Genomic DNA, 56,304 nt, shown 5'->3' on the forward strand with positions numbered 1-56,304 from the left:
CCAATGGCACGGCCGCGCATGGTGGAAAACTCACGAGCGGCGAGCGTATTGCCCAAGTGGGTCAACATACCCTGGCCGCATAGCCGCACTATGCCAAGGCCGACGATCCCCAGCCACCACCAGGGCGATAAGGTAAGCAGCACAACGCCGGTTAATAGCAGCGACAATATGATTGCTGCGAAACGCCGTGGGTTTATCCAATCAACAGATGGCCCAAAGCGCAGCATGCAGAATCCCGCTATCAGAGTAACCACAGCATAAGCGGTGCCAAACTGGCCGACACTAAGCCCCAGGTGGTCTGAAAGGGGGGCTTGAAAGAGGCCAATGAAATAACTCTGTCCTAGGCTTGAGCTAAACATTGCCAAAAAAGCGATACTGAGTACGCTGCGGTGATCGCGCAGCAGGGTGCGGTAGCCCATCGAATAGTCCCTTACGCGATCAAACAAATTAGTAGGGTAACGATTGTAGGCTAACTGGCGACGTAGATTAATCCCTCGCTAAGTAGGGCTACGCCGCCTCGCAGGCGTTGCATATTAGCGTCGGTTAAAGCGTTAGCTCGGCCTCTTGAGAACGCGATACCTTTGGGGTCGAATAAGCTGTGAGATTGATACCAGCAATTAATGCTTTCAGCGACGCGCTTACCGTGTCGCTGTCTTCAGCAACCGCGCAGAGCCGCTGGCCATCGATATTGAGCTGAACGAAGGCGATGGCATTTGCTTCACTGCTGGCACCCAGCGAATGCTCGCTGTAATCGATAATTCCTACACTGCTGCCTGAGTGGCGTTGCCACGCATCGGTAAACGCAGACATCGCGCCGTTGCCCTTGCCAGAAAGGCGCAGCGTTTCGTCACCCTGTTGTAGGGTGACTTCAATGCCTTCCTGCTTTCCTTTGGAGAGCCGGTAATCGATCAGCGATAAGGGCGCTTCCTGGGTGAAATTATCGAACATTACCTGGCGAATCATTTCGCTTGAAAGCTCACTGGCGCGCTTTTCGCTCTCTTGCTGCACGTAAGGCGCCAAGGCCAGCATCATCCAGCGCGGTAGATTAATGCCGTAATCGCGCTCAAGCAGGAAAGCCATGCCGCCTTTGCCAGACTGGCTATTGACGCGAATCACCGCCTGATAGTCACGCCCGATATCGTGGGGGTCAATGGGCAAATAAGCTACTTGCCACGGCTCGTCGGTCTTTTGATGCTTGAGCGATTTGCGAATTGCATCCTGGTGACTGCCTGAGAAGGCGGTGTAGACCATCTCGCCTACCCAGGGGTGGCGCGGATGCATAGCAATACCGGTGCACTCATTAACCACCTGAATAATTTCATCGGGGTTGGACAGATCAAGCTCGGGGTCGATGCCTTGGCTGTAGAGATTCATCGCCAATGTGACGATATCCATGTTGCCCGTGCGCTCGCCATTGCCCAGCAGGGTGCCTTCTACCCGCTCGGCACCGGCCAGCAGGGCGAGTTCAGCAGAAGCCACCGCACCACCACGATCGTTGTGCGTATGTACCGAGATAATCACACTGTCGCGGCGGCTGATATGCTGGCAGAAGTACTCAATCTGGTCGGCGTGATGGTGCGGCCCAGCCACTTCTACTGTGGTCGGCAGGTTGAGGATGCATCTGTTGTCCGGCGTTGGCTGCCACACATCCATCACCGCTTCACAGATCTCCAGCGAAAAATCTATCTCAGTGCTGGAAAAACTTTCCGGGGTGTACTCGAAACACCATTCGATCTCGGGGTATTGGTCGGCGTAGGTCTTGACCCAGGTCGCCCCCTGTACCGCAATATCAATAATGCCAGCACGATCCATCTCAAACACTCGCTCGCGCTGAATGGTAGAGGTGGAGTTATACAGGTGAACAATGGCGCGCTTGGCACCCACCAACGAGGCAAAGGTCTTCTCAATCAGGTGTTCACGGCACTGCACCAGTACGGCAATCGTGACGTCTTCGGGAATTTGGTCCTCTTCGATCAACCAGCGCACGAAGTCGTAGTCGGGTTGGCTGGCCGAGGGAAATCCGACCATCACTTCTTTAATGCCCACTTTTACGATCTGATGCCAGAAGCGCTGTTTTTGCTCAACGGTCATCGGCTCTAGTAACGCCTGGTTGCCGTCGCGTAGGTCTTCGCTCACCCAGATCGGGGCGCGATCAAGATCACGATCCGGCCATTGGCGATTAAAAGCGGGGACACGGGGCGCAAGGCGATATTTGCGATGATCGAAAGCAGGCATAGCGGTGTTCCTAAAGTAGAGGACTTCTTGAAAATAGGGGCTTCCAGAACATAGTGACGTTATGGATATCGGCTGCTTGTGGCGGCCGTATTGATAATTCGCTGCTTTTGGCAGTTCCACTAGTGTAAGGCGTTTGCTGCGCTAGGTTCTTGCGAAAATAGGGTTAGTGGCGCAATAATTGGCAGTTAATTTCTTTAATGGTTATTTTTTTGGCAGGAGCTGCTCGTTATGCCGGTATCACCACTGGTGCTGGACCGTTTTGATCGTCACATTTTGGATATAGTGCAGCAGGAGGGGAGGATCAGTAACCAAGAGTTGGCCGATCGAATCGGGCTTTCGCCTTCGCCCTGTTTACGCAGAGTACGTGCTTTGGAGGAGCACGGCTTAATAGTGCATTATCGCGCTGAGGTGGACGCCCGCCAACTGGGCTATCAGCTAATGGCACTGCTACATATTTCCATGGACCAACATACGCCGGAACGCTTCGATAATTTTGAGCGCCATATTCGTGAGATACCCAACGTTATCGAGTGCTTGATTATTACCGGCCAAGCGGCGGATTTTCAGCTCAAGATTTTGGTGCGCGATATGGACGACTATCAGCACCTGCTACTCCACGTGATTAACCGCATTGAAGGGGTGACGGGTGCGCACACCAGCTTTGTGCTGCGGCGGGTCTTTGAGCATCGCCCGGTGCCCACAGATCGGCTCTGATAAAGAAGCCATGGGCTGGGGTGAGCCAAGCGGTTTAGACTGACTTTTTTCAACCTGTTAGGAGTTCAGACTGTGACTATTCAGCGACACGATACAAAAGCCCGCATGAGCCGTGCGGTGATTCACCAGGGCGTTGCCTATCTGTGTGGCCAAGTGGCTGGCCCCGAGGCCCGCAATGGTGATATTACGGCCCAGACCGAAAGCATGCTGGCACGGGTAGATGCGTTGTTAACAGAGATTGGTTCAAGCCGTGAGCAATTGCTGAGCGCCACCATCTATCTTAAAGATGGCAGCGATGTTGCTGCGATGAACGAGGTGTGGGATGCCTGGGTACCGGAAGGCTATGCGCCGGCACGTACCTGTGTCTGTGCACCGATGCCCTCTGATGAGCTGAAAGTGGAGATTACCGTCACTACCGCCGTCAGCTAACGCTTCAGGCTTTACCGCTTACTTGCCGGGTTTTTCCACCGGAAAACGAGTGTCACGCAGGCTGTCTTTGATTTTCTTTAGGTGAGGGAGAAAGTCCTCACCGCGTCTCAAGGTCACGCCCGTGGCTAGCGCATCGATTAGCGTTAATTGAATCACCCGGGAGGTCATCGGCATATAGTGATCGGTGTCCTCGGGGGTGGCGACATCGAGAGTAGCGGTACATTCGTTCGCTAGGGGGGAGTTGGGTGCCGTAATGCCGAGTACCACGGCGCCTGCATCCCGTGCGAGACGGGCGATATCCACCAGCTCTCGCGTGCGACCGGTGTAGGAGATAATCACCACTACGTCCCCGGTATGGCAGGCGGCGGCCACCATGCGCTGCATTAGTACATCGATGTAGGCCATCACCGGTAGATTAAAACGGAAAAATTTATGTTGGGCATCCTGGGCTACCGCGCCGGATGCGCCCAAACCAAAAATGTGAATCTGCTTGGCCTGGGTGAGGTAGTCGACCATGCGCTCAATGGCGGCCATGTCGATTTCACGCTGAGCTTCATCAAGGGCGGCGATGGTGGCGCCAAAAATTTTGTGAGTATACTGAGTGGCGGAGTCGCCAGGCTCCACGGCGCGGGTGACGTAGGGTGTGCCGCCAGCTAAGCTCTGGGCGAGTTTGATTTTGAAATCCGGATAGCCTTTAGCACCAAAGTTACGGCAAAAACGGTTAACCGTAGGCTCACTTACGCTTGCCGCCTGAGCCAAGCTGGCAATGCTAAGGCTGGTGGCGACCGTAGGGTCTTCAAGAATTACATTGGCGACTTTACGCTCCGAGCGGTTGAGTTCTTCTAAACGTTCGCGTAAGCGGTCAAGTAAGTCATGAGCCATTAACGGCCTCCATGTGAGTAGTCGAAAGAAGCGGCTTCCATTCGGTGTGCCGTGCCACAAATGCGTCGGCAGGCAGCGGCCGCGCAGCCAATGGAGCTTAAATACGCCGCTTGGGCGGAGTTCTTGATGCCTTCTGCCACTACGTCGCAGCCCACGCTATGCGCCAGCTGAGTAATGGTATACACCAGCGAAGATTGACCCGTGTGGGGCTTGTATTTTCATTCCAAAGAAGAGAATTAATGAAATATAACATAAGGTTTGATTACCAATAGGTCATTAAATATCGGTTATTCGCCCTTAATCTTTAACCAAAACCCAGTAGTTTCATTAACCAGCGCCGGTAAGGCGGGTAAAGCACACGACTAGGTGAACGTTTAGATTGATAAAACACGCCGCGTAAATGGCTAAAACGCTCAAAGCCAGGGCGCCCATGGTAGGCACCCATGCCGCTCTCGCCGACGCCGCCGAAGGGCAGGTTCGGTACTGCGTGATGGAGAAGCGTGGCGTTAAAAACCAGCGCCCCTGAGCGAATCATTTGCAGCATCTGCTGCTGCAAGCCTTTATCGCGCGTAAAGGCATAAAGTACTAATGGGTGGGGCCGGGCATTCACATAGTTCAGTGCGGCCGGTATATCGCTAACACCGATGACTGGTAGGTAGCGACCAAAAATTTCTTCACGCATCACTTGCAAGCTCTGGTGGGGGTCGATAATCAGGGCGGGTGCGTGGGGGCCGTGATCAATGATTCTACAACCGTGGTTGCGGGCTTCCGCTAACATGCCATCTAGCCGCTGTTGGCGAGCCGCGTTAATTGCATGGGTGGCCGCGCGATCATCGGGTCGCTGACGCTGAATGGCATCGCTTAGCGCCTTGATCAAGGCGCTGATATGGCGGCTCTCTACCAGCACGTAGTCTGGAGCAATGCTGGTCTGCCCGCCGTTCATGCCTTTGCCAAAAATAATATCTGCTGCTGCTTTGCCGAAATCCGCATCGCCTGCCACGATCGCGGGCGACTTGCCGCCCAGTTCAAGTGTCGTAGGCGTCAAGTTCGCCGCAGCCGCTTGCACTACCTGGCGACCCACCTCGGTAGAGCCGGTGAACACTAAGTGATCGAACGGCAACTCGCTAAAGCGACGTGATACCTCGACATCGCCATCCACCACTTTGAATTCTTCGGGAGTGAAGTATTGCGGCACCAGCCGTTTAAGCAGGGCGCTGGTAGCTTGCGAGTGTTCGCTGGGCTTGAGCATCACTATATTACCCGCTGCAAATGCGTCGACCACTGGCATTAGCGCTAAGCTCCAGGGATAGTTCCAAGGTGACATTACGCCTACAACGCCCAGCGGTTGAGGCGCAATTCGGGCACGTGCAGGCAGTAGTCGCCACGGCATGCTGACTGCCCGAGGGCGCATCCAGCGCCATAGATGGAGTCTTGCGTGGCGAATAGCGTGCAGCACCGCACTGATTTCGGCCATACATATTTCTACGTCACTGCGCTGGCCAAAATCCGTTTGGATTGCCCGGATAATCTCAAGCCGATGATGCTTGGTCATACGCGCTAAGCGGGCTAATCGGTCACGTCGAATTGTTAGCGTCGGGTAGGGCATTTGATCGGCAGCTTGACGCTGCGCTTGGAAGTCACTCTTTAGATCGCGCTTCATGGCCTCTCCTTGTACGCCACTATCGGCGGGGTGATAAGCAGTACTGGTAAGAGCCGCAACTGCTTTTGGTTAGTGTAAAGTGGCAATGGTTATGTTTATTGCGCAAGCCCCGCAAAATTGCCTGAAGCCCACAAATTAGCCCCGCACATTCTTTTGGCCCAACATTCTCAGGAAGGTGCTATGTCGTTACACCCACTGTCGATCACTATTCTACCCACCATTGAAGCAGTAGCCGCAAGCCAGTGGGATTCGCTCGTCGATAAAGATCAGCCCTTTTTACGCCACGCTTTTTTACATGCGCTGGAGGCCAGTGGTTCCGTCAGTGTGACCACTGGTTGGGAGCCTTGTCACCTGAGTGTATGGCAGGAGGGGCAGCTAGTCGCGGCGTTGCCGATGTACCGTAAACATCACTCTTATGGTGAGTATGTGTTTGATTGGGGCTGGGCGGAAGCCTTAGAGCGGGCGGATGGTCGCTACTACCCCAAAGCGCTTAGTGCGGTGCCATTCACGCCAGTGCCCGGCGCGCGAACGCTGATCGCTGCGCAAGCGGATGCCACGGCAGTGCGTGCACTACTGGCCGATGCATGGCACGAACAGTGCGATAGCCAGGCCCTCTCAAGCTGGCATTTGTTGTTTGCCGATGAAGCGGACGTTAGCGCCTGGCAGGCCCAATGCCCCGAGCTTATCAGCCGTGAAGGGGTACAATTTCAATGGCGTGATCAAGGATTCGTTGATTTTGACGGCTTTCTGGCCAGCCTTACCTCAAAGCGGCGCAAAATGATTAAACGTGAGCGTCGCTTGGTGGCCGAGCAAGGTTTAAACGTATCTCGCCTGGAAGGCGATGCCATCACTTCTGCTGCAATGGCGCACTTTTATCGTTGTTATGCGATTACCTATCATGAGCGTGGTCGCCCACCTTATTTAAATCATGACTTCTTCGAACGCCTGCGCCAAACGATGCCGGAAGCGCTAGTGCTGGTACAAGCCTATGTTGAGGGTCGCCCGGTAGCGGCAGCGCTCTACTTTCGTGGCACTAGCACGCTATACGGGCGCTATTGGGGCAGTGAAGTCGTGGCTGATTGCCTCCACTTTGAGGCGTGTTATTACCAAGGCATTGAATACTGCCTGCAGCGTGGCTTAACGCTGTTTGATCCAGGCACCCAAGGCGAGCACAAGCTGGTACGCGGATTTGCACCTCAGCGAGTGCGCTCGCTGCACTATATTCGCCATCCCGGTCTTGCCGCTGGTGTCGCCCAGTTTTGTCATGAGGAGGGCGAGCATATTAGCGCCTACCGCGAGGCGGCCCATCAAGCGCTGCCATTTAAGCTGTCATTTAATCGGTCATTTAAATAAGGCGCGGCTCGCTGGTGTAATCCCTTAATGGCATAATGCGCGCCGATAAGTGTTCTGTATTGAATTAACTCAGCTTTCAGTACTCTGGTTTTCAGTACTCCGGTCTTCAGTAAACCAGTTTTCATTACGTCCAGCTTTTAATAATTTCAACCAAGGTTCCACAGGAGAGCAATGATGCGCAAATGGCTAGTAATGACATTGCTCGCAGTGCTAGCGCTTCTTCAATACGAGTTGTGGTTAGGCAACGGCGGTTGGAGCGATTTGCAGCGCGTAGAGCAGCGGGTCGCGGTGCAAGAGGCCGCCAATGTGCCTATGCGCGAGCGCAATGCGCGACTGGCAGCTGAGGTGACAGATTTAAAAACCGGCTTAGATGCCATTGAAGAGCGTGCCCGTAGCGATATGGGCATGGTGCGTACTGACGAACAGTTCTTCTGGGTGCCAGGCGTGGCGATTGAAAATGAGCTGATCGGCATCAACGCGGGGCTAGTCACGCCTCAGGAGCTGCCGCAGTGAGTCAAACCTGGCTAATTGTTCCTGCGGCGGGTCAAGGGCGCCGAATGGGAGCCGATAAGCCCAAGCAATATTTAACCTTGGCCGATGATCAGCCGGTGCTGGCACATACGCTGGCCCGCCTACACGGCGCCTTTCCTAGCGCCCGTTTGGTGCTCTGTTTAGATGCAGATGACCGCTGGTTTTCACCGCAGTGGGTGCCCTTTACAAATTGGCAGCGTGTGGCGGGCGGTAGCGAGCGAATGGACAGCGTATTAAATGCGCTGCATGCCATGACGGCCACAGATGACGACGTGGTCATGGTGCACGATGTAGCACGTCCCTGCATTACCGAGGGCGACCTGCTGGCGCTCTATCAGGCCGCCACGACAAATCCTGCCGGCGCGCTCCTGGCCATGCCGGTCGCTGATACCATGAAGCGCGCCGATGACCAGGGTTTGAGCATGAAAACCGAGCCCCGGGAGCATCTATGGCACGCCTTGACGCCCCAGGGGTTTCGCTATGCGTTGCTGCGCCGTGCCCTTGAAACTGCCCGCCAGCGGCAGACCGTGGTGACTGATGAGGCCTCGGCCATTGAAGCCTTGGGCGAGAGTCCACTACTAGTGAGCGGACGACGCGATAATCTGAAAATTACTCACCCGGACGACTTAGCGCTGGCAGCAGCCATTCTGGCGGCGCAAGCTGTTCATCCATCTGCCTAGGCGTAATAAGCAGATGTTGATTAAAAGAGCTAAATAAATAGGAGCTTATAATGCGTATCGGCCACGGATTTGATGTGCACCGTTTCGGCCCCGGCGATCATTTAATGATCGGTGGCATCAAGCTGCCATTTGAACACGGCTTTGTGGCCCACTCCGATGGCGATGTGCTGTTACACGCCGTTAGCGATGCATTATTGGGGGCCTGTGCACTGGGCGATATTGGCCACCATTTCCCCGATACTGACCCAGCATGGGCGGGGGCCGATAGCCGTAAGCTGTTGCGTCATGTGGTTTGCCTTGTTCAGGCACAAGGCTATAGGGTCGTTAACCTTGATGCCACATTGTTGGCGCAAGCACCTAAAATGGCGCCTCATATCGAGGCAATGCGGGCCGTCATTGCTGCTGATCTAGGCATTGCGCTAAGTCAGGTCAACGTAAAAGCCACGACCACCGAGCGGCTGGGGTTTACCGGGCGCGGTGAAGGCATTGCTGCTGAGGCAGTCGTATTGCTTGGTCGTGCAGAGGCGCTCAATGATTAATATGCCTGAGTGGCAGCGCTGTTTGGACGCTCAATTCGGTCCGCCCAAGCCGGGTCAGTACCGTGCGAAGCCGGAAGATTTTTGGGTCGATGAACAGCTTGATTTTACGCCCGAGGCGCATGGCGAGCACTTGTGGTTGCGAGTGGAAAAACGCAATCAAACTACGTTGGATGTGGTAAGAATATTAGGCTCGCTTTGTGACGTAACTCCACGTGATATTGGTTACTCGGGTATGAAAGACCGTATTGCCGTGACCCGCCAGTGGTTGAGTGTGCATTTGCCCGGTCGTGATGCGCCGTCATCGCTCGCGCATTCGCTTAACGCGCAAGGAATCGCTGTCGTTGAGCAAGCGCGCCACCCGCGTAAGCTTAAACGCGGTGTGCATCGCACTAACCGGTTTGTCTTGCGCCTTAGCGGTGAAGCCACTGAAAGCGAAGATTTTACCGGCCGCTGGGAGACACTTTGTCAGTATGGTGTGCCTAACTATTTTGGACCCCAGCGTTTTGGTCATAAAGGACATAATCTTCAGCGCGCAGAAGCGTTACTTAACCGAGGTTGGCGTAAACGTGACGACCGGCAAGGTATGATGCTCTCCACAGCACGCAGTTTTTTGTTCAATGAACTACTCAGTGCGCGCATTACGGATGGTACATGGTCGCAGCCTCTGGCGGGCGATACCTTAATGCTGGACGGCACGCAAAGCGTGTTTAGTATTGACGCCACTGATGCGACGCTCATGGCCCGCGCGGCTGCGCTGGATGTTCATCCCACCGGCGTGCTTTGGGGCGTTGGCGGCGCTGGCCAGGGTGACGCTGCTAGCTACGAAGCACAGTTATTGCAACAATATTCCGCGCTTTGTAGTGGCCTAGAACGCAGCGGGATAAAGCAAGCGCGCCGCGCACTGCGTATGCGGCTGCTCGAACCACAGCTTGCTTGGGAGGCGGGTGCCGTTAGGCTTTCGTTTGTCCTGCCGCGCGGTAGTTTTGCCACGGCCGTGCTTGGAGAGCTGCTAGTGGCGAATTGATGATGGGGAAAAGAGAATATTAAAAAAGAGAGCACTAAAAAGAGAGCGTTAAAAAAAGAGTATTGAATTGATAGTGGTGAGCTGCTTTAGCCGTCAAAACTGTTATAAGTAGTCAGAAAGGTTAGTAAAAGTGATGGATATGAGCCGCCACGTTTCGCACTTATGCTTTTGAGCTTATGAATAGGGAGCCCGCCATGCGGCGACTACTGCTTTCAAATGATGATGGGGTGCACGCGCCTGGATTGCGAGCACTGCATGATGCACTGCTGGCGCATGCCAATATTCGTGTAGTGGCCCCTGACCGAGACCGTAGCGGCGCCAGTAATTCGCTCACTTTATCACGGCCACTCTCGTTGATGCCGCTCGACAACGGTTTTTATAGTGTTGATGGCACGCCCGCTGATTGCGTTTATTTAGGTGTTAACGGCGTATGGGACGAAAAACCAGATTTAGTTATCTCCGGCATTAACCACGGCAGTAATCTGGGCGATGATGTGCTCTATTCTGGGACCGTCGCGGCGGCCATGGAAGGACGCAATCTAGGTATGACCGCCATTGCCATGTCGCTATGTGGAGAGCGCCATTTTGCTACTGCGGCAAGAGTCGCCGCCACCTTGATTGGTGCCGCGGATCAGCTTTCTTTACCGCCGCGTACGCTGCTCAATGTCAATGTACCTGATGTGCCCTGGGAGGAAATTAAAGGCGTTAAGGTTACTCGATTAGGTTATCGAGGACCGGCAGAGAAACCATTGCCGGTTCAAGATCCGCGTGGGCGTACGCGCTACTGGATTGCGCCCGTAGCAGCGAATGCTGATGATGGGGAAGATACAGATTTTGCCGCCATCGAAGCGGGGTATGTGTCGATTACCCCTCTACAAACAGACCTTACGCGCCACCCCGCGCGTAATGATGTGCAGGATTGGTTGGATGTTTTTGCCTGATATTTCCCCAGGTGAACTGCGTGGTCGCGGTATGACCTCTCAGCGCACCCGTGACCGTATGGTCGAGCGCCTCATGCAACAGGGTATTACCGATGCTCGCGTATTGGAGATTATGGCCAATGAGCCGCGTCATTTATTTGTCGATGAGGCGTTGGCGCATCGCGCTTATGAAGATACCGCCTTACCGATTGGCTTTGGCCAAACGTTATCGCAACCGTTCATTGTGGCGCGCATGACGGAGCTTGTCTTGCGCGCCGCACCGCATCGAGTATTGGAATTGGGCACGGGTTCCGGCTACCAAACATTAGTTCTGTCCCGGTTGGTCGAGCAATTGTACTCCATCGAACGCATCAGTGCGCTGCACGAGCGGGCAGCGGAGCGCTTGCGACGACTAGCGGCACCGGCCACGTTAGCGGTGGCGGACGGCGGCTATGGTTGGCCTGAAGTGGCACCGTTTGACGTGATTTTATTGACCGCCTGTGCTCAGACGCTACCCACATCGCTATTAGAACAATTGAGTCACGATGGGGTGCTGATCGCCCCGTTAGAAGAGTCTGATGGCAGCCAATGGCTTACACAAGTAAAGCGCATTGGCAGTGCCTTTGAAAAACGCCGGCTTGAGCCCGTGCGTTTTGTACCCTTACTACAAGGAGTGGTGGATTGAAGCGGCAAACCTTGGGAATATTTTTACGAGGCGCAGGGATGGGGGCTGCCGATGCGGTGCCCGGCGTGTCAGGAGGTACGATTGCGTTTATTAGCGGTATTTATGAAGAGCTGATTAACACCATTAAGCAGTTTGGCCCAAGTGCCATTAGCGCATGGCGTCAAGGAGGCTGGCGGGCCCTGAGTCACCATTTAAATCTCGCCTTTCTCGTGCCGCTGTTAGCCGGTGTGGCGGTTAGCCTGTTTAGTGTCGCGCATCTGGCGCTATGGTTAATGGCGGCGCATCCGCTACTGCTGGATGGTTTCTTTTTTGGCTTGGTTGCCGCCTCAGCGTTGGTGGTAGGGCAGGCAAGTGTCGGCTGGAAACTCTGGTATCTGTTACCGTTGCTGGCGGGCTTATTGCTGGCCCAAACGTTGCCAGGCATGATGCCGCTGGTACTGTTGCTGGGTAACGAGGCGCTAGTCGTTATGGTAGCAGGCTGCATTGCGATTAGCGCCATGCTGCTACCCGGTGTATCAGGCAGCTTTCTCTTGCTGACAATGGGGCTCTACGGCACCATTATGGGAGCGATTCGTAGTTTGGATCTGGGAATCATTGTGCTGTTTGGAATGGGCTGCGTCGTTGGCTTAGCGCTGTTTTCACGGTTGCTGTCCTGGCTATTAAGACGCCACCACACTTCCACTATGCAGCTTTTACTAGGCTTTATTGTCGGCTCGTTACCGGTGCTCTGGCCTTGGCGCGAACTATTGCGCTACCAAATGGGGCCGGAAGGACAAATGATTCCTCTGGAGCACCGTTATTTGCTACCTGCTGACTATGCCGTATTAACTGGTGATTCGGCGCAAGTGGCTGGCGTTGTCACGCTAATGGCCTTAGGTGCGCTTATTGTAGTGCTACTCAATCGGCACGCAGATCGTCGACCAACCGATACCAAGCTTGGCGCTGAAAAGGAGTAAGGGTTATATGCATAAAGGTTACAAACTTAAAATACTCATGATGTCGGTGCTGACCTTAGCCATTGCTGGCTGTGCCAGCCAACAAGGTGGAAGTCCCCAGGTGCGTGATTTAAGCCAAGCCCGCCAGGCGCTGGAAAACTCGCCCCAATACACCGTCAAAGCGGGTGATACCCTGTATGGCATTGCATGGCAGCACAATTTGGATTATCGGCAGTTGGCGGCAATCAATAACATTGATGCGCCTTACCAAATTCGGCCGGGGCAAACCATTGCCCTGCGTGAAGATGCCTCGTCAATGGCTACTGCAAGTAACCAGCAGACTGAAAGCTCCTCTGGTGGCGGTGGCGCGGTGGCAACCGGACTGAATCCGCAGGCGGCTTCCGTGGCCAGTAATGACCAGGAACTCGATTGGTTGTTGCCTGACGAATCAGCCATTCAGCGCAACCAGCGCCTGACTGCTGAACGCGACGCCGTAGATGCGGCTGAACAAGTAGCGGAATCCTCTAGCAACACGCCTGCCTCGACGCCAGAGCCTGAAGTCGTCGCGGCTGCTGATCCTGAACCTGCTCAGCAGTCAGAGCCTCAGCCAACATCCGAACCAGAGCCGTCACAAGAACCCGAACCCGAAACCGAAACACAACCCGAAGCGGCTCCGGCCACACAAAGTGCCAGTGCAGAACGCTCGTCGCGTACCTATACGCCCGCCGAAACGATTGATTGGCAGTGGCCAGCCGATGGTAGCGTAGTTGGAGAATTTGGAGAGGGCGATAGTATCACTGCCGGGATTGATATCGCTGGTCAAAAGGGGCAACCTGTTAAAGCGGCTGGCCCTGGTATCGTGGTATATGCGGGCAGTGGCGTAAGGGGCTACGGCAACCTTATTCTCCTCAAGCACAACGACCAATTCCTGAGTGCGTATGCACATAATGATAGTTTGCGGGTCAGTGAAAATGACGTGGTAGAGACGGGTGAAGTCATTGCCACGATGGGTGATAGTGATGCGGAGAACGTGAGGTTGCACTTTGAGGTTCGTCGTGATGGGCAACCTCAAGATCCCATGGATTTTCTGCCTTCCCGCTAGTGCACTCACCGATAGAGTGAGAAAACAGCGTTTAACTTGGAAGTTGCCCGAATCGCTGAATTCGAGCGTCATATAACAATTGTCACATAACAATATGGTGTGCGCCCTTGAGCGCCCATCTTTGACTTTCTAAATGGCGGATAGGCGACAAACGAGGGGTAAAGCCATGAGTATGTTGGAGAAAGATCTACAGGAGGTAGACCTGGATGCTGCCGAGGAAGCGCTTGAAGATACCGATGCCGAGATTACGGTAGAAGAAGATGCTTTTGAGAAAGCGCTAGGGCGTGAGGATCGTCAATCGGCCCAAAGCTTGGACGCAACGCAAATCTACCTCAACGAAATCGGTTTTTCACCGCTGTTAACACCTGAAGAGGAAGTCTATTACGGTCGCTTAGCACGAAAGGGGGACCCTTTAGGTCGTTCACGGATGATCGAATCCAACTTGCGGCTGGTGGTTAAAATTGCCCGCCGCTACCTTAACCGCGGTTTAACGCTGCTGGATTTGATCGAAGAGGGCAATTTGGGTTTGATCCGCGCGGTGGAGAAGTTTGACCCCGAGCGGGGCTTTCGTTTTTCGACTTATGCCACTTGGTGGATTCGACAGACCATTGAACGTGCGTTGATGAATCAAACGCGAACCATTCGTTTGCCGATTCACGTGGTCAAAGAACTCAATATTTATCTGCGCGCGGCACGTGAATTAACGCAGAAATTTGACCATGAAGCGACTGCCGAAGAGATCGCCGATCATCTGGATAAGCCGGTCGAGGTCGTTAAAAAGATGCTCGGCCTTAATGAGCGTGTGTCGTCGGTCGACTATCCGATGGGAGGTGAAAGCGATAAACCGCTGATTGACACGTTGGCCGATGACGAAGTACAGGGCCCAGAAGCCTGCTTAGTGGATGGCGATGTTAAAGAGCACGTTGATCTTTGGCTGGATGAGTTGAGCGAAAAGCAGCGTGAAGTCGTAGTGCGCCGCTTTGGGTTGCGTGGTCATGAGTCGGCGACCCTTGAAGAAGTGGGCGCTGAAATCGGCCTGACCCGTGAGCGAGTGCGCCAGATCCAAGTGGAAGCCCTCAAAAAACTGCGCCGCTCGTTAGAAAAACAGGGCCTTTCCCTGGAAGCTCTGTTTGAAACGTAGGCGACGTTTGTTAGGAAGCTAAACGAACGATAGAAAGCGTCACCCCTTGAAGCCGGGCGAGTGCCATTGAGCGCTTACTCGGCTTTTTATTGTTGCACTTTTTATTGCTAAGTTTTTTATGCTGAAACAGGTAAGTGAGAGAGCATATGCGCCCCCTTGTGGCTGATATTGATCTGGACGCGCTGCGCCATAATTATCAATTGGCGTGCCGCTGCGCGCCAAAAAGCCGCTCAGTGGCCGTTATCAAAGCCGATGCTTACGGTCATGGTGCGCTAGCGTGCGCTCAAGCGCTTGAGCGCGATGCCCCGGCGTTTGCCGTCGCTTGTATCGAAGAGGCGATCACCCTACGCCAGGGAGGAATCACCACCCCCATCGTATTGCTAGAAGGTATTTTTAGCGCCGATGAGCTGGCGCTTGTGGATGCCCACGGCTTTTGGATCGCGGTACACAGTCAGTGGCAGGTGGATGTCCTTTTGGCGGCGACGCCGAGTCAGCCTATTCCAGTGTGGTTAAAAGTCGACTCAGGCATGCATCGCTTAGGCTTTGCCATCGAAGAGGCTGCTGCCATCTGGCGCAAGCTTAGCGCAGCGCCGAATGTGACGGCGCTTCACCTCATGAGCCACTTTGCCACCGCCGATTTGCAAGATAGCCGCTATTTCAACCAGCAAATGGCACGCCTTCAGGGGCTTGCCAATGAACTGGATGCGCCACTCTGTCTAGCCAATTCCCCGGCCACGCTGGCGTGGCCAGTTGCGCATGGTGACTGGAACCGGCCGGGTATAATGCTATATGGCAGCGACCCTTTGGAAGTCGCCAATGACATCACCCAGCAACTGCAGCCGGTGATGACCCTGCGCTCAGAAGTCATTGCCATGCGGGAGTTAGAAGAGGGCGAGCCCGTCGGCTACAGCGGGCGCTGGCGTGCTCCGCGGCGTTCACGTATTGCAGTTGTGGCCTGTGGCTATGGCGACGGTTATGACCGTCATGCACGCGACGGCACGCCGGTACTGGTGAACGGCCAGCGCTGCGCCATTGCCGGTAAGGTTTCTATGGATATGCTCACCGTGGATGTCACGGACGTAACCGATACCGTGATTGGCAGCGAAGTCGTGTTGTGGGGTAGAGCCAGTAACGGCGTGATACTGCCGGTGGATGAAGTGGCTCGCTACTGCGATACAATCAGCTATACACTGCTGACGGGGGTGCTGCCTCGGGCACCGCGGCGTTATCATGGGCGTTCTGCTTAACGGTTGGTGCTATGTCGAAATCACGTTACCCCCGCTCATTCGCCCACCCGCGTTACTGGCCTACCTGGTTCGGAATTGGCGCTATGTATGTCGCCGCCTGGTTGCCTTGGCGATTAAAACTGGCCATTGGTAAAGGCCTTGGGTTACTCGCTTGGCGCTTTGCCAAGCGGCGGCGGCATATTACCGACACCAACATAGCGCTGTGCTTTCCCGAAAAAAACGCCGATCAACAGCGGCAACTAGTCAAAGAGTCATTTATCGCTAATGGCATTGGTCTTGTTGAAACCGCGACGGGCTGGTGCTGCGATAGGGAAAGCCTGCGCCATCGAGTCGCTTATATCGGCGAAGAGCACATGGCCCATGCGCAAGCGCAAGGCAAAGGGGTGCTTGTGATAGGTATTCATTTCTCGACACTGGATCTAGGCGGTGCATTGCACTCACTCTTCTTTCCTGCCGATGTCGTATACCGCCCCCATAATAACCCCCTATTTGAGCGTTTTATGACGCGTGCGCGTTCACGTATTTTCGGGCAAGCGATTGATCGTCACGACTTACGCGGTGCGGTACGGCGTATTAAGGCTGGGCACACCGTATGGTATTCCCCCGACCAGGATTTTGGTCGTGATGTTAGTGTTTTTGCGCCGCTCTTTGGCCAGCAAGCAGCGACTATCCGCTTAACGGCCAAGCTTGCACGTATGACCGGCGCGCCGGTGGTGCCGATGATGTTTCATCGCAACCCCGATAACGCGACATATACAATTGAAAGCTTACCTGCTTTGGAAAATTTTCCGAGCGATGATGAGGTCGCCGACGCGACAAAGGTCAACCAGTTTATTGAACAAGCCATTCGCAAGCACCCTGAGCAGTATCTTTGGCTGCACCGACGCTTTAAAACGCGCCCCGAAGGTGATTCCGGCGTCTACTAACCAAAGGTTGGAGCATTAAAAAAAGCCAGCAGTTAGCTGGCTTTTCGGCATGCAGAGACTGCGTTTAATCCAAATTGCGGGAGTAAAAAATCTCAAGCATCTCTTTACGCAAACGGCTCTCAATGTCTCGCGCTTCTTCGAAGGTAATATCGCGCCGCGACGTGCCAAACAGATAGTTATCCAGTTCGAAATCTTTGAGCAGCATCTTGGTATGGAACATGTTTTCCTGATACACGTTGACGTCCATCATCTGATACGCATGCTTGGTATCTTCGGCAAGGTAGTCTTGAATGGAAGTAATGCCATGATCAATAAACAGTTTTTTGCCATCTACATCACGGGTAAAGCCGCGCACCCGGTAATCCATGGTGACGATATCGGAGTCAAAGCTGTGAATTAGATAGTTCAGCGCTTTTAACGGGCTGATATGACCACAGGTGGAGACATCGATATCCAGGCGGAAAGTGCTGATGCCGTTGTCGGGATGCGACTCTGGGTAGCTGTGCACCGTCACGTGGCTTTTATCCAAGTGCCCGACCACTGTTTCCGGCAGCGGGCCCGGGCCCGGTTTGATCTGCTCGGGGGCCGTGCCATCCAGCTCATGCTCGGCAATCAGAATCGTTACGCTGGCGCCATGAGGTTCGTAGTCCTGGCGGGCGATATTGAGTACATGAGCACCAATAATATTGGTAACGTCTTTAAGAATCTGCGTCAAACGCTCGGCGTTGTAGAGCTCATCGATATAGTCGATGTAAGCCGCACGCTGCTCTTCGGTTTTGGCGTAACAGATGTCGTAAATATTAAAGCTCAACGAGCTTGTCAGGTTGTTAAACCCATGGAGTCGGAGATTGTCTGTCATGTCCGAACCTCCTTATGGCAGATGAAGACACCCCGACGAGCCAGCGCCGGAACCGATAAGACGTTGTCACCATCGCTGCGGTGTAACCACCCTGCCAGGCAACCAAGCAGAGCCGTCACGGCGCAGTTGAAGGAGAAACGAGCGGGCGTATTATGCCCGTCCAGACGGCGGGTTGCATCCGACTGAACTACTTTTTTTGCCGCCACGGTTAAGTGGACGGCGAGGCGAGGCGAGGGCGCTGAGCGCTGGTCGCGCAAAAAGCGGCTCAAGCCTCCATAATCTCAAAGGAGTGCGTGATCTCTACGCCGCCATTGACGAGCATGATTGACGCACTGCAATATTTTTCAGCAGAGAGTTCCACCGCGCGTGCAACCTGCTTTTCTTTCAGTGCGCGTCCGGTTACCACGAAATGGACATGGATCTTGGTGAAGACAGCGGGCACTGCATCGGCGCGTTCGGCATCTAGCTCAGCTACACAGTCGGTGACATCGGCACGCGCTTTATCAAGAATATTTAAAATATCAAAAGCGGTGCAGCTGCCCATGCCCATCAATAGCATTTCCATGGGCCGGGGGCCCGTGTTGCGGCCTCCATGGTCGGGCGGGCCGTCGATCACAACGCTATGCCCACTGCCGGATTCCGCCACAAATTGACGGCCTTCTGTCCATTTTACCCGTGCTTTCACGCTGCTCTCCTCATCTAGGCGACGAAAGGTAAGTTGCGCAGCATAACATTTCTTGGCCTGCGCGCCTCTCTTACCCGTTGCTCTTATCCTCCTGGATCAGTTTCCATGGCGTAAGTGATTCTCCAGCTCAGCAAGCCGCTCAGGTGTTCCTACATCGACCCAGTGCCCTGGGTAATGTTCACCACTCACCTGTTGGTTCTCAATGGCGGCCCTGAGCAGTGGCGCCAGGGGAAAGGCTCCCGGTGGCTGCCCGGCGAGTAGTGCGGGGTGGATCATACTGATACCCGCGTAGGTCAAGCGCTCAGTGCTGGTTTGATTAACGCGCCCTGTCATTAACCCGAAATCCCCGTCGGGATGGTGTAGCGGGTTTTTCACCAGCACCAAGTGGGCTAAATCGTCGCCTTTTAGCGCTTGCGGGTTGGGGAGTGCTTCGCACCAGATATCGCCGTTGATAAGTAGAAACGGTTCTTTGCCCAGCAATGGCAGTGCTTGCTGAATACCACCGCCCGTTTCCAGTAGCGTAGTTTCCCGGCTCCAATGAATGTGTAACCCAAAGGCGCCGCCATCGCCGAGTGTATTGATGATCTGCTCGGCACGGTAGCTGACATTGATGACGACTTCATTAATGCCCGCCTCGCGAAGCCGTTCCAGGTGGTGCACGATGAGCGGCTTGCCCGCCGCGGGCAGCAGCGGCTTGGGGCAGTGGTCGGTGAGGGGGCGCATCCGCTTGCCAAGCCCTGCGGCTAGAATCATCGCTTTCATGACGGTATTTCCGCTAATCGCTTCATGATGGCAGGCCGTAAGATGAGTTTGATCCACTTCGCGAACTCCGCCTGTTCGGTCAGAAAGGCAAGGCTATCTTCCAAATGATCCAGAAAGTGAGGCAAGCGCTTCAAGTAGCCACTCTTTTGATCACGCAGGGTTAAACGACAGAAAATTCCCAGTACTTTCAGCGAGCGCTGGGCAGCCATGGCGTGACACTGAATCAGAAATGTTGCCAAATCCACACGACTGGGAAGGCGGCCATCGCGGCGTGCCTGCTGATAAAAGATGCCTACGAAGTCAGCAAACTGCTCATTGGTAAAACGGCAGTAGCGACCCCGCAGCAGCGAAATAACATCGTAGCTAAGCGGACCCGCCACCGCATCCTGGAAGTCGATCATAAATAGGCGCTGGTCATGTACCATCAGGTTCATGGCGTCGAAATCACGGTGCACGCTGACGACCGGCTGCGCTAACGCTTGTTGAATAAGCTGCTCGCGCGTAGCCTGCCAGCTTTCGGGTAGTGTTAACTGTAGCCAGGCGCCGAGACACCATTCCGGAAACAGGTCGAGCTCGCGACCCAACAGCGCCGAGTCATAATCGGGCAGTGATTCAGGACTTGCTCGGTTTTGCAGCTCGGCGATCAGCCTGAGAGCCTGCGTATGGTAAGCCTGCGTGGTAGCGTCATCTGTAAATACATTCTGTAGCGGTGTGTTGCCTAAATCATCCAGCAGCAGAAAGCCCTCCGCTAAGTTGGCGGCGTGGACCTTGGGAACCGGCAGACCAGCGCTGTGCCAGCGGGTGGCGATGGTTACAAAAGGCTGGGAATCCTCTTTCTCAGGAGGGGCATCCATCACCACTTGGGTGGTGCCATTGGGCAATGTTAAGCGGAAATAGCGACGAAAACTCGCATCGCCTACGGCAGATGAAAGCGTGATATCGGCCTCTGAAAGGCCATTTTGTTGGGCAGCCCACGTGGTGAGGGCGTTAATCCGATAAGAGGACATGCAAGCTCCTTGCTGGTCGGGCATCATGCGGGCTGTATAATACCGATTCTGGATGCCAAGGATAACGAACATGGGCAAGCGATTTTCACGCACGTTGCCAGTTGCGCATACGCTGATGGGCAGTTTGCTTGCTAGCGCCTCGTTTACGGCGGTGGCTCAAGGTCAAACCATGTCCGCTGAAGCGTTGGATTGGAAAGCCTGGAGTGAGGAAGAAGCGGCTAGCCAATTGTGCCGGGGGCGCTATGTCATGCCCAACTACCGCTTACCCGCGGAAGAAAACCCGGAAACACTCTCGCTTGAGGCTAGCGACGTGGATTACGCCGCCGACGGCGAGGCGCTGTTGCGCGGTGATGTTGTGCTGCGTCGCGGTAGGGAAGAAGTGGAAGCGGAGCGTGTCTTTTTACCCGCCGATCGCCAGCAGGTTAATGCTGAAGGTAATATCGCCATACGCGACGGGCGTGCGTTGGTACGCGGCGAGCAGGCGATGCTCAGGCTAAACGAAGACCGCGCGACGCTAGCTAATAGCCACTATGTGCTATACGAACAGCATTTACGTGGCCAAGCACGACAGTTAGAGCAAACCGGCGAAAATGAGTACCGGCTACAAGATGCAAGCTTCACAACCTGTGATCCGGGCGCAAACAGCTGGGAATTGGTCAGTAGCGATATCCGCTTGTATCAGACAGAAGGTTACGGTACGGCGCGCCATGCGCGTTTGCGTGTAAAAGACGTACCAGTATTTTTCTGGCCATGGTTACGTTTCCCTATTGACGACCGCCGCCACACCGGGCTGCTCTCGCCGAAGATAGGTTTTTCATCGGATGGTTTTGATTACGCTCAGCCGTTTTATTGGAATATCGCACCCAATCACGATGCTACCATCACGCCGCGTTGGATGAGCGACCACGGCTTGCTGATGAACGGTGAATACCGCTATTTACTTGAAGAAAGTTCAGGCATCGTCGAAGGCGGCTATTTAAATAGTGATAACGGTGGCTCTGGTGGCGGAGAAAATCGCTTTGAAGGAGATGACCGCTGGTACGTGGATGCCCGTCATGCAGGTCGCGTGAGCGAGCGTAGTAATTATCGTTTACGTTATGGGGCCGCCAGCGACGGGCGCTACTTTGATGACTTTGGCGGTGAGTTTGGCGATAGCGATCACGCCAGTATGGAGCGTTTGGCTCAGGTCGATTACCGCGGCCAGCGCTGGCAATTAGACGCCCGCGCCCAAGGTTTCCAGCGTTTGGAAGATCCGCTCGGCGATAGTGATAAACCCTTTTATCAATTGCCCAGTCTAAGCGCTAACGCTAATTGGCAGTTTGATAATGGGCTTTATACCCAATGGCGTTCCAACGCGACCTATTTTTGGCGCGATGTGGATGAGCGCCGCGTGCCGGAGCGTGAAGCGGCCACTGGTAGCCGGTTGCATCTCGCTCCCGTTATTGGTTGGCGCTTTGAGCGGCCTTGGGGTTACCTGGAGCCACGTACCGAACTGTGGAACACCATTTACGAATTGGATTATGGCGAGCGCGACACGGAGCGTGATGATTCGCCCAGCCGCAGTATTGCGCTTACCTCAATCGACAGCGGACTGTTTTTTGAGCGTGAGCTCGCCCTCGGCGGGCGCGAATATCATCAAACTTTAGAACCGCGGCTTAATTATGCTTATGTGCCACGCACCGATCAGAGCGATTTGCCCGACTTTGATAGCCGCGAACGCGCTTTCTCATGGGATCAGCTCTGGTCAGCTCAGCGCTTTTCTGGCACCGATCGCGTTGGCGATCTCAACCGACTCTCTTATGGCGTTCAATCGCGGCTAGTGGAAGATGCGTCCGGTCGTGACCGGCTCTCGTTCGGGGTAGGACAAAGTGTTTATTTTGATGAACGCCGTATTGATAGCGAAGGTGATGCAGATACGTTGCCGGACCGACCGGAAAATAACCCCAGCGTTAATCCTGAAAGCCGCTACCAGGCAACCCGGGATCGCTCGCCATTGGTTACCCGCCTTGACTGGCAGATCAATGATCGCTGGAGCAGTGGCTACGAATGGCTCTACGATGATCACCGTGATCGCACCGAGCACTCAAGTGTTGATGTACGTTATCGTCATCCCGAAGGGCACGTAGTGAACCTTGGCTACCGATGGGAGATCGAAGGATTCGATCCCGGCGTTTTACCGGGCGAAGATGGCTATCGCGACTATAACCGCGAAGAGTGGGATCTGTCTTTTGCCTGGAAAGCCAGTACTAACATTGATTTGATTGGCCGCTACCTGCACGATCAAACTAATGATCGCTCGCTTGAGCAACTAGCAGGCGTGCAATGGAACAACTGCTGTTATGGCCTCCAGCTCGTCTGGCGTGAATGGGTCGATGATAATGACAACGCGCGTATCGACGATGACTTTAACGATCGCGGGCTATTTTTGCGCTTCGTATTTCGTGGTTTAGGCGGCGTAGGTCAGGAGGCGGACAGCTTTTTTGAACAATCCATTCCTGGCTATCGACCGACTGCCCTGTAAATGACTTCCATAGAATGGCTAATGAAAGAGACGTTTGTTATGAAAATGAAAAAGCCCTTGCTAGGCCGAATGACTCAGCTCTCTGCTGGTAGCCTACTGGCCTTGTGTATAGGCGCTGGCCTTGCATTGGCCCCGCTTACAGTGCAGGCCCAGAACTTTCAATCCTCTCAGCGCCAAGCGCTAGACAGTGTCGTGGCCGTGGTCAATAACGGTGTCATTATGCGCAGCGAACTTAATGATCGCATGGCGCAAATTGAGCAGCAGGCGCAGTCGCAGGGCGGTAATCTTCCGCCGCGCTCGCAGCTTGAGCGTCAGGTGCTTGAGCGCATGGTGATGGAGGAAATCCAAATACAAATGGCAGAAGATGCCAGCCTGACGATTGATGACACCGAGCTGAACGGACAGGTGCGCTCTATTGCTGAATCAAATGGTATGACGCTTGATGAGTTTGCTGATGCCGTGGAAGCGGACGGCATGACACTGGCCAGTGTGCGCGAAGATGTTCGCCGAGAAATGCTGATGCGCCAGGTGCAGCAACGTCAAATCAGTAATCGTGTCTCGGTCAGTGACCGTGACGTCGAGCGCTTTTTAAACCAGCAGCAGGGACAATCTGGCGAGCAGAACTTTATTGAAGAGATGCGTGCCCGTCATGTACTGATAGCGCTAACGCCTAATCGCGATGAAAATCAGGCGCGCGCTCGGGCTGAAGAAGTACGCGAACGTTTATCTCAAGGCGCTGACTTTGCTTCGGTGGCACGCGAATATAGTGACGACAGCGGTAGCGCTCTCAACGGTGGTGAGCTGGGCTGGGTACGCCCAGGGCAAACTGTTCCTGCCTTTGAGGAGGCGATGCGTGATTTAAGCGTCAACCAAATATCTCAGCCGGTACGTTCCCAGTTCGGCTACCACGTAATCGAAGTAGAAGAACGCCGCCGTCAGAACGTTACCCAAGAGAGTCAACGGGAGCAGGTGCGCCAAGCAATCTTCCAGCGGCGTGCCAACGAAGAGCTTGAAACCTGGCAGCAAGAGATTCGCTCAAAAGCGTTTGTTGATATTCGTCTCTAATGGAAGATAGCGCCTTTCTGCCAGGCAATGCCCTGCCGGTGGTCGTGACGACTGGCGAGCCGGCGGGTATCGGCCCTGAACTGACGCTAATGTTGGCGGCCCAGGGACATCTTCCCGCAAATACGGTGGCTATTGGCGACCCTGATATGCTGCGCCAGCGCGCAGCATCGCTCGGGCTAAATGTCGCAGTGGCTGAGTGTGCTACCAGCGAGTGTCCCAGAGGGGCCAATGTACTGCCGGTTTGGCCGGTGACACTAACTGAGCCAGCTACGCCGGGCGTTCTCAATCCGGCCAACGCCGACTACGCTCTTTCCACCTTGGCACTGGCAGTCGATGCTTGCCAGCGTGGCCATGCTGCTGCCATGGTGACGGCACCGCTGCATAAAGGGGTGATTATTGAAGGCGGACATCCAGGTTTTACCGGCCATACGGAATGGTTGCGTGATGCCTGCGGTGTTGATGACGTGGTGATGATGCTGGCCACTGACGCGGCGCTGCATGCGACGTCGCCAAGCTGGCAGGGAAGTAGTGATCTTCGTGTGGCACTGGTGACCACGCATTTACCGCTGCGCAACGTTGCCGATGCCATCACCTTTGATAGGGTGACTCGGATTAGTCGCCTGCTGACAGCCGACTTGCAGCGCCAGTTTGGCATTGCCAAGCCGCGCCTTGCGGTATGCGGCCTAAACCCCCACGCCGGTGAAGATGGCCATCTTGGGCGCGAAGAGCTGGATATAATTATCCCCGCGCTTGATGCGCTGCGCGCTGAGGGAATGGATATTCTTGGCCCCTTGCCTGCCGACACGCTGTTTACCCCGCGGCACTTGGCAGGTGTCGATGCTGTACTGGCGATGTACCATGACCAGGGCTTAGCGGTGTTAAAATACGCAGGTTTTGGTCAGGCCGCTAACATTACCCTCGGCTTGCCATTGGTGCGTACTTCGGTCGATCATGGCACCGCCCTGGATCTGGCTGGTAAAGGCTTGGCCGATCCTGGCAGCTTAAAAGTCGCGATCGCGCTGGCACGCCGCTTAGCCGCGCAGCGATTGTCTGTTTCTGAGTAGCGTACGCTGCGAAATACTCTCGATTGAATCCGCACTCCAAGGAACACCGTTTGATGTCTACTGTGCCCCAACACCGCGCCCGTAAACGCTTTGGTCAGAACTTTCTACGCGACCTCGGCATTATCTCGCGGATCGTTCGCGCCGTTGGCCCGCGCTCAACGGATCGCCTGGTCGAAATCGGCCCGGGCCAGGGAGCGCTGACCGAGCCGCTGCTGGAAGCGGCGGGGCACTTGGAAGTGATCGAACTCGACCGCGACCTGATTCCTGGCCTGCGGGTGCAGTTCTTCAACTACCCCGATTTCGTGATTCATGAAGGCGACGCGCTGAAGTTCGATTTTGCTGCGCTGAAAGGCGATGGGCCTGCGCTACGCGTGGTGGGCAACCTGCCCTATAACATCTCCACACCACTGATAATTCATCTGCTGGCGGCGGGAAGTGCCATAGAAGATATGCACTTTATGCTGCAAAAAGAGGTAGTTGAACGCTTAGCTGCAGAGCCCGGCGGCACCGACTGGGGGCGCCTGTCGGTGATGGCCCAGTACTACTGCCAGGTCGAACAGCTGTTTATTGTGCCGCCGGAAGCCTTTGTGCCACGTCCCAAAGTCGACTCGGCCATCGTGCGCTTAACGCCCCATGAAACGCTGCCCCATACCGCGGAAGACCCAGCGCTACTGTTTGAGCTGGTAAAGCTCGCCTTTGGCCAGCGGCGTAAAACGCTACGCAATAACTTCAAAGGGCGGGTAAGTGCCGATACTCTGGAAGACCTGGGCATTGACCCCATTCGCCGTCCGCAAACCTTGACCGTGGCGGAGTATGTGGCCATTGCCAACCGTGTTACCGCCGACGAGCAGGCAAACGGTGAGCGGGGCAGCCAAACGTGAGTGACCTGGCGATCAAAGTAAGCGTTGTACCTGACTACCGTGCCGATGAGTCTAATGATGGAGAGTCACGCTTCGTATTTAGCTACACTGTGGCCATCCAAAATCAAAGCCCCCACAGCGTTCAGCTTATGGCACGCTACTGGAAAATTACCCAGGGAGGAGGCGAGTACCAAGAAGTGCGCGGCAAAGGCGTCGTCGGCCAGCAGCCGCTGATCGGCCCCGGCCAAAGCTTTCGCTACACCAGCCGGGCGATTCTCCAGACCCCGGTGGGAGTAATGGAAGGCGCCTATACGCTGTTAGACACCTCCACCCAGCGTGTTTTTGAGGTGGCGATTACGCCATTTAGATTGGCCGTACCGCTCCAGCTTCACTAGGCGCTCCGCGTTAGTTCAATCTCAAGATGGTCGCAAAGTCGCAGAGCCAACTGCACTAGGGTCAATGTGGGGTTGGCGTGCCCTGCGCTGGCAAAAACGCTGGAGCCTGCCACGTAAAAGTTATCCTGGGCAAACAGGCGGCAGTCGGCGTTAACGATACCTTCCTCGGCATTCAGGCTCATGCGCGTGCCGCCCATATGGTGACGCCCTGCAAGTTCGCCATCGGTGGGCAACTGCACTGGCGTATCGGCGAGCCAGGGCGCCATTTGCAGCCTGCCCACCTCGTTGTCGCGCAGGTACTCCCCCAGTAGCAGCATGCTTTCGCGAATAGTGCGGCGATCCAGCTCAGATTGCCGCCATACCAATCGGCTACGCGGTACTCCCAATTTATCCAGCTCATCGCTCAGCTCAATACGGTTGTCATAGCGTGGTTCCTGCTCCCAGGCGGCTCTTAGCACTGCGCCGTGGATGACCCGGCCTTGAGCCTGCCAGACTCGCAGTCGGCCCGCCAGCGTGGGCGCCTGATCGGCGAGCTCGTCAATCAGTTCCTGGGTGACTTCAGCGTTCATGCGGTGCAAGCGTAGCCCACAATTAAGTATTTGCCGTGTGTTGATGGCGTCAGCGGTAGGGGAGAGGAAAACATTGTACTCGTCGTCCAAACCCAGGGCGGCGGGCTCAAATAGCAGCGCCTTGCCCACCGTGGCATGGGGGTGCTCCATCCAGTAACGCCCCAGGGTGTCGGCTTGGGGGATTAGCTGGCCATTTAACTGCTGGTTGCACCACAGCAGCAGGCGCGAGTTTTCGATGCCGCCGCAGGCGAGTACAAAGTGGCGCGCCTGAACCTTGCGGTAGTCGCCCCGGTAATTTCTAAAAGTGGCGCTGGTGACTTTGCCAGCCTGGGTTTCCAGTGCCACCAAGTTGGCTGTTAGGCAGCACTCCAGAGTGGCCGAATCGTTCAGCGTAGCGGCATACTTCTCCTTCATGCGTGTGGGGTGGCCCAGCGAAAAATAGATGCGCTTAAACCCCGCCTCAGGGATTAAATAATCGGCTGGCGTAGGCTCTTGTCCTAGCATGTTAATGGCAGCACTGTAGTAAGGAGCCAGCGCATCGCGGCCTATAGGCCAGGCCGTTTCGCTGGCGGCGGCTTTGGCATTGAAGTCGTAGCGATCCAAAGGGCGACAAATGCCGCCCCAGTGGTTGGTCGACCCGCCCAAATGGCGCAGCCGAGCGCCATACAGGGGAATATAGGGGTCGCCGACGACGTCGCCTCGATAGCACTCCTGGGAGCGTTCGCTGTAGTCCGCATCGCCGCCTTCGCAGAGCAGTACCCGGTGCCCTCGCTCCGCCAGGGTGACGGCCATGGAAATGCCCGCTGCACCTGCACCGATAATGCAGATATCCACAGCGCCAGACTGTTCGCTGAGTTCTTTAAAATCAATGTACATCAGCGGTCACTAGCGTTAAGCAGCCACCCCTTCACCAGGATAGGTGGGGGAATTGGAGAAAGCCTAAGGGCGGCCGCTTGGGTCATAGGGAGTAGCGTTGTGCCGGGCAGCAGTAGCGCACCGATCCCCGCAAGGGTAGCGACCCGCAGTAACCCGCGTCGGGTAGGATTCATAGGCATGAGCGTATTGTTTTCCTTAACAGTAGTGGCGAGTTAACGACGCTTTCAAAAGAAACTTGTTTATGAAAGGTAACTTCGCTGATTGCCGTGCCTCCTGAGAATGCCAAGGCATTTTTTTATAATGATCTAGGTTCGGCTTTTTCACCAGTGTTAAACATTAAGATAAACAATGGGCGACAGGCAGAGTGTGTCTTTGAAGTGATAGTATTTAATCCACTCATCTCATTAAAAAGGCCTCGCGCATGACGACCTATGCGATCGGCGATTTACACGGCTGTCACGCAGAATTCGTAACGCTCCTTGAGCAGCTCAACTTTAACCCTACGCGGGATACGCTTTGGTTAGTGGGCGATTTAATTAATCGTGGCCCAGGCTCTTTAGCGTGCTTGAGAGAAGTGCGTGCGCTGGGTAGCGCGGCACGAAGTGTTCTGGGCAACCATGATTTCCATTTGCTGGTCGTGGCCCGTGGAGGCGGTAAGCTGAAAAAGAACGACACTTTGAACGATATACTTAGCGCCCCTGATCGCGACGCGTTGCTGGACTGGCTGCAAAGCTTGCCGCTTAGTGTTTTTGAACACAACACGCTTATGACCCACGCGGGGCTGCTTCCTCAATGGAGCACCTCCCAGGCCGAAACGCTCGGGCGGGAGGTCCAGGTGGCGCTGGCAAGTGAGACATCGGGACAGTTCTTAACCCAGCTATTTGGCAACCAGCCAGATACTTGGCGCGATGACCTGGACGGCATGGACAGGTTGCGTCTGATTGTTAATGTGTTAACGCGGATGCGTTTCATTGATTCCCAAGGTCGATTGGACTTTGCCTCGAAAGAAGGCCTTGATAGTGCCCCGGAGGGCTTTCTACCTTGGTTTCAATATCCACGCACTGATGATATTCAACTGTTGTTTGGCCACTGGGCTGCACTGGAAGGGAAAACTCCCCAGGCGCGAGTACCCGTTGAAGGGCTTGATACCGGCTGCGTTTGGGGCGGGCGTCTAACCGCGCTCAATTTGGACAGCGGAGAGCGAACCAGTGTGGCGAGCCAGCAACGGAGTAGACAGTAGTGAAAGAGACCAATTGCGATCCCCGCTTAGCGGGCTTGAAGGTGTATCGGGTGGGCGGCGCCGTGCGCGATGAGTTACTCGGCTGGCCGGTATATGACAATGACTGGGTCGTGGTGGGCGCTACGCCAGACGCCATGCGCAAGCGTGGTTTTAAGCCCGTGGGGCGCGATTTTCCGGTTTTTCTGCATCCAGAAACCGCTGAGGAGTATGCCCTGGCCCGCACCGAACGCAAGTCGGGCCACGGCTATGGCGGGTTTGAAGTGCATGCCAGCCCCGATGTCAGTCTGGAAGAGGATCTGCTGCGGCGTGATCTGACAATCAATGCCATTGCTCAGAGTACTGAGGGCGAATTAACCGATCCATTTAATGGTCAGGGCGATATTGAGCAGCGCGTACTACGGCATATTTCGTCGGCATTTAGCGAAGATCCGCTACGTGTATTGCGCACGGCGCGCTTTCTGGCTCGCTATGCGTCACTCGGTTTCACGATTGCACCAGAAACCCTAGCACTGATGCGCCAAGTGAGCCATAGCGGTGAGCTAGAACATCTGGCCGCCGAGCGTGTGTGGGTTGAAACCGAAAAGGCGCTAGGTGAGCCAAGCCCGGACGTTTATTTCATAACGCTTGAGCGCTGCGAGGCGCTATCTATTTGGTTTTTCGAGCTCGCAGGTTCAGCGCTACAAAAAGGCTTGGCGGCACTGGAGATGGTGCCTGTTAGCAGTGCCATAACGGTAGCCCATTGGCGCTATGCACAACTGGTATCGCCGCTAAGCTTTGATCAGCGAAATGCGTTAGCGGCGCGGCTAAAATTACCTAACGCAGTTGCCCAGCTTGCCCGCCATACGGCCCTCACTCATGCACTGCTTGCCAGGGAAATGGATAGCTCGAATGTGCTGCATTGGCTGGAACGCTTAGATGGCTGGCGCAAGCCTGCCCAGGTCGAGGAGCAGTTGGCATTGGTGAATGTGCTGGCGCCTGAACAGGTGGAGCGGCTTGATAATGCCTGGCAAGCTGCCCGTGCGGTTAGTCCACAGGCGCTAATAGCAGAAGGGTATCAGGGGGCCGCGCTGGGGGAGGCCTTGCGTGAGCGCCGTGGACAGGCCATGGCGACTGCGATGAACTAGCAGGTTATCGGCGTGCCGCTGTCAGGCGAGGCTGCTCGTCTGCCTGGGAGATCCAGCGACCATGCCAGCTAAAATCGACTGCCCAGAGACGCTGGCTACCTAGCTCGAAAGCTTCCCATAACGCAGCATAAGAAGCGTTGTAAAAGGGGTGGCACTCCGCAGGAAGCAGTTCCGCAAGCGGTTGCAGAACAAACGCATTAAGGGTTATTTCGCTGCGTGGTAAGACTATATCGTCAACGGTGCCGCAGAGATTGCCTACGGTTAGCAGGTCGATATCCAGAGCGCGCGGGCTGAACTTGGCGATGTCCGGTAGACGTCCATATTCTATCTCCAACTGTTTACTCCACGCCTGAAGTTCGCCCGGTGCCCAGTCGCTATAAAATGCCACTACTAGGTTATAAAAATTGCGACTGTCGGCGAAACCGACCGGCTCGCTTTCAAATACGCGGGAGATTTGCAGTGGGCCAAAGGTGTCAGCAAGCGCATCAAGGCAGCAGCGAATATGCCGGGTGGGATGAATATTGCTGCCCAAACTGACCGTGACCAAGTTCATGCGTTAGGCCCCTGCGTTGCCTCCGGTAGGGTGCCGCGGGTGATTTCCAAACCGACGCTAGCGGCATTGGGAACCGCTCCTGGCTTGCGTACCGTTAAACGCAGCCAGGTGATCGGGAACTCTGCGCGCAAGCATTCGGTAAGACGTTCGGCGAAGGTTTCCACCAGGGCAAATTGATGGGCATCGGCAAACTGCTGGATGCGCTGGCAGATGGCGGCGTAATCCAGGGTGAGGCGTAAATCATCGGTGGCTGCCGCCGAGCGTATATCGGTCGCCAGCACCAAGTCTACGCTCAGCGACTGCTGAATCGAGCGCTCCCAATCGTAGACACCAATGACGGTGTCGACAGTTAACGCTTCTATCAAAATGCGGTCCATCTACCTTTCCCCTGCTGCTACAAGCGGGCGATTGTACGTTAGGATGGGGCGAAACGACAGCGAGCCTGGCTATCAAGACGGTCTATAAAGCGAGCAGAGAGCCATGGTGTGGATAATAGTGGGTTATTTAAGCGGTAGTTGGTTGGCGGCGTTGAGTGTTTGCCGCTTATCTGGCGTGGGTGACCCTCGTCAACATGGCTCGTTTAATCCTGGATTTTCCAATGTGCTACGCCTTTATGGCCCGCGCTTAGCGGCTGTTACGCTGCTGCTAGATGCTGTAAAGGGCATGCCTGCCGTTCTGGGGGCCAAATGGATGAGCTATCCAGTCTGGCTACAGGGGCTGGTTGGGTTGGCAGTGCTGCTAGGTCACAGCTTTCCGTTGTGGCATCGCTTGCGTGGCGGCAAGGCGGTCGCCAGTGCCTTTGGGGTGTTGCTGGTATTAGTGCCTAGCGTTGCGTTGTTAAGTGCGGTCATTTGGTCGTTATTGGCATGGCGGTTGCGAATGGCGGCGATGGCATCGCTGATCAGTGCTTTGGCGGCGCCACTGCTATGCGCTTGGTTGGCGCCTGAGTATGTCATCGTCGTAGGCGGATTCAGCTTATTAGTACTGGCCCGTCATGGGCTTAATATTCGCCGGCTTAGGCGTGGGGATGAGCCCCCGATTCGAGGCTCTTAACTCGGCGGATTTATGTGAGCGCTGCTAACTATCAGCGGCAACAGGCGGTACCAATTGATCTAACGGCCAGCGGGGTGTCGCCTGCATCATGCCAGGGGCGTCCTGCTCACCTGCGGATAATCTCTGAGCGCCTACATAAGCGATCATGGCGCCATTGTCAGTACAGAATCGCCCCCGTGGATAGTAAGCTCGTGCCTGACGTTTTTCACAGGCGGCTTGTAGGCGTTCACGCAGACGGTAATTGGCACTGACACCGCCCGCAACGACTAAGCGCTTTAGGCCGGTTTGATCCAGTGCTCGACGGCACTTAATCACCAGCGTATCGACAACGGCTTCTTCAAAAGCGCGCGCAATGTCGGCACGCGCTTGGGCATCAAGTTCCCCGGCCGCTTCCAACTGGCGAATAGCCGTCATGGTGTGGGTTTTTAATCCCGAAAAACTGAAGTCGAGCCCTGGCCGGTCGGTCATAGGGCGCGGGAAGCGAAAGCGCTCGGGATCACCCTGTTCCGCTAGTTTGGCGACTTCAGGTCCTCCTGGGTAGGCAAGCCCCAGCATCTTGGCCGCTTTGTCAAAAGCCTCGCCGGCAGCATCGTCCACCGATTCACCGAGCAACTGATAGCATCCCAGTCCTTGCACTTCGACTAGCTGTGTATGGCCGCCGGACACTAGAAGCGCTACGAATGGAAACTCGGGTGGCTGCTCTTCAAGCATTGGAGCCAATAGGTGGCCTTCCATATGATGCACACCCAGCACGGGAATATTTAACGCCCGGGCCATGCCGTGGGCCGTGCTGGCACCCACCATTAAGGCGCCGACTAGGCCAGGGCCTGCGGTATAGGTAATGCCATCCAGATCGTGACGCGTTAACTTGGCATCACTGAGCACCTGTTCAATCAGCGGTAGCAGTTTGCGGGTGTGATCGCGAGAAGCGAGCTCGGGCACCACGCCGCCAAACTCGGCGTGCATGGCGATTTGGCTATACAGCGCATCAGCAAGAAGCCCTTGGCCGCCGGTTAGTGAGGTGTCATACAGCGCAACGCCCGTTTCGTCGCAGGAAGTTTCAATGCCGAGAACACGCATAAAAAAGAGACTCTTTAAAGATAGCGAGGTAAAAAGCAAGATTGCTAGTCTAACATTGTCGCAGTGGGCGAGCTTAAGGATTTGCAAAGATGGCCAACGGCGACTAGACTACTGTGCGCTGTAAAACTGGGTCGTACACCGCATTTTGAATTGAAATATTGCAGTGTACGTACTATCCGAACTCAAGACTCCTTAAGGTAGGTGAGTGCTTAATGCCTTCTGTAAAAGTACGTGATAACGAGCCGTTTGACGTCGCCCTGCGTCGCTTCAAGCGTTCTTGCGAAAAAGCCGGTGTTCTCTCTGAAGTACGCCGCCGCGAGCACTATGAGAAGCCGACTGCTGAGCGTAAACGCAAAGCGGCAGCTGCCGTAAAACGCCACGCCAAGAAAGTTCAGCGTGAGCAAAAGCGTTTCGAACGGCTCTATTGATCCGTACCCGAGGGGGCCGGAGCAGTTAGCTGGTCGTCTCAAGAGGGATGCCAAGCGGCCGCCACTAGGTGGCCGTTTGTTTTTAGGCTGTTTCTTGTTGTTTAAGGCCGTCGCTGTTTACGTCTATCGCTGTTTAAGGTGATCTGGCAATGAGTCTGATGACCCTAAACAGCACCTCAAATGTCAGCGAATGAGCGCTTTGCGCGAGGATGCTTGTAGGTCATGGCGGGTCAAATTCCACAGCGTTTTATTGATGACCTGTTAGGCCGCGTTGATGTGGTCGAAGTGGTCGGTGAGCGCGTGCAGCTTAAAAAAGCCGGCCGTAACTATTCCGGGCTATGTCCCTTTCATCAAGAGAAAACCCCGTCGTTCACCGTCAGTGCTGATAAGCAGTTTTATCATTGCTTTGGCTGCGGAGCTAATGGAAATGCACTACGCTTCTTAATGGAGTATGACAAACTTCCTTTTCCTGAAGCGGTAGAGCAGTTAGCCGGACGATTGGGAATTGAAGTGCCCCGCGAAGGTGCTGAGGACCCGCGTGCCCAGCAGCGTGAGAAAAAGCGTAAAGAGGGCGTTAACCTGCTCGAGCTTGCGGCGAGTTTTTATCGCGAGCGATTAAAAATGCAGGAGGGGCAGCCCGCCCAGCGTTATTTATCGGCTCGCGGGCTCTCAGAAGACGTTATCAAGACTTACGGTATTGGCTATGCCCCGGCAGGTTGGGAGGCTCTAAAACAGCACCTCAGCGAGCGCGGTATTGGTGAGCCGGTTCAGGTAGAATACGGCCTGCTGATTCACCGCGAAGATACCGGGCGTACCTATGATCGCTTTCGGGATCGGGTGATGTTTCCGATTCGGGATTTGCGGGGACGCACGATTGCTTTCGGCGGTCGGGTTATGGGCGATGATCAGCCCAAATACCTCAACTCGCCAGAAACGCCCGTGTTTCATAAGGGCCGTGAGCTTTATGGCTTGTATGAGGCGCGCCAAGTATCAAGCAAGCTAGAGCAGCTTGTCATGGTCGAAGGCTATATGGATGTCGTGGCACTGGCGCAATACGGTATCCATAACGCCGTTGCAACGCTGGGAACCGCCACGACGGAAGACCATTTGACTCGCCTGTTTCGGTTGGTGAGCCGTGTGGTGTTTTGTTTCGACGGTGACCGTGCGGGAAGGCAGGCGGCTAGCCGAGCGCTGGAGACAGCGTTGCCACAAATGATTGATGGCCGTGAAGCGCGCTTCTTATTCCTGCCCGAAGGTGATGACCCGGACACCCTGGTGCGACGCGAAGGTACCCAGGCGTTTCAAGATCGTGTGACTTGTGCCATGCCGTTGTCGGAGTTTTTGTTCGAACAAGCGGCCCTAGGGCGCGATTTAAATACGGTGGAAGGACGAGAACGATTTGCCAGTCAGGTGCTTGAGGCATTGAACAAAGTGCCCGAGGGCATGCTCAAATCACTACTGTTGGAGTCCTTGGCACAGCGAAGTGGGTTGGCGCAAGAGCAGTTGAAGGTGTTGCTTGAAAAGCGTGCCCAAGCGGCTCAGCGTCATGCTTTGAAGAATCTTGCGCAAGGGCAGCCCGAACAGTTAGAGGCCGATTCGACGCCATCTCCTGTGCCTGTCGCTGCTCAAACTGGGTCGACTCAGTCGTCGCGCTCACGCAGTCAAGCACTCCATCCCGTTGGGCGTATTGTGCAACTACTGCTACATGAGCCCAACTTGGTGTCCGTACTACCTGATCATTTGGACTGGCTGCCAGACGATGATGATGCGGCCCTTTGCCAAGAGTTGATTGCACTGCTTAAAGCGGGGCGCTACCGCAGCCCGCAGGTAGTACTAGCTCATTTCCAAGGCAGTCAGCAGGGGGCGGCATTGGCGTCGTTTGCCAAGCGTGAATTGTTGATTCCAAAAGCAGATCGGGAGGCCGAGCTGAACGGTTTGGTTGAGCATCTGCAGTACGTTCAACGCCAGCGCTCTCCGCAAGAGGAGTACGAGGCGTTGCTAGCGCAGGAGCGCGCTGGGCAAAAGTTGGATAAGGAGCAGCGCAAGCGCCTGGCAAGTTTGGTAATGGAGCTTGCAAAGCGCCAATAAGGCGGTGTTTAAGACGATGGGGGTTGAATTCCTAGCGTTTCAGCACCAGATATAGGGTCAGCCACCGAGCGCTGGCCTAACCGAACAACCTAACACACCTGAATGACCGCGCAAATACGTCACGCTGGAAAATTTCCTGCTATTTACGCTATACTGTTCGGCTTGTTGAGTTTAATCGATTCAGCGCTCCAGGTGTTTCATTCTTCTTCGTCGAGATAGGGTTTCTATGGCTGGAAATGCGCAGCAGCAGTCACGTCTGAAGGAGTTGATCGCTCGAGGCAAGGAACAGGGCTACCTGACCTATGCCGAGGTCAACGACCATCTACCCGAGGATATCGCCGACCCGGATCAAGTGGAAGACATCATTGGCATGATCAACGACATGGGTATTAGTGTCGCTGAAGAAGCCCCTGATGAAGACACATTGATGATGTCGGATCACTCCGCGGACGAGTCCGCTGCGGAAGAGGCCGTTGCGGCTCTCGCCGCCGTGGAAAGCGATGTAGGCCGCACCACTGACCCCGTTCGCATGTATATGCGTGAAATGGGCACGGTTGAGCTTCTGACCCGCGAAGGCGAGATTGAGATCGCCAAGCGGATTGAAGAGGGTACCCGTGAAGTGATGTCTTCTCTGGCCTATTTGCCGGGTGCCGTCGCGTCTATTCTAGACGCCTACGACGCCACTCAGGATGAAGAAGCGCCGGGACGTCTTTCGGATCTTTTCTCTGGTTTCATTGATCCCGATGAGGGGATTCCCGGTGTCGCCGAAGCAGAGGTGCCCGAGCCAGAGCCTGAAGCCGACATTGACGACGATATTGAGAGCGACGGCGACGATGAGGACGAGGATTCTACGGCTAGCGAAGGCGGCCCGGATCCCGAAGAGGCGCGTGCGCGTTTCGAGCAGATTCGCGAGCAGAACGCCTTGGTCGAAGCGGCGTTCGCCAAGCATGGTCGTGGCAGTCCCGAGTTGAAAGCCGAGCAAGCCCGCTTGGCGGTGCTTTTCTCGCCCATCAAGCTCGTACCTAAGCACTTTGAGCGCTTGGTCGGCCAGGTGCGTATTAGTGTTGAGCAAGTGCGTGCCCAAGAGAAAGCGGTCATGCAGCTTTGCGTGAAAAAAGCCAAGGTGCCACGCAAGACGTTTATCAAGTCGTTTCCTGGTAATGAGTCGAGCAAAACATGGCTGGATGAATTCCAGGCAGCGCAGAGCAAGTACGCCGATCGCCTTGAGCCGCTTCGTGCTGACATCGCTCGGGCGCAGCGCAAAATCGCCTTTGAAGAAGATATGGTGCAACTCTCGGTTGCCGATCTTAAAGAGGTGAACCGCAAGCTCTCTATTGGTGAGGCGAAAGCTCGCCGTGCCAAAAAAGAAATGGTTGAGGCCAACTTGCGCTTGGTGATCTCGATCGCCAAGAAGTACACCAACCGCGGCCTTCAGTTCTTGGATCTGATCCAAGAGGGCAATATCGGCTTGATGAAGGCGGTCGACAAGTTCGAATATCGCCGTGGCTATAAGTTTTCGACTTATGCTACTTGGTGGATTCGTCAGGCGATCACTCGCTCGATTGCCGATCAGGCACGTACCATTCGTATTCCAGTGCACATGATTGAGACCATCAACAAACTCAATCGTGTATCGCGCCAGATGTTGCAGGAAATGGGTCGTGAGCCAACGCCGGAAGAGCTCGGCGAACGCTTGGAAATGCCTGAGGATAAAGTGCGCAAGGTGCTCAAAATTGCCAAAGAGCCGATCTCCATGGAGACGCCGATTGGTGATGATGATGACTCTCACTTGGGTGATTTTATCGAAGACGGCACCATGCTGTTACCCATCGATATGGCCACCGGTGAAGGCCTGATCGAAGCAACGCGCAATGTGTTAGGTGGTTTAACCGCTCGCGAAGCCAAGGTGCTACGTATGCGTTTCGGTATTGATATGAATACCGACCACACGCTTGAAGAGGTGGGTAAACAGTTTGACGTAACCCGCGAGCGAATCCGTCAGATTGAAGCCAAAGCGCTGCGTAAGCTGCGTCACCCCAGCCGCTCCGAGCCACTGCGTTCGTTCCTTGATGAGTGATGGCTGATCGAAAGTGGTGAATAGACAGTATTGTCAGTAGCCGCCGAGACCCAAAAGCCCGCCGTTCTATGAACGGCGGGCTTTTTTTCATTCCTGTTTTATGCAGTGCGGAAGATTATAAAGTGTAATAAGTGGCGGAGCCGGGACCAACGGGCAGGCCAAATACAAACACCCAGACGAAAAACAGCAGACTCCATCCAATCAGCATAAACAGCGTATAGGGCAGCATAAGAGCAACCAAGGTGCCAATGCCCATGTTTTTTCGATAACGCGTCGCCACGGCCAGAATCAAGCCAAAGTAACTCATCATCGGGGTGATGAGGTTGGTGACCGAGTCGCCGATACGATAGGCCGCTTGAATCACTTCGGGGGCGTAGCCCATGAGCATCAACATGGGTACAAAAATCGGCGCTGTGACGGCCCACTGCGCCGAGGCGCTGCCTAGCGACAAATTGACGAACGCGCACATAATGATGAACAGGGCAAAAAGGCCGGGACCGCTTAGCCCAATCGACTCTAATAGGCTTGCCCCCGCAACGGCTGTCACCGTGCCAAAATTACTCCAGTTAAACAGCGCCACGAACTGAGCGGCGAAAAACACTAATACGATGTATAAACCAAGATTACTCATGCTCTTCGCCATGGCATCGACAACATCGCGGTCATTTTGCATGGTGCCTGCTAGGCGACCATAAACAAATCCCAATACGGTGAAAGCGACTGCCACAATAACAACGATACCGCGCAAAAATGGAGAGCCGCTAATCATGCCCGTTTCCGGGTCGCGCAGTATGCCGCTTTCGGGTACGACCATTACTGCGACGAGAGCGACTAATGCCAATGTTGCTAAGCCGGTGCCTTTTAAAGCACGTTTCTCGGTCGCAGACAGAGCTCCCATATGCTGCTGGTCAATATCGCTATCCGCATAGGCGGCATCAAATTTACCCAGCTTGGGCTCTACAATACGCTCGGTGACCAAGCCGCCAACCAAGGTGACAAAGAAGGTGCTAACAAACATAAAAAACCAGTTCGCCTCTGCACCGACACTGTAGGTTGGGTCGAGTAAGCGAGCAGCTTCCTGGGTAATCCCTGAAAGCAGCGGGTCGACGGTGCCAATGAGCAAGTTGGCGCTATAGCCACCGGAAACGCCACAGAACGCCGCCGCTAGACCTGCTAGTGGGTGTCTTCCCAAGGAGTGGAAGATCATCGCCGCCAAAGGAATAAGCACGACATAGCCTAACTCGGCCGCCATGTTGGACATAATGCCTGCAAACACTACCGCATAAGTGACGATGCGGGGTGAACGATCAAGTACCAGCGCGCGCATGCTTGCAGAAAGCAGGCCCGAATGCTCGGCAACCCCTACCCCTAGCATAGCCACTAGTACGGTGCCGAGAGGCGCGAAACTGGTAAAGTTCGTCACCATCTCGGTGATCAAGCGACGCAGTCCTTCTGCATTGAACAGCGAATTTACGGCAATCCACTCGCCTTCATTAGCAGGGCGGGGATCGGCTACGGAGACTCCCAATGCCGCGGCAACTCCACTGGCGACAACAACTAACACGCAGAGTATGGCGAACAGAGTCACCGGGTGAGGAAGTAGATTACCTAGCCACTCCACGCTATCCAAAAAACGGGTGAAAAAACCGCGTTGTAGGTTTTTTTCATTATATTTACGTTTATTCATAATATTTATATCGTCAAAAAAGAGTTTTTTAGTAAAAAATATGTCTTTGAGGTGTAATCGGCGACACTACGTTGAAGCGCAGCAGCTCGCAAATGGCTTTTTGCATAACCAGATTCAAAAAATGAAACACCACCTTGGAAAACCACAGGCGGTGTTTATCGATAGCAGCTACTCAGGTGGCCGTAAGATCAGGTCAACAAAGGTGTTAAGGGGAGGTTTGGCGGGTTAAATAGACACGCCGTGCCAGCAGCAGTAGTTCAAGAGTCGCTATCAAAATTAAGCTATAACCGAGGAGTTCAACCACTTCTTCAGCAACGCTCTTGAAAGTACCCGAGTAGTTGTCTTCAAGAATTGCTTGCCAAAATTCCTGCCGCCCGTAGAGGCGCGAGAAAATGTAGGTAGTCAGCACGCCAGCAGTAAACAAGCCAAAAGCAAAGGTGTTGCTGTAATAAGCGAACTCGTCCAGAAAGCATTGGCGATGTTTAATCACCCGAAAGAGCGTTGGGAGAATAATTAACGCAACAAGTACCTTCCAAGTGTTGTCAGCTACATAGTTATCTAAAAAATGATCCTGTTCACGGACCAGTGAGGCGGCCACAAACGCCAGCAATAGCAGGGTAATGGTGGGCCAGACCTTAAGCACTTGGCGAATGTAAATTAGCATTGCGCAGCAGGTGGCAAGTATCAGCGTCTGGGTAAATTCGGTGAAGCCCAGCTCTGAAAACCGTACCGAAGGCAGATAGAGCGCTTCCCAGTAAGCTCCTTGAGCAATCGCACCGATAAATAACACATACAGCACTGCACGCAGTAAGAGGGTTTGAAATCCTATTGACCAGGGTGGGGGAGAAAACATACCAACGTCCTTTGTAGGTAAGTACGTGCTATTCACATATGTAAACATGCATGGTTGAATGTTCATTATATCGTCACACTTATGCGTTAGCACGTCGATATTGTGGTTAATCACTCGACGTTTGGTCGTCGGCGCTGCAAAGTGTCCAATTGGCAGCCAATAACAATATTGTGAGGCTTGATGGGTATGGCTATTAGCGTTTTTGATCTTTTCCGCATCGGTATAGGCCCCTCCAGTTCCCATACAGTGGGACCGATGCGTGCGGCGCGTGATTTTGCTGTGGCGCTTGGTGATCAGGCCATCACTCGGTTGGTGGTAAGGCTACATGGCTCACTCGCTGCGACAGGCGTTGGTCATGGCACAGATCAGGCGGTAATTATGGGGTTGATGGGTGAAGCGCCCGAAAGTATCGATCCAGACACGATTGCCTTGCGGCTAAACCAACTCACTGATGGCCAGCCGTTGTTGCTGGCGAATGGCCAGCAGATTGCTTTTGATCTCTGCAGCGATGTGGAGTGGGATGAGACGAGCCTGCCATTTCATCCAAATGCCATGGTGCTGAGTGCCTATTGCAATAACGAACTGGTAGCCACCAATACGTTTTACTCCCTTGGTGGTGGTTTCTATGTCGACCAAGCGAAAGCGGATCAAGGCGAGGTGGGTGAAGACAGCACCTCATTGCGTTACCCCTTCAATACGGCTGCTGAGTTGCTCACTTTATGCCAACAGCATCAGCTACGCATCAGCCAGTTAATGCTTGAAAATGAGAAAGCCTGGCGTAGTGAAGAGGCCATTCGCGAAGAGTTGCTGACTATTTGGCACGCGATGAGCGATAGCATTGAAAATGGATTGTGTGCGACAGGTCATTTGCCCGGTGGGCTTAATGTGCGGCGACGCGCGCAATTGCTGCATCAGCAATTGCTTCACCCACCGAAAAATCAGCGCTTGATTGTGTCGAGTTTCACCGTGATGGATTGGGTCAATGTGTTCGCATTGGCTGTGAACGAAGAGAACGCCGCCGGGCGTCGCATGGTCACTGCGCCTACCAACGGTGCTGCAGGTATTGTGCCTGCCGTATTGGCGTACTATTTGAAATTTGAACCCGATACAAGTGAAGCCGATGTGGTGGATTTTTTACTAACTGCCGGGGCGGTAGGCATTTTATGTAAAAAGAACGCATCCATTTCAGGTGCTGAAGTAGGTTGTCAAGGCGAAGTGGGCTCCGCCTGCGCAATGGCTGCTGCCGGGCTTGCCGAGGTATTGGGTGGCACACCAGGGCAAGTGGAAAACGCCGCTGAGATCGGCTTGGAGCATAACCTGGGTTTGACCTGCGACCCAGTGGGTGGCCTTGTTCAGGTTCCCTGTATTGAGCGCAATGCGATTGCGTCCGTCAAAGCCATTAACGCTGCGCGTATGGCACTGCATGGCGATGGTGAGCACTTTATCTCTCTAGATAAAGTGATCCGGACCATGCGCGATACGGGCCGCGATATGCAGGATAAGTACAAAGAAACATCCAAGGGTGGGCTCGCCGTCAATGCTATCGAGTGCTAAGTCGGTGTGCTATTAGGCAGCAGGCTATCAATGTTGGTGACTAAATAGTCGACTAATTGACGGATTTTAGGTGATAAGTGGCGATGTCGCGGATAGACCGCCCAAACGGCGGTATCGTGGTGCTGAAAAGGTTCAAGCACTGCTACCAGCTCACCGCTGGCCAAGTAGGGTGTAACGTAATAATCCGGCAACTGCGCAAGCCCTAGCCCCTTACGCGCTGCGTCTAACAGTGCCGGACCGGAATTGCTGGTCCAACATCCTTCTACACGCACTTCCCGTCGTTGGCCGTTCACTTCAAATAGCCAATTAGGCCGTGAGCCAATTAGGCAGCGGTGCTGGCTAAGTTCTGACAATGTGTGTGGTCGAGGAGCTTGGCGAAAGTAACTCTGGGAACCGACGACATACTCGCGCCGATCGCATAGGCGCCGGGCGATGAGGCTTGAATCTTTTAACACCCCCATCCGGATAGCAATATCGTAGCCTTCTTCAATCAATGCCACCGGACGGTTGGTAAAGTGCATGTGAACATCCAGTTGGGGATGTAAGCACTGAAAATTATTGACCAGCGGGGCGATAAAGCGCTCGCCGAAGGTGGTGGCCGAGGTAAGTTTAAGCAGCCCATTGGGCTTGGCCTGAAGTTCGCTAAGTGCTTGCTCTGCATCGCGAAGCCCATCAAACAGATGGCGGCAGTGTTCTACGTAGGTAGCGCCTGCGTCGGTCAAGCGAATCTGGCGCGTGGTGCGGTACAATAACTGTACGCCTAATTGGTTTTCGAGCTGGCTGACCAATCGGCTGATATGTGAGGTCGATACTTTCAAGTGGCGGGCAGCGGCAGAAAACGTGCCTAAGCGAACTACCTCGATAAACGCTTCAATACGGCTCCAGTGCTGCATGCTCACTCCTCGAGGTTGATAACGATTGTTGCTCAGTGGCAATAATCTTATGAGTGTATCCCGCCTTATCAACAGCGCCTAGCTGACCTACACTGCTAGCATCGTTAGCGTATCAATGGAGTGTATAGCTTATGCCTAAATCCTTATCCCCGTTGTCGAGAGGCGCACTCGCAATAGTGCTGGCTACTGGCTGGGCAGCCACTGCTCAGGCAGAGCTACCCGCCCAGCAGAAAGAACAAGCGCCGGGCTGGTTTCGCACGATGGTTGGGGAGTATGAAGTGACCGCTCTGCATGACGGACACACGGCAATCGACACGTCACTACTAAAAGGCATGGAGCAAGATGAAATCCTTCGCCATCTAGACGCGCTATTTATTGATGCGGAAAATGGTATGCAGACAGCCGTGAACGCCTTTTTGATCCATACGGGGGAAAACCTGGTATTGGTCGATGCCGGCTCTGCTGCCTGTTTTGGCCCTTCGTTGGGCCAGGTCGAGAGCAACCTGCGCGCTTCTGGTTACTCGCCTGAGGATGTTGATACGGTGTTAATGACCCATCTGCACCCTGATCATGTCTGCGGTATAACCAATGAGAGTGGCGAAGCGGTTTACCCAAACGCTGAGTTACGTGCCAGCCAAGCCGATGCCGACTTTTGGCTGGATGAAGAGCGTGCAGCAGCGCTTCCTGAAGCCGACCGGGCCTTCTTTGACATGGCTCAAGAAGCAGTAGCGCCTTATCAGGAATCAGGCCGTTTCAAGCCCTTCACCGAAGGCGATGAAGTGCTTACGGGTATCGTTGCTCAAGATACCCACGGCCACACCGTTGGCCACTCAAGCTTTATGTTGACGAGCGATAATGATGCCATGCTGGTGTGGGGCGACGTAGTGCATAGCTATGGTGTTCAGTTTGCTGATCCTACTGTTGCTATCGAGTTTGATTCCGACCCTGAGCAGGCTGTACGTACACGGGAAAGTGTGCTTGAAAGTGCTGTTGACGATAAGCACTGGGTAGCCGGCGCCCACATGCCATTCCCCGGTATCGGTCATATCGTAGAAAATGAAGAAGGTTATCAATGGCTACCGATTGAGTTTGCCCCGTTAGCCACTGACGAATAGCGTCTCCGTTGTTAATTGCGAAGCCATGAATAGTTAGGAGTTAGAATGAAATCACGCGCAGCTGTTGCCCTTGAAGCGGGTAAGCCGCTTGAGTTGGTTGAGATTGATGTTGAAGGCCCAAAAGCGGGAGAAGTGCTGGTTAAAATGGCCGCGACGAGTGTATGTCATACTGATGCCTACACGCTGTCTGGTGCTGATCCGGAGGGCAATTTCCCTGCAGTACTAGGCCACGAAGGCGCTGGCGTAGTGCAGGAGGTCGGCGAGGGCGTCACTAGCCTTAAGCCGGGCGACCATGTGATTCCGCTCTATACTGCCGAATGCGGTAAATGTAAATTCTGTTTGTCAGGTAAAACCAACCTGTGTGGCAGCGTGCGCGCTACCCAGGGTAAAGGGGTAATGCCTGACGGTACCTCGCGTTTCTCCCTAGACGGTAAAATGCTCCATCATTACATGGGTACCTCGACGTTTAGTGAGTACACCGTATTGCCTGAAGTCTCACTGGCAGTCGTATCAAAAGAAGCCCCTATGGATAAAATCTGCTTGCTGGGTTGTGGCGTCACTACCGGTATCGGTGCGGTGCTCAATACAGCTAAAGTAGAGCCGGGTGCCACGGTGGCGGTGTTTGGTCTCGGCGCTATCGGCCTGGCAGTGATACAGGGCGCGGTAATGGCCAAGGCAGGCCGTATTATTGCCATCGATGTCAATGCTGATAAGTTTGAGCTTGCCAAGCAGTTCGGGGCAACGGACTTTGTGAACCCTAAAGAATACTCAGATCCGATCCAACAGGTCATCGTTGATATGACGGATGGCGGGGTCGATTACTCCTTCGAGTGTATCGGTAACGTTAATGTGATGCGTTCGGCGCTGGAATGCTGTCATAAAGGCTGGGGCGAATCGATCGTGATCGGTGTCGCCGGGGCTGGTGAGGAAATCTCAACACGTCCGTTTCAGCTGGTTACCGGGCGCGTCTGGAAAGGTTCCGCTTTTGGGGGTGTTAAAGGACGTAGTGAACTACCGGGTTATGTTGAGCGCTATATGAATGGTGAAATTAATATCGACGATTTTATCACTCACGATATGCCGTTTGAGAACATCAATGAGGCATTCGACCTGCTACATGCGGGTAAAAGCATTCGCACTGTTCTGCATTACTAAGCGCTGTATAACTGGCTCTATATGTCTGGCTTTACATGACGGGATTCTGCATGACAGGACCCTGCATGATTGAGACGTATAGCTAGCAAGTCTAAAACGCTAAAACGCGGTAGGGTGGACCTGCCGCGTTTGCTGCATTTAAAGGAACCTGCCCATGAGCATGAGTGAAACGCTAGAACTAGTGTCTGCTAATCGTAGTTTTGGTGGTTGGCATAAACGCTACCGCCATTACTCCCGTGCGCTGGATTGCGACATGGTATTTGCCGTTTATCTGCCGCCTCAAGCCGAGAATGAACGTGTTCCACTGCTATGGTGGCTCTCTGGTTTGACCTGTAACGACGAAAATTTTATGCAAAAAGCTGGCGCGCACCGCTTGGCTGCTGAGTTGGGGATGGCGATTGTTTGCCCGGACACCAGCCCGCGGGGCACCGATTTGCCCGGCGAACATGAAAGCTATGACCTAGGCTCTGGGGCTGGATTTTATGTAAATGCCACTGAGGCACCGTGGAAATCCCATTACCGCATGTACGATTATGTGATTGAAGAGTTGCCTTCTGTCGTGCGTCAGCACTTCCCGGTCAATGGGCGTGAGTCAATTAGCGGCCACTCGATGGGCGGGCATGGGGCATTGACCCTGGCACTACGCCATCCAGGGCGATTTCGCTCAGTATCGGCCTTTTCGCCGGTGGTCAATCCGATGAATAGCCCATGGGGGCAGCAAGCTTTTAAGGCCTATTTGGGTGAGGATCAGTCGCGCTGGCGCCAGTACGATGCCTGCGAACTGGTAGCCAACGGTGCATCACGTCAGCGTCTCTTTATCGACCAGGGCGAAGCGGACCAATTCCTTGAAGAGCAGCTTCAGCCAGAGCGTTTAGAAGCCGTTTGCGAAGCGCATGATCATCCCTTAACGCTGCGCCGCCAAGCGGGTTACGATCATAGCTACTTTTTCATTGCCTCGTTCATTGAGGATCATCTGCGCTATCATGCAGACCACCTAATGAAGCGTTAAGGATAACTGAATGCTCAATCGCTCGCTGCGCCGTTTTATGCGCTTTTTATGGCGTATTGTTTGGCGCGGCGTTTTGGCCTTTATCTTGGTGTCAGTGGCGCTCGTGTTGCTGTTTCGGGTTGTCCCTCCACCAGGCTCGATGGTGATGGTCGAACGTAAAATACAGAGCTGGATTCATAGCGAGCCGATTCGTTTACAGCGCGAGTGGCGCGGTTGGGATTCGCTTTCTGTTAATGCCAAGCTAGCCGTGATTGCTGCTGAAGATCAACGCTTTCCCCACCACGGTGGTTTTGATCTGATTGAGTTGCGGCGGGCGTTACAGGCTAGTCGAGACGGGGAGCGGTTACGTGGTGCCAGCACGTTGAGCCAGCAAACCGCTAAGAATGTGTTTCTATGGAGTGGCCGAAGCTGGATCCGTAAAGGATTAGAGGCGTGGTTCACGCTACTGATTGAAACGCTGTGGAGTAAGCAGCGCATCCTAGAGGTCTATCTTAACGTCGCCGAGTGGGACAGTGGCGTCTTCGGATTAGAGGCGGCTTCCCAGCATTATTTTGGCGCTTCTTCCAATGCGCTTACTGAGCGACAAGCAAGCTTGCTCGCGGCTATTTTGCCAAGTCCAAGAACGCGCAGCGCCGCCCGACCCAGTGCGCAAGTTGAGCAACGCAGCCAATGGATACGTCAGCAAATGCGCAATTTAGGCGGCGCTAATTATTTGGAGCACCTTTAGCAGCTAACAGTTAGTTGGTTAATGGCTCGTTAGTCGTATTTAGCATCGTCAATCTTTGTCAATGACTCTAAATTAGGATAGGAAAAATAGTACCCCTGCTGCTGAGGGAGGCCTAGCGACAACAAGCAGCGCGACTCATCTCGGGTTTCAACGCCTTCGGCGATTAGCTGTATTTCCAATGTCTCAGAAAGTGCCACGATACTACGTAAAATGGCTTGACGACGCTTATCGCTATCGCAACCCATCACTAATTCGCGGTCAATTTTCAGCGTATCTGGCCGTAGGTCTGTCAATAGGTCGAGGTTGGCATAACCATTACCAAAGTCATCCAGTGAGGTGGTAAAGCCCATTTCACGATAACTTTCGATAATGTTACGCATATGCGCACGATCTTTAACCCGTTCGGTTTCGGTTATTTCGAAATTAAGCCGTTCGGAGGGCCAGCCAACACGGTGCGCCGCTTCAAGGGTGGCTTGAATACATGCTGTTGGTTCGTAGACGGCATTGGGTAGAAAGTTAATGGAGAGCCTTTCCTGCATACCCAATTCACTGGCGAGCTCAACCGCTCTGATACGACACGCCTGGTCAAAGCGATACATCAAATCTTCAGTCACCTGCTCAAGTATTGAAAAGGCAGATTCTCCAGTAGGCCCACGAACTAATGCCTCGTAGTAAATAATTCGCCGCTGGCTGATATCCACGATGGGCTGAAACGCCATCGTAAAGGCAAAAGGTACCGGAGAATCGCAACGGTTACAGTGTCCGTTTACCCTGGCACAGTTGTGTTGTGCTGACATGTCTATCCCAACCCTGGTATTAAGCTGCCGTTATTATCTAGTCGTCTTATTGACGGGTTTCCGAATAACCATCACCACCCCGGTGATAGCGACCAACATCCCTACAAGTCCCAAAAAGGGGAGACGTTCGTCAAATAGCCACCACGCTTGAAGCGCTGTGACCGGTGGCACAAGGTAAAAAAGACTCGCTACCCGCGAGGCTTCCCCCTTTTTAATCAAGGCCATGAGTAACAGAATGGCGGCAATTGAGAGAATCAGCACCAGCCAAGCGAGTGTCAGAACGAAGGTGCTGCTCCAAGCCACCTGACGAGACTCAAATAGCACCGCTCCTGCCCCTAGCAGAGCCGCCGCCGCCAAGTACTGAATAACCGCCCCAGAAAGCAGCGGCATACTGGTGCAGTATCGCTTTTGATACAGTGTGCCTAAAGAAATACCCATTAAAGCGGCTATGACACTGAGTAATGCGCTAATGCCAAAGCCATCAAAGAGAGACTCACCGATCTCAAGCTTACTACCGAGTACCAGGCTGATGCCCATTAGACCCAGCCCTAACCCAATCCACTGACGTCCGGAGAGTTGCTCACCTAATAAAGGTCCGGCAATAGCAGCCGTTAGTAGCGGTTGAAGGCCGACGAGCAGAGCTGCTAGCCCGGCAGGCATGCCTAAATAAATGCCATAAAAAACGCCACCTAAATAAGCACCGTGGACTAGAAGACCCGATATGGCGATATGTGTCCATAACTTAGGCGAAGATGGCCAAGGAATACGCATCATCAATACCAACGGAATTAACAGCAGCAGTGTGAGCACGAAGCGAATAAATAAAAAAGTGAACGGTTCGGCAAAGGGCAGACCGAACTTGGCGCCTATAAAGCCTGTACTCCAAAGCAAAACAAATACGGCTGGCATGACGGCCAGCCCGGCCGAAGGTAGGTCATTAAAACGTAGTTTGCTAAGTAAGCTTGGCATGATATGTCCGTAGTGGCGTGATTCATCCATTTTTGGATACTTAAAGTTCTTTTTGTTACTAACTTTTACATAATAAATTGAACCTGACTGCATGTGACGCGTCACAGTTGCACATCCACAACGTAATATTGAGGTTTCTTACTATGCAACGTATGACTGCTCTGTTCTCTGCTGCCCTGCTTGCGACTGGTTTAATGACAGCTACTGCCCATGCCCAGCAAGAGCAAGATCAAGCACAAGATCCAATGGCTACCCAGCAAGCGGCCCCCGCGCAGGATTTTTCTGACGATCAACTCCAGCAGTTTGCCGATGCTTCTCAAGAAATCGCAGTAATTTCTCAAGAATATACCCAGCGTCTGCAGGAAGCGGAAGATGAGTCGGCGCAGCAGGAAGTGCGCACTGAAGCCAACGAACGTATGATCGAAGTGGTCGAAAACAGCGGCCTAGATGTTGATACTTTCAATGCTATTGGTCAATCCATTCAGCAAGATCCAGAAATGATGCAGCGAGTACAGGAAATGGCTAATCAATCTTAAACTACGCTATAGTTATCGGCTGGTAGTGGTTTAATCTCACTAGCCTTTAGTTGAATTAGCTAAATGACTATTAGCTTGGCTTCGGCTATCAAAGCCCGGTGCTCATCGCACCGGGCTTTTTTGTGGGCCTTTTTAAGTTGAAACGCCCTTATTCTATGTGATGGGGTTTACCTAACTCAGCCTTGCCGCCACACTTAAGGTTATCTATTCATCGGCAAGCCCAAGGAGGCCGTATGGATGTCGAATTATTAGAAATTCATCAGCATATGGGACGGTTTCCCCCGTTTGATGGGCTGTCGGACGATCTCCTCGATGCCATTGCTGGGCAGGTTGAAGTTAGTTACTTTAAAACTGGCAGCAATATCTTAGTGCTCAACGAAACCCTTGATCACCTTTGTTATATTCGCAGTGGCGCCGTTGAAGTTTATCGCAGCCAGGGAGATTTATATAACCGCTTGGGAGAAGGCGATATATTCGGCCATTTCAGCCTGCTGCGTAATCATAAAGTGCGTTTTCCTGCCCAGGCAATCGAAGATACCTTAATCTATTTTATCCCTAACGCAGTTTTTCAGCGGCTGTGCGAAGAGGATGATGATTTTGCCGATTTTGTAGAGTTGGAGCGGCCGCGGTTAGAAACCGCCGCCGAGCAGCAAAAGAAATCCAACGACATGATGGTGACGCGAATACGCAAATTGCTGACCCGCTACCCCGTCATGGTCGAAGTATCTACTAGCGTTCAGCAAGCTGCACAGCAGATGAGTGAGGCCCAAGCATCTGCACTGCTGGTGTTGAAAGAGGGCAGTGATAATCCCCGCTACAGCTTTAAAGACAGTGAAGGCCAAACCTGGCAGATGTTCGGAATTTTAACGGACAGTGATTTTCGTACTCGTGTCGTGGCGGAGGGGCTATCGCCACAAACCAAAGTGGGCGAGGTGGTTTCCTCGCGGCTAATCACTGTTCAATCAGATGCCTCTGTTAATGAAGCCATGCTGACGATGTTGCGCAATAATGTGCACCACCTGCCTGTGCTTTACCGACAGCGCCCAGTAGGCGTAGTACATCTTTCCGATATTATCCGCTACGAGACTCATAGCGGCCTTTATTTGGTCAGCAATATCTTTAACCAGTCCAGCACACAGGGGTTAGCACGCTTAGCGCCGGATGTACGTGCAGCATTTGTGCGGATGGTGCAAGAGGGCGCTAACTCACAGATGGTAGGCAGTGCGCTCTCCACGATAGGGCGCAGCTTTACACGACGGTTGTTGGAAATGGCGGAAGCGGAGCTAGGCCCACCCCCTGTAGCCTATTGTTTTATGGTGAATGGCTCAATGGCACGTAATGAGCAGAGCATTGTTACTGACCAGGATAATGCACTGATTCTCTCCGATGAGTTTATTGCTGAGCAGCATGATGCTTACTTTTACGCCTTAGCGAAAATTGTCAGCGATGGGTTAGATGCCTGTGGCTACACGTATTGCAAAGGCGACGTGATGGCGACCAACACGCAGTGGCGTCAGCCACTCCATGTTTGGAAACGTTATTTTAAGGACTGGATGGCCAATCCAACGCCGGAACGGCTGTTGCACAGCTCTATTTTCTTTGACTTGGATAGTTGCTATGGCGAAGATCATTATGTAGAAGCATTGCAAGATTTAATTGCTGACACGGCGCCCAAATCACCGCTTTTTTTAGCTGCCATGGCGCGTAATGCTTTGAATCGGACGCCGCCGCTAGGTTTTTTTCGAACCTTTGTGATGGAGCAGGATGGAAAGCATAACAACTCCATTAACCTGAAACGGCGGGGTACGGCGCCAATGGTTGATTTGGTGCGTATTCATGCGCTGGCCTGCGGCTCAAAAGCGCAGAATTCCTTTCAGCGCTTGAATGACATCGGCAAGACCCAGCTATTAGCGACTGGCATGAGCGAAAAAATAAGCTATGCATTTGAGTTTTTATGTATGTCACGGCTACGTCATCAGATGATTGACTTACAAGAAGACCGCCCGCCAGACAACAATATCGAACCTGAAAACGTTGAAGATAGCGAGCGGCACACGCTTAAAGATGCTTTCCAAGTGCTAAGCAACGCTCAGAAGTTCTTGAAGTTCCGCTACCCAATGCCCGCTCAGCGGCAGGGCCGCTAAAATGAACGGGATACGCCTACGCCAAAAAATAACCCAGGCCGATTGGGTCGGGTACATGGCTCAACGGGCTCAGCAGGCAGCTAATCCAGCGATCCGGCAGTTTTTTGCCACACCACTGCCTGACCCTGACACCCCCATTGCCGACGTACCTATGGTGGCGCTGGATATGGAAACCACGGGGCTGGACGAGCGCCGCCACGCAATTGTCAGCGTTGGTGTTGTACCCTTCACGTTAAATCGTATCAAGTTGGCCGAGCGGCACTATTGGGTGGTGAAACCTTCTCGGCCCCTGGCAGAAGAATCGATTGCCTATCACCACATTACTCATTCGGAGATCGCCGAGGCGCCCGATTTTGAGGTAATACTCGATGAGCTGTTAGCGCAGTTAGCTGGTCGCTTGGTGGTGGTTCACTTTCGCAATATTGAACGGCCTTTTTTAAATGCCGCCGTCAAAGCGCGCCGTGGGGAAGGGCTATTGTTTCCGATGATTGATACCATGTCCTTGGAGGCTCGGCTTCATCGCCAAACGCTATGGGCGCGTTTTCGTCGCTGGCTAGGTCGACCGCCTGTCTCAATACGCTTGAACGCTAGTCGTGAACGCTATGGCTTGCCCGCTTATCAAGGGCATCATGCTTTGGTGGATGCGCTAGCAACGGCGGAGTTGCTACAGGCACAAATTGCCAACCGTTATCGGCCTGAAACGCCTTTGAAAGACATATGGTGTTGAGCTAACTAAGAGGTTGAGTAATTAGAAAAGAAACGGGCAACCCAATGGGTTGCCCGTTTGCTTTCTGGTTAGACTTAAAGAGACGTTAGACCGCTTTGGGCTCGCTCATTAATCCTTTGATAATGGCATAACACGCCACCAGCAGAATGATCGTGAACGGGAAGCCGGTGGAGACGGCCATGGTCTGTAGTGCGGTTAAGCCACCGCCGAGTAGCAGGGCAATCGCAATGGCGCCCTCAATAATCGCCCAGAACACGCGTTGTGGCTTCGGCGCATCGACCTTGCCGCCTGCGGTAATCGAATCGATTACCAGCGAGCCGGAGTCAGAGGAAGTCACAAAGAAGATAATTACCAGGATAATCGCGATAAACGAGGTGATTTGTGACAGCGGTAGCTGCTCTAACATGACAAATAGCTGCAAATCGACGCCAGCCTCACGCACGGCTTCAATGCCCTGGCTCAAGTATTGATCAATGGCGGTACCACCAAAAGTGGTCATCCACAGTACCGACACAACCGAAGGCACGATTAATACTGATACCAGAAATTCGCGTACAGTGCGGCCACGAGATACCCGCGCGATAAACATACCGACGTACGGAGACCAGGAGATCCACCAGGCCCAATAGAAGGCCGTCCAACCTTGGCTGAAGTTGGCATCTTCACGGCCAAAAGGATTCGATAGCGCAGGAAGATGAACCGCATAGCTCCACAGGTTCTCAAAGAAGCCGGTCGCAATTAGCAGGGTGGGGCCAACCGCGATAACAAAGAACAGTAACAGCGCCGCCATGGCGATATTGATTTTGGAGAGCAACTGCACACCTTTATCGACGCCCGCCATAATCGAGCCAATCGCAATAATGGTAATGCCGATGATCAGCAGTATCATGGTGATATCGCTTTCTGGCGCGCCGAACAGGTAAGTCAGGCCCGCTGCCGCTTGGGTAGCACCTAGACCCAAAGAAGTGGCTAGACCAAACAGTGTGGCAAAAACAGCAAGTATATCGATAAGATGGCCTGGCCATCCCCAAACGCGCTCGCCCAAAATCGGGTAAAAAACCGAACGCATGGAGAGCGGCAAGCCCTTATTGAACGAGAATAGCGCCAGTGAAAGTGCTACGACGGCGTAAATCGCCCAGGGGTGCAGGCCCCAGTGGAAGATAGTCGCCGCCATGCCCAGTGCTGCTGCGCCCGCGGCGTCTCCCTCGGCGCCCGCTAATGGCGCCCAGCTTCCCCCATCAAACGAGGTGCCAAAATGGGTCAATGGTTCGTTGACGCCGAAGAACATCAAGCCTATACCCATGCCCGCGGCAAACAGCATTGAGAACCAGCCCATGTAGGTAAAATCTGGCTTGGCATCGGCACCACCAATGCGGATTTTACCTAATGGGGAGCAAATTAAACCAATACATAAAATAACGAATATATTTGCCGCTAAGATAAAAAACCACGCCAGATTGCCGGTCAAAAAGCCAAAAATGGCATCATAAATAGGCGAGATTGTATCCTGGAGTGCCAGCGTTAATACGACAAACAGCAACACGACTATCGCTGAAATGCTGAACACCTTGCCGTGCAGGTCAAGATTGACACCCATGGTGCTTGTGGTGATGTTGTCCTGGCCGATGACGTAATCGGTATCAATCAGATTCGCCGCACCCTCTGGGGCGGGTATGCCCTCCGAGACCTGCTCATCAGGTGGTGTATTTTGCGGTGTTTTATCCACAAATTTACTCCCTTAATTATTTAAAAAAAGAAACGCGATTCTATTGAGCCAGACGTATTAGGAAGACAGAGGCGTTTGTGTGGGTGGCTACTTTGCCACCATGCGAGGGCATGACAATATCCAAATGACTTGGCAGATGCGTTGCCATCATTACTAAGTCCGCCCCTATTTCGCCAATAGCTTTCTCTAGCAGCGAGTCGATATTCGCTACAGGATCTGTTGAGCTATAAACTTTGCTGCTGACTGGTTGACCATGAACCTTATGGCGCTCTTGCGCGAACGCTTCAAGCTTTTGCTCATATTCCTGGGGAGTGCGGGCGACACTTGTCGGTGTATTGGCTGTGACGCCGACATAGGTAATATGTGCGTCATATTGTTTGGCTAGGTCGGCAACAACGCTTAACGCGGGTTCCAATGCTTCTAGGTGGGCAAGGTCTACCGGCACCATAATGTTAGTAAACATGCCAATCTCCCGAAATGGCCAGGCACAATACCGTACTGCTCATATTAGCGCTGGGCATAACAATAGGTTGTACAAATTTAAACAGCTGAGCTGGAGCTTTTAAAAGCCTCAGCTCAGCAATTGCTAACAAATAAGATTAGCTAACCAATATAATGGCATTAGCTGTCTAGCCATTGCTCCACTACGTCCTGGTTATCTTCAACCCACTGCTTAGCGTTCTCGTAGGGGTCGCTGTCCTCTTCCTGGTTCATGAGCATGACTTCGCCCATCTGCTCAGGCGTCCACTCGAAGGCATCGAGAATAGCATAGGCTTCAGGCATGTCATCTTCCAAACCTTGACGTACTACGGTATGGATTTGCTCTGCACCGCCATAAACATTTTCAGGATCTTCTAGGTATTTGAGATCAAAGCGGGCAAACATCCAATGAGGCGTCCAGCCGGTCACAACGATGTCTTCTTCGTTGTTAATCGCACTAGACAGTGCTGCCGTCATGGTGGCGCCGCTGCCACTACGCAGATCCAGCTCAAGGTCATAGGTATCCACAACCTCTTCGGACAGCGCCATTAAGCCTGCCCCGGGGTCAATACCGATGATCTCGCCATTAAAGCTGTCAGCGTTATCGTTAAGGTCGGCAATGGAGTCAACATCGGTGTACTCAGGAACGACGAGGCCCAGCTTGGTGCCGTCTAAGTTGGCGCCGAGGTCTTCAATGCTATCGCCGACACGCTCCATGTAATCTGCGTGCGTGGTCGGTAGCCAAGCTGCGACGATGGCATCCGCGTCGCCAGTCGAGAGCGCCTGGAACATAGCTGCCGCCGAGAGTGATGTTAGGTCAACCTCATAGCCTGCTTGCTCAAGTACGGCAGCAATGACATTCGTGGAGGCGACCTCGGAAGACCACTCGACATAGGCCAGATTCACTGTGCCTTTCTCTTCTTCGGCTTGCGCCGCGCTGCTGGCTGCAACACCTGCACCTGCTAACAGTGCCAGTGAAGCAAGACGGATACGGAGGTTCAATGTGCGATGTTTCATTCACTTTCTCCCTTGGGTATACATTTTTAGTGTCGTGGCTATCTGCTGCTTAATACAGCATGGTTAGCAGGAGGTGACTTGGCAAGCATATGGCTCAACGCAGCCGCCCCTACTGTTTTGCTTTATTGGCGCGTTTTGCGCAACGATTGGGTCAGGCGGTCAAGCAGCATGGCCAAGATAACTACCGCGATGCCAGCTTCAAAACCATCGCCAGGGCGCAGGCGTTGAATCGCGCGCCATACTTCGCTACCCAACCCATCGGCACCAATCATAGCCGCAATAACGACCATAGAGAGGGCAAGCATAATGGTCTGGTTAATACCGGCCATTACGGTGGGTAATGAGAGTGGTAGCTGCACTTTAAAAAGTTTCTGACCACGCGTGGCGCCATAGGCATCGGCTGCCTCGATTAGCTCTACGGGTACTTGACGGATACCCAGCGTAGTAAAGCGAATTGCCGGGGGCATTGAAAAAATGACCGTCGCAAAAATTGCGGAGACAGAGCCAATACCGAAAAAAGGAATGGCAGGAATCAAATATACGAAGGCTGGCATGGTCTGCATGAAATCCAAAACTGGCATGATGACCCGGTAAAGCCGATTAGAGAGTGCCGCTGCAATGCCCACTGGCAACGCAATGACCACCGCTACCAAGGTGGCAAAAACGACCAGTGTGAGCGTTTCAATCATTGGATTCCAAAGCCCAAGGTTCCAAATTAGGGCTAAACCGGCCACGGCGCCAATCGCAAGGCGAACGCCCGCTAGTTTCCAACAAAGTAACGCTATCAACCCAAGTAATGCCCATTCAGGCAACCACATTAAGCTATCGTTTAAAACATCAATGCCGGTTTGGGTGAAGCGAGAGATTCCTCGGGTAACCATGGAGTATTCGCTAGTTAACCAAGTCAGGCCGCTCTCAATCCAATCACCTAGCGGAATGCGTGGGATATCCATTATTGCTCTCCTGCCCGTGCCAGTTCATCGAGTACTGCGCCTTTTACCACCACGCCCAGCAACTGATCTTGCTTATCAATAACGGCGATAGGGAAGCTCTTTTCACTAAACATGGCAAACAGGTTATGTAGAGGCTCATCCATGGGGACTTTGCGGAAATCCTGGGTTAAATAGGGGATGATTGAATCAGACTTTTCTTCAATTGCGCGGCTAGCGGCATCGGCTTCCAACAGCCCGAGCAGACGGCGGTCGCGATCAACCACATAGATGGAGTCGATGCTGTGGTCGCGCATACGGTGTAGCGCGGTACGCGGCCCATCGCTTTCGCGAGCGGTGGTACGCAACGGGCGCATGGCGCTCTCGGCGGTCAGAATACGTGACCGATCAACTCCTTCAATGAAGCGTCGCACGTAGTCATCTGCTGGCTGGGTGAGTATCTCTTCCGGCGTACCGATTTGGACTACTTCACCATCTTTAAGTAGAACGATTCGGTCGCCAATATTGAGCGCCTCATCCAGGTCATGGGTAATGAATACGGTGGTCTTTTGCATTCTGGATTGTAGTTGCAAAAGTTCTTGCTGCATGTCTTTGCGAATTAGCGGGTCAAGCGCCGAGAAGGCTTCGTCCATTAACAGCACGGTCGCATCGTTGGC

General features: G+C 53.8%; 56 protein-coding genes (2 of these 56 cut by a window edge). 33 read left to right on the forward strand and 23 right to left on the reverse strand.

Annotated features, from left to right (window positions below):
• Together ACUVOF_RS06095 and ACUVOF_RS06100 are read right to left on the reverse strand one after the other, a co-directional pair.
• Positions 1 to 419, reverse strand: the beginning of a protein-coding gene (locus ACUVOF_RS06095) for an MFS transporter (protein ID WP_447043492.1). It extends 778 nt beyond the left edge of the window; 419 of the gene's 1,197 nt are visible here — the first part of the coding sequence; the start codon lies at positions 417 to 419; its stop codon lies beyond the left edge, outside the window.
• 124 nt (positions 420 to 543) lie between these two features.
• The gene (locus ACUVOF_RS06100; RefSeq protein WP_447043493.1) at positions 544 to 2,235 is read right to left on the reverse strand and encodes a 2-isopropylmalate synthase; all 1,692 of its coding nucleotides are present in this window, start codon (positions 2,233 to 2,235) and stop codon (positions 544 to 546) included.
• Between the two features lie 228 nt (positions 2,236 to 2,463).
• On the opposite strand from ACUVOF_RS06100, the gene ACUVOF_RS06105 reads away from it, so the two are divergent.
• Positions 2,464 to 2,949: an Lrp/AsnC family transcriptional regulator gene (locus ACUVOF_RS06105; protein WP_113269158.1), complete on the forward strand. Its 486-nt coding sequence runs from the start codon at positions 2,464 to 2,466 to the stop codon at positions 2,947 to 2,949.
• Positions 2,950 to 3,021: 72 nt separating this feature from the next.
• Positions 3,022 to 3,378 (forward strand): RidA family protein, encoded by a 357-nt coding sequence (locus tag ACUVOF_RS06110; RefSeq protein ID WP_447043494.1) that lies wholly within the window; start codon positions 3,022 to 3,024, stop codon positions 3,376 to 3,378.
• Positions 3,379 to 3,396: 18 nt separating this feature from the next.
• Here the strand turns inward: ACUVOF_RS06110 and ACUVOF_RS06115 are convergent, their stop codons facing one another.
• Positions 3,397 to 4,260: a MurR/RpiR family transcriptional regulator gene (locus tag ACUVOF_RS06115; RefSeq protein ID WP_113269160.1), complete on the reverse strand. Its 864-nt coding sequence runs from the start codon at positions 4,258 to 4,260 to the stop codon at positions 3,397 to 3,399.
• Positions 4,261 to 4,564: 304 nt separating this feature from the next.
• On the reverse strand, positions 4,565 to 5,920 hold the full coding sequence (locus tag ACUVOF_RS06120; protein ID WP_447043495.1) for an aldehyde dehydrogenase family protein: 1,356 nt from the start codon (positions 5,918 to 5,920) through the stop codon (positions 4,565 to 4,567).
• A gap of 180 nt (positions 5,921 to 6,100) precedes the next feature.
• Here ACUVOF_RS06120 and ACUVOF_RS06125 point away from each other — a divergent pair, with 180 nt between their 5' ends.
• The 12 genes from ACUVOF_RS06125 to lpxL all read left to right on the forward strand — a co-directional run bounded on the left by ACUVOF_RS06125 (position 6,101) and on the right by lpxL (position 17,003).
• Positions 6,101 to 7,273 (forward strand): GNAT family N-acetyltransferase, encoded by a 1,173-nt coding sequence (locus ACUVOF_RS06125; RefSeq protein WP_447043496.1) that lies wholly within the window; start codon positions 6,101 to 6,103, stop codon positions 7,271 to 7,273.
• 174 nt (positions 7,274 to 7,447) lie between these two features.
• Positions 7,448 to 7,786 (forward strand): cell division protein FtsB, encoded by a 339-nt coding sequence (gene ftsB / locus ACUVOF_RS06130; RefSeq protein WP_447043497.1) that lies wholly within the window; start codon positions 7,448 to 7,450, stop codon positions 7,784 to 7,786.
• On the forward strand, positions 7,783 to 8,484 hold the full coding sequence (ispD, locus tag ACUVOF_RS06135; protein WP_447043498.1) for a 2-C-methyl-D-erythritol 4-phosphate cytidylyltransferase: 702 nt from the start codon (positions 7,783 to 7,785) through the stop codon (positions 8,482 to 8,484). Before ftsB ends, ispD begins: the two co-directional genes overlap by 4 nt.
• A gap of 50 nt (positions 8,485 to 8,534) precedes the next feature.
• Positions 8,535 to 9,023 carry a 2-C-methyl-D-erythritol 2,4-cyclodiphosphate synthase gene (gene ispF, locus ACUVOF_RS06140; protein WP_447043499.1) on the forward strand — a complete coding sequence of 163 codons (489 nt, stop codon included), beginning with the start codon at positions 8,535 to 8,537 and terminating at the stop codon, positions 9,021 to 9,023.
• Entirely contained in the window at positions 9,016 to 10,047 is a 1,032-nt protein-coding gene (truD, locus tag ACUVOF_RS06145) for a tRNA pseudouridine(13) synthase TruD (RefSeq protein WP_447043500.1), read from the forward strand. The genes ispF and truD overlap by 8 nt, the downstream gene beginning before the upstream one ends.
• A gap of 194 nt (positions 10,048 to 10,241) precedes the next feature.
• Complete coding sequence (surE, locus tag ACUVOF_RS06150; RefSeq protein ID WP_113269165.1) at positions 10,242 to 10,988, forward strand: 5'/3'-nucleotidase SurE; 747 nt, start codon at positions 10,242 to 10,244, stop codon at positions 10,986 to 10,988.
• The gene (locus ACUVOF_RS06155) at positions 10,975 to 11,652 is read left to right on the forward strand and encodes a protein-L-isoaspartate(D-aspartate) O-methyltransferase (protein ID WP_447043501.1); all 678 of its coding nucleotides are present in this window, start codon (positions 10,975 to 10,977) and stop codon (positions 11,650 to 11,652) included. The genes surE and ACUVOF_RS06155 overlap by 14 nt, the downstream gene beginning before the upstream one ends.
• Entirely contained in the window at positions 11,649 to 12,608 is a 960-nt protein-coding gene (locus ACUVOF_RS06160) for a DUF368 domain-containing protein (RefSeq protein ID WP_447043502.1), read from the forward strand. The genes ACUVOF_RS06155 and ACUVOF_RS06160 overlap by 4 nt, the downstream gene beginning before the upstream one ends.
• Before the next feature lie 7 nt (positions 12,609 to 12,615).
• Complete coding sequence (locus ACUVOF_RS06165; RefSeq protein WP_447043503.1) at positions 12,616 to 13,689, forward strand: peptidoglycan DD-metalloendopeptidase family protein; 1,074 nt, start codon at positions 12,616 to 12,618, stop codon at positions 13,687 to 13,689.
• Positions 13,690 to 13,855: 166 nt separating this feature from the next.
• Complete coding sequence (rpoS, locus tag ACUVOF_RS06170) at positions 13,856 to 14,830, forward strand: RNA polymerase sigma factor RpoS (protein ID WP_447043504.1); 975 nt, start codon at positions 13,856 to 13,858, stop codon at positions 14,828 to 14,830.
• A 146-nt stretch (positions 14,831 to 14,976) separates the two neighbouring features.
• Entirely contained in the window at positions 14,977 to 16,077 is a 1,101-nt protein-coding gene (gene alr / locus ACUVOF_RS06175; protein WP_447043505.1) for an alanine racemase, read from the forward strand.
• Positions 16,078 to 16,088: 11 nt separating this feature from the next.
• Positions 16,089 to 17,003 (forward strand): LpxL/LpxP family Kdo(2)-lipid IV(A) lauroyl/palmitoleoyl acyltransferase, encoded by a 915-nt coding sequence (gene lpxL, locus ACUVOF_RS06180; protein ID WP_447043506.1) that lies wholly within the window; start codon positions 16,089 to 16,091, stop codon positions 17,001 to 17,003.
• Between the two features lie 64 nt (positions 17,004 to 17,067).
• Here lpxL and speD read toward each other — a convergent pair whose 3' ends face one another.
• From speD to ACUVOF_RS06200, 4 genes are all read right to left on the reverse strand, one after another.
• Entirely contained in the window at positions 17,068 to 17,862 is a 795-nt protein-coding gene (gene speD, locus ACUVOF_RS06185) for an adenosylmethionine decarboxylase (protein ID WP_447043507.1), read from the reverse strand.
• Positions 17,863 to 18,127: 265 nt separating this feature from the next.
• Positions 18,128 to 18,547, reverse strand: a complete 420-nt coding sequence (locus ACUVOF_RS06190) for an OsmC family protein (RefSeq protein WP_447043508.1) — start codon at positions 18,545 to 18,547, stop codon at positions 18,128 to 18,130.
• Positions 18,548 to 18,643: 96 nt separating this feature from the next.
• The gene (murU, locus tag ACUVOF_RS06195; protein ID WP_447043509.1) at positions 18,644 to 19,309 is read right to left on the reverse strand and encodes an N-acetylmuramate alpha-1-phosphate uridylyltransferase MurU; all 666 of its coding nucleotides are present in this window, start codon (positions 19,307 to 19,309) and stop codon (positions 18,644 to 18,646) included.
• Positions 19,306 to 20,316, reverse strand: coding sequence for an aminoglycoside phosphotransferase family protein (locus tag ACUVOF_RS06200; protein WP_447043510.1), 1,011 nt, complete (start codon positions 20,314 to 20,316; stop codon positions 19,306 to 19,308). Before ACUVOF_RS06200 ends, murU begins: the two co-directional genes overlap by 4 nt.
• Positions 20,317 to 20,386: 70 nt before the next feature.
• Here ACUVOF_RS06200 and ACUVOF_RS06205 point away from each other — a divergent pair, with 70 nt between their 5' ends.
• Genes ACUVOF_RS06205 through apaG form a run of 5 tightly spaced genes read left to right on the forward strand, consistent with a single transcriptional unit; the run spans position 20,387 to position 26,221 of the window.
• Positions 20,387 to 22,837, forward strand: a complete 2,451-nt coding sequence (locus ACUVOF_RS06205; RefSeq protein WP_447043511.1) for an LPS-assembly protein LptD — start codon at positions 20,387 to 20,389, stop codon at positions 22,835 to 22,837.
• 39 nt (positions 22,838 to 22,876) lie between these two features.
• A complete protein-coding gene (locus ACUVOF_RS06210; RefSeq protein WP_447043512.1) occupies positions 22,877 to 23,902 on the forward strand; it encodes a peptidylprolyl isomerase in 1,026 nt (341 codons plus the stop codon).
• Positions 23,902 to 24,966 (forward strand): 4-hydroxythreonine-4-phosphate dehydrogenase PdxA, encoded by a 1,065-nt coding sequence (pdxA, locus tag ACUVOF_RS06215; RefSeq protein ID WP_447043513.1) that lies wholly within the window; start codon positions 23,902 to 23,904, stop codon positions 24,964 to 24,966. Before ACUVOF_RS06210 ends, pdxA begins: the two co-directional genes overlap by 1 nt.
• Before the next feature lie 53 nt (positions 24,967 to 25,019).
• Positions 25,020 to 25,847, forward strand: coding sequence for a 16S rRNA (adenine(1518)-N(6)/adenine(1519)-N(6))-dimethyltransferase RsmA (gene rsmA, locus ACUVOF_RS06220; protein WP_447043514.1), 828 nt, complete (start codon positions 25,020 to 25,022; stop codon positions 25,845 to 25,847).
• On the forward strand, positions 25,844 to 26,221 hold the full coding sequence (gene apaG, locus ACUVOF_RS06225) for a Co2+/Mg2+ efflux protein ApaG (protein ID WP_447043515.1): 378 nt from the start codon (positions 25,844 to 25,846) through the stop codon (positions 26,219 to 26,221). Before rsmA ends, apaG begins: the two co-directional genes overlap by 4 nt.
• Here the strand turns inward: apaG and ACUVOF_RS06230 are convergent.
• Positions 26,218 to 27,666, reverse strand: coding sequence for an FAD-dependent oxidoreductase (locus tag ACUVOF_RS06230; RefSeq protein WP_447043516.1), 1,449 nt, complete (start codon positions 27,664 to 27,666; stop codon positions 26,218 to 26,220). The genes apaG and ACUVOF_RS06230 overlap by 4 nt on opposite strands.
• Positions 27,666 to 27,845 (reverse strand): hypothetical protein, encoded by a 180-nt coding sequence (locus tag ACUVOF_RS06235; protein ID WP_447043517.1) that lies wholly within the window; start codon positions 27,843 to 27,845, stop codon positions 27,666 to 27,668. Before ACUVOF_RS06235 ends, ACUVOF_RS06230 begins: the two co-directional genes overlap by 1 nt.
• A gap of 242 nt (positions 27,846 to 28,087) precedes the next feature.
• Here ACUVOF_RS06235 and ACUVOF_RS06240 point away from each other — a divergent pair, with 242 nt between their 5' ends.
• On the forward strand, positions 28,088 to 28,906 hold the full coding sequence (locus ACUVOF_RS06240; protein ID WP_447043518.1) for a symmetrical bis(5'-nucleosyl)-tetraphosphatase: 819 nt from the start codon (positions 28,088 to 28,090) through the stop codon (positions 28,904 to 28,906).
• A complete protein-coding gene (locus ACUVOF_RS06245) occupies positions 28,906 to 30,030 on the forward strand; it encodes a polynucleotide adenylyltransferase (protein ID WP_447043519.1) in 1,125 nt (374 codons plus the stop codon). Before ACUVOF_RS06240 ends, ACUVOF_RS06245 begins: the two co-directional genes overlap by 1 nt.
• A 4-nt stretch (positions 30,031 to 30,034) precedes the next feature.
• Here the strand turns inward: ACUVOF_RS06245 and folK are convergent, their stop codons facing one another.
• Positions 30,035 to 30,583, reverse strand: coding sequence for a 2-amino-4-hydroxy-6-hydroxymethyldihydropteridine diphosphokinase (gene folK / locus ACUVOF_RS06250; RefSeq protein ID WP_447043520.1), 549 nt, complete (start codon positions 30,581 to 30,583; stop codon positions 30,035 to 30,037).
• A complete protein-coding gene (folB, locus tag ACUVOF_RS06255) occupies positions 30,580 to 30,960 on the reverse strand; it encodes a dihydroneopterin aldolase (RefSeq protein WP_447043521.1) in 381 nt (126 codons plus the stop codon). The genes folK and folB overlap by 4 nt, the downstream gene beginning before the upstream one ends.
• A gap of 103 nt (positions 30,961 to 31,063) precedes the next feature.
• Here folB and plsY point away from each other — a divergent pair, with 103 nt between their 5' ends.
• The gene (gene plsY / locus ACUVOF_RS06260; protein WP_447043522.1) at positions 31,064 to 31,636 is read left to right on the forward strand and encodes a glycerol-3-phosphate 1-O-acyltransferase PlsY; all 573 of its coding nucleotides are present in this window, start codon (positions 31,064 to 31,066) and stop codon (positions 31,634 to 31,636) included.
• Between the two features lie 24 nt (positions 31,637 to 31,660).
• Here the strand turns inward: plsY and tsaD are convergent, their stop codons facing one another.
• Positions 31,661 to 32,716, reverse strand: coding sequence for a tRNA (adenosine(37)-N6)-threonylcarbamoyltransferase complex transferase subunit TsaD (tsaD, locus tag ACUVOF_RS06265; RefSeq protein WP_447043523.1), 1,056 nt, complete (start codon positions 32,714 to 32,716; stop codon positions 31,661 to 31,663).
• Positions 32,717 to 32,928: 212 nt separating this feature from the next.
• Between tsaD and rpsU the strand changes: the two genes are divergently transcribed.
• The 3 genes from rpsU (at position 32,929) to rpoD (ending at position 37,309) form a co-directional block, all read left to right on the forward strand.
• Positions 32,929 to 33,144, forward strand: coding sequence for a 30S ribosomal protein S21 (gene rpsU, locus ACUVOF_RS06270; protein WP_008956349.1), 216 nt, complete (start codon positions 32,929 to 32,931; stop codon positions 33,142 to 33,144).
• A 222-nt stretch (positions 33,145 to 33,366) separates the two neighbouring features.
• Positions 33,367 to 35,232 (forward strand): DNA primase, encoded by a 1,866-nt coding sequence (gene dnaG / locus ACUVOF_RS06275; protein WP_113269188.1) that lies wholly within the window; start codon positions 33,367 to 33,369, stop codon positions 35,230 to 35,232.
• 226 nt (positions 35,233 to 35,458) lie between these two features.
• Positions 35,459 to 37,309: an RNA polymerase sigma factor RpoD gene (rpoD, locus tag ACUVOF_RS06280; RefSeq protein ID WP_113269189.1), complete on the forward strand. Its 1,851-nt coding sequence runs from the start codon at positions 35,459 to 35,461 to the stop codon at positions 37,307 to 37,309.
• Positions 37,310 to 37,424: 115 nt separating this feature from the next.
• On the opposite strand, the gene ACUVOF_RS06285 is transcribed toward rpoD, so the two are convergent.
• Together ACUVOF_RS06285 and ACUVOF_RS06290 are read right to left on the reverse strand one after the other, a co-directional pair.
• Positions 37,425 to 38,996: an AbgT family transporter gene (locus ACUVOF_RS06285; protein ID WP_447043524.1), complete on the reverse strand. Its 1,572-nt coding sequence runs from the start codon at positions 38,994 to 38,996 to the stop codon at positions 37,425 to 37,427.
• Positions 38,997 to 39,201: 205 nt separating this feature from the next.
• Entirely contained in the window at positions 39,202 to 39,849 is a 648-nt protein-coding gene (locus ACUVOF_RS06290) for a hypothetical protein (protein ID WP_447043525.1), read from the reverse strand.
• Between the two features lie 186 nt (positions 39,850 to 40,035).
• Between ACUVOF_RS06290 and ACUVOF_RS06295 the strand changes: the two genes are divergently transcribed.
• The gene (locus tag ACUVOF_RS06295; protein ID WP_447043526.1) at positions 40,036 to 41,403 is read left to right on the forward strand and encodes an L-serine ammonia-lyase; all 1,368 of its coding nucleotides are present in this window, start codon (positions 40,036 to 40,038) and stop codon (positions 41,401 to 41,403) included.
• On the opposite strand, the gene ACUVOF_RS06300 is transcribed toward ACUVOF_RS06295, so the two are convergent.
• Positions 41,400 to 42,296, reverse strand: coding sequence for a LysR family transcriptional regulator (locus ACUVOF_RS06300; protein ID WP_447043527.1), 897 nt, complete (start codon positions 42,294 to 42,296; stop codon positions 41,400 to 41,402). The two genes, ACUVOF_RS06295 and ACUVOF_RS06300, sit on opposite strands and share 4 nt — an antisense overlap.
• Positions 42,297 to 42,427: 131 nt before the next feature.
• Between ACUVOF_RS06300 and ACUVOF_RS06305 the strand changes: the two genes are divergently transcribed.
• The 4 genes from ACUVOF_RS06305 (at position 42,428) to mtgA (ending at position 46,302) form a co-directional block, all read left to right on the forward strand.
• A complete protein-coding gene (locus tag ACUVOF_RS06305) occupies positions 42,428 to 43,411 on the forward strand; it encodes an MBL fold metallo-hydrolase (protein WP_447043528.1) in 984 nt (327 codons plus the stop codon).
• Between the two features lie 45 nt (positions 43,412 to 43,456).
• Entirely contained in the window at positions 43,457 to 44,566 is a 1,110-nt protein-coding gene (locus ACUVOF_RS06310) for an S-(hydroxymethyl)glutathione dehydrogenase/class III alcohol dehydrogenase (RefSeq protein WP_113269193.1), read from the forward strand.
• A 154-nt stretch (positions 44,567 to 44,720) separates the two neighbouring features.
• Entirely contained in the window at positions 44,721 to 45,575 is an 855-nt protein-coding gene (gene fghA, locus ACUVOF_RS06315) for an S-formylglutathione hydrolase (protein ID WP_447043529.1), read from the forward strand.
• Between the two features lie 10 nt (positions 45,576 to 45,585).
• Positions 45,586 to 46,302, forward strand: coding sequence for a monofunctional biosynthetic peptidoglycan transglycosylase (gene mtgA, locus ACUVOF_RS06320; protein WP_447043530.1), 717 nt, complete (start codon positions 45,586 to 45,588; stop codon positions 46,300 to 46,302).
• 29 nt (positions 46,303 to 46,331) lie between these two features.
• Here the strand turns inward: mtgA and ACUVOF_RS06325 are convergent, their stop codons facing one another.
• Both ACUVOF_RS06325 and ACUVOF_RS06330 read right to left on the reverse strand, forming a co-directional pair.
• Positions 46,332 to 47,099 carry an EAL domain-containing protein gene (locus ACUVOF_RS06325; RefSeq protein WP_447043531.1) on the reverse strand — a complete coding sequence of 256 codons (768 nt, stop codon included), beginning with the start codon at positions 47,097 to 47,099 and terminating at the stop codon, positions 46,332 to 46,334.
• Positions 47,100 to 47,132: 33 nt separating this feature from the next.
• Positions 47,133 to 48,068, reverse strand: a complete 936-nt coding sequence (locus ACUVOF_RS06330) for a DMT family transporter (protein WP_447043532.1) — start codon at positions 48,066 to 48,068, stop codon at positions 47,133 to 47,135.
• 143 nt (positions 48,069 to 48,211) lie between these two features.
• Here ACUVOF_RS06330 and ACUVOF_RS06335 point away from each other — a divergent pair, with 143 nt between their 5' ends.
• The 3 genes from ACUVOF_RS06335 to ACUVOF_RS06345 all read left to right on the forward strand — a co-directional run bounded on the left by ACUVOF_RS06335 (position 48,212) and on the right by ACUVOF_RS06345 (position 51,475).
• Positions 48,212 to 48,604 (forward strand): DUF4168 domain-containing protein, encoded by a 393-nt coding sequence (locus ACUVOF_RS06335; protein ID WP_447043533.1) that lies wholly within the window; start codon positions 48,212 to 48,214, stop codon positions 48,602 to 48,604.
• Between the two features lie 233 nt (positions 48,605 to 48,837).
• A complete protein-coding gene (locus ACUVOF_RS06340) occupies positions 48,838 to 50,748 on the forward strand; it encodes a DUF294 nucleotidyltransferase-like domain-containing protein (protein ID WP_447043534.1) in 1,911 nt (636 codons plus the stop codon).
• A 1-nt stretch (position 50,749) separates the two neighbouring features.
• On the forward strand, positions 50,750 to 51,475 hold the full coding sequence (locus ACUVOF_RS06345) for a 3'-5' exonuclease (RefSeq protein ID WP_447043535.1): 726 nt from the start codon (positions 50,750 to 50,752) through the stop codon (positions 51,473 to 51,475).
• Positions 51,476 to 51,560: 85 nt separating this feature from the next.
• On the opposite strand, the gene ACUVOF_RS06350 is transcribed toward ACUVOF_RS06345, so the two are convergent.
• The 5 genes from ACUVOF_RS06350 to ACUVOF_RS06370 form a co-directional block, all read right to left on the reverse strand.
• Complete coding sequence (locus ACUVOF_RS06350) at positions 51,561 to 53,201, reverse strand: BCCT family transporter (RefSeq protein WP_447043536.1); 1,641 nt, start codon at positions 53,199 to 53,201, stop codon at positions 51,561 to 51,563.
• 40 nt (positions 53,202 to 53,241) lie between these two features.
• On the reverse strand, positions 53,242 to 53,664 hold the full coding sequence (locus ACUVOF_RS06355) for a universal stress protein (RefSeq protein ID WP_113269201.1): 423 nt from the start codon (positions 53,662 to 53,664) through the stop codon (positions 53,242 to 53,244).
• Between the two features lie 158 nt (positions 53,665 to 53,822).
• Entirely contained in the window at positions 53,823 to 54,698 is an 876-nt protein-coding gene (locus ACUVOF_RS06360) for a glycine betaine ABC transporter substrate-binding protein (RefSeq protein ID WP_447043537.1), read from the reverse strand.
• 122 nt (positions 54,699 to 54,820) lie between these two features.
• On the reverse strand, positions 54,821 to 55,651 hold the full coding sequence (locus ACUVOF_RS06365; RefSeq protein ID WP_447043538.1) for an ABC transporter permease: 831 nt from the start codon (positions 55,649 to 55,651) through the stop codon (positions 54,821 to 54,823).
• On the reverse strand, positions 55,651 to 56,304 hold the 3' portion of the coding sequence (locus ACUVOF_RS06370) for a quaternary amine ABC transporter ATP-binding protein (protein ID WP_447043539.1). The gene runs 549 nt beyond the window's last position; 654 of the gene's 1,203 nt are visible here — the last part of the coding sequence; its start codon lies off the right edge, out of view; the stop codon is at positions 55,651 to 55,653. The genes ACUVOF_RS06365 and ACUVOF_RS06370 overlap by 1 nt, the downstream gene beginning before the upstream one ends.

It is taken from the genome of Vreelandella sp. H-I2, assembly GCF_052959335.1.

Excerpts from the sequence above, each read along its gene's own strand:
- ACUVOF_RS06100 (WP_447043493.1), bottom strand. The coding sequence starts at position 2,235 with ATGCCTGCTTTCGATCATCGCAAATATCGCCTTGCGCCCCGTGTCCCC.
- ACUVOF_RS06105 (WP_113269158.1), top strand. The coding sequence starts at position 2,464 with ATGCCGGTATCACCACTGGTGCTGGACCGTTTTGATCGTCACATTTTG.
- ACUVOF_RS06115 (WP_113269160.1), bottom strand. The coding sequence starts at position 4,260 with ATGGCTCATGACTTACTTGACCGCTTACGCGAACGTTTAGAAGAACTC.
- ACUVOF_RS06120 (WP_447043495.1), bottom strand. The coding sequence starts at position 5,920 with ATGAAGCGCGATCTAAAGAGTGACTTCCAAGCGCAGCGTCAAGCTGCC.
- ACUVOF_RS06125 (WP_447043496.1), top strand. The coding sequence starts at position 6,101 with ATGTCGTTACACCCACTGTCGATCACTATTCTACCCACCATTGAAGCA.
- ftsB (WP_447043497.1), top strand. The coding sequence starts at position 7,448 with ATGCGCAAATGGCTAGTAATGACATTGCTCGCAGTGCTAGCGCTTCTT.
- ispF (WP_447043499.1), top strand. The coding sequence starts at position 8,535 with ATGCGTATCGGCCACGGATTTGATGTGCACCGTTTCGGCCCCGGCGAT.
- truD (WP_447043500.1), top strand. The coding sequence starts at position 9,016 with ATGATTAATATGCCTGAGTGGCAGCGCTGTTTGGACGCTCAATTCGGT.
- surE (WP_113269165.1), top strand. The coding sequence starts at position 10,242 with ATGCGGCGACTACTGCTTTCAAATGATGATGGGGTGCACGCGCCTGGA.
- ACUVOF_RS06155 (WP_447043501.1), top strand. The coding sequence starts at position 10,975 with ATGTTTTTGCCTGATATTTCCCCAGGTGAACTGCGTGGTCGCGGTATG.
- ACUVOF_RS06165 (WP_447043503.1), top strand. The coding sequence starts at position 12,616 with ATGCATAAAGGTTACAAACTTAAAATACTCATGATGTCGGTGCTGACC.
- rpoS (WP_447043504.1), top strand. The coding sequence starts at position 13,856 with ATGAGTATGTTGGAGAAAGATCTACAGGAGGTAGACCTGGATGCTGCC.
- alr (WP_447043505.1), top strand. The coding sequence starts at position 14,977 with ATGCGCCCCCTTGTGGCTGATATTGATCTGGACGCGCTGCGCCATAAT.
- lpxL (WP_447043506.1), top strand. The coding sequence starts at position 16,089 with ATGTCGAAATCACGTTACCCCCGCTCATTCGCCCACCCGCGTTACTGG.
- speD (WP_447043507.1), bottom strand. The coding sequence starts at position 17,862 with ATGACAGACAATCTCCGACTCCATGGGTTTAACAACCTGACAAGCTCG.
- murU (WP_447043509.1), bottom strand. The coding sequence starts at position 19,309 with ATGAAAGCGATGATTCTAGCCGCAGGGCTTGGCAAGCGGATGCGCCCC.
- ACUVOF_RS06200 (WP_447043510.1), bottom strand. The coding sequence starts at position 20,316 with ATGTCCTCTTATCGGATTAACGCCCTCACCACGTGGGCTGCCCAACAA.
- ACUVOF_RS06205 (WP_447043511.1), top strand. The coding sequence starts at position 20,387 with ATGGGCAAGCGATTTTCACGCACGTTGCCAGTTGCGCATACGCTGATG.
- ACUVOF_RS06210 (WP_447043512.1), top strand. The coding sequence starts at position 22,877 with ATGAAAATGAAAAAGCCCTTGCTAGGCCGAATGACTCAGCTCTCTGCT.
- pdxA (WP_447043513.1), top strand. The coding sequence starts at position 23,902 with ATGGAAGATAGCGCCTTTCTGCCAGGCAATGCCCTGCCGGTGGTCGTG.
- rsmA (WP_447043514.1), top strand. The coding sequence starts at position 25,020 with ATGTCTACTGTGCCCCAACACCGCGCCCGTAAACGCTTTGGTCAGAAC.
- ACUVOF_RS06230 (WP_447043516.1), bottom strand. The coding sequence starts at position 27,666 with ATGTACATTGATTTTAAAGAACTCAGCGAACAGTCTGGCGCTGTGGAT.
- ACUVOF_RS06235 (WP_447043517.1), bottom strand. The coding sequence starts at position 27,845 with ATGCCTATGAATCCTACCCGACGCGGGTTACTGCGGGTCGCTACCCTT.
- ACUVOF_RS06240 (WP_447043518.1), top strand. The coding sequence starts at position 28,088 with ATGACGACCTATGCGATCGGCGATTTACACGGCTGTCACGCAGAATTC.
- folK (WP_447043520.1), bottom strand. The coding sequence starts at position 30,583 with ATGAACTTGGTCACGGTCAGTTTGGGCAGCAATATTCATCCCACCCGG.
- folB (WP_447043521.1), bottom strand. The coding sequence starts at position 30,960 with ATGGACCGCATTTTGATAGAAGCGTTAACTGTCGACACCGTCATTGGT.
- plsY (WP_447043522.1), top strand. The coding sequence starts at position 31,064 with ATGGTGTGGATAATAGTGGGTTATTTAAGCGGTAGTTGGTTGGCGGCG.
- tsaD (WP_447043523.1), bottom strand. The coding sequence starts at position 32,716 with ATGCGTGTTCTCGGCATTGAAACTTCCTGCGACGAAACGGGCGTTGCG.
- rpsU (WP_008956349.1), top strand. The coding sequence starts at position 32,929 with ATGCCTTCTGTAAAAGTACGTGATAACGAGCCGTTTGACGTCGCCCTG.
- dnaG (WP_113269188.1), top strand. The coding sequence starts at position 33,367 with ATGGCGGGTCAAATTCCACAGCGTTTTATTGATGACCTGTTAGGCCGC.
- rpoD (WP_113269189.1), top strand. The coding sequence starts at position 35,459 with ATGGCTGGAAATGCGCAGCAGCAGTCACGTCTGAAGGAGTTGATCGCT.
- ACUVOF_RS06285 (WP_447043524.1), bottom strand. The coding sequence starts at position 38,996 with ATGAATAAACGTAAATATAATGAAAAAAACCTACAACGCGGTTTTTTC.
- ACUVOF_RS06290 (WP_447043525.1), bottom strand. The coding sequence starts at position 39,849 with ATGTTTTCTCCCCCACCCTGGTCAATAGGATTTCAAACCCTCTTACTG.
- ACUVOF_RS06295 (WP_447043526.1), top strand. The coding sequence starts at position 40,036 with ATGGCTATTAGCGTTTTTGATCTTTTCCGCATCGGTATAGGCCCCTCC.
- ACUVOF_RS06300 (WP_447043527.1), bottom strand. The coding sequence starts at position 42,296 with ATGCAGCACTGGAGCCGTATTGAAGCGTTTATCGAGGTAGTTCGCTTA.
- ACUVOF_RS06305 (WP_447043528.1), top strand. The coding sequence starts at position 42,428 with ATGCCTAAATCCTTATCCCCGTTGTCGAGAGGCGCACTCGCAATAGTG.
- ACUVOF_RS06310 (WP_113269193.1), top strand. The coding sequence starts at position 43,457 with ATGAAATCACGCGCAGCTGTTGCCCTTGAAGCGGGTAAGCCGCTTGAG.
- fghA (WP_447043529.1), top strand. The coding sequence starts at position 44,721 with ATGAGCATGAGTGAAACGCTAGAACTAGTGTCTGCTAATCGTAGTTTT.
- mtgA (WP_447043530.1), top strand. The coding sequence starts at position 45,586 with ATGCTCAATCGCTCGCTGCGCCGTTTTATGCGCTTTTTATGGCGTATT.
- ACUVOF_RS06325 (WP_447043531.1), bottom strand. The coding sequence starts at position 47,099 with ATGTCAGCACAACACAACTGTGCCAGGGTAAACGGACACTGTAACCGT.
- ACUVOF_RS06330 (WP_447043532.1), bottom strand. The coding sequence starts at position 48,068 with ATGCCAAGCTTACTTAGCAAACTACGTTTTAATGACCTACCTTCGGCC.
- ACUVOF_RS06335 (WP_447043533.1), top strand. The coding sequence starts at position 48,212 with ATGCAACGTATGACTGCTCTGTTCTCTGCTGCCCTGCTTGCGACTGGT.
- ACUVOF_RS06340 (WP_447043534.1), top strand. The coding sequence starts at position 48,838 with ATGGATGTCGAATTATTAGAAATTCATCAGCATATGGGACGGTTTCCC.
- ACUVOF_RS06345 (WP_447043535.1), top strand. The coding sequence starts at position 50,750 with ATGAACGGGATACGCCTACGCCAAAAAATAACCCAGGCCGATTGGGTC.
- ACUVOF_RS06355 (WP_113269201.1), bottom strand. The coding sequence starts at position 53,664 with ATGTTTACTAACATTATGGTGCCGGTAGACCTTGCCCACCTAGAAGCA.
- ACUVOF_RS06360 (WP_447043537.1), bottom strand. The coding sequence starts at position 54,698 with ATGAAACATCGCACATTGAACCTCCGTATCCGTCTTGCTTCACTGGCA.
- ACUVOF_RS06365 (WP_447043538.1), bottom strand. The coding sequence starts at position 55,651 with ATGGATATCCCACGCATTCCGCTAGGTGATTGGATTGAGAGCGGCCTG.